Source organism: Streptomyces javensis, from assembly GCF_039525925.1.
Taxonomy (GTDB): domain Bacteria; phylum Actinomycetota; class Actinomycetes; order Streptomycetales; family Streptomycetaceae; genus Streptomyces; species Streptomyces asiaticus.
This window is the reverse complement of record NZ_BAAAIF010000011.1, coordinates 115,344-170,977: the sequence shown is the minus strand read 5'-3', so window position 1 is coordinate 170,977 and position 55,634 is coordinate 115,344. Positions and strand designations below refer to the sequence as shown.

The window sequence follows — 55,634 nt, the reverse complement described above, 5'->3', positions numbered from 1 at the left end:
GCCAAGCCGGGCGGCGATCCGGTACAGCCCGCTCATATCGGCGCGGTAGCGCGCCGCGCTTCCGGCCAGCAGCACCGCGCCACCGGAGCGCTCCGCGGCGGCCAGCCGCTCGGCCTCCTCCGAGGTCAGGCACACCGGCTTCTCCAGGAACACCGGAATCCCCTTGGCCAGCAGCTCGCCGGCGACCGCGCAGTGCAGATGGTTGGGCACTGCGACCACCGCAAGATCCACCTCGGCGGGATCGAGGTCATGGACCGCCGCCAGTACCGGTAACCGGTCCGCGCCCGCCGCCTCGGCCACGGCCGCGCGGCCGCGCTCGTCGGGATCCACCGCGGCGGTCACGGTGAAGGCGGGGTTGCGGAGGAGCCGGGGCAGCCAGATCGAGCGGGCCGCCCACCCCAGCCCCACCAGGGCGGTCCGGATCGGCGTCTCGCCGATATGCCGCGGGCCGCTCATGAGTCCGCGAGTACATCGGCGACGACCGCGGCCACTTCGTGCATCTGCTCCTCGCTGCCCAGCAGCACCCGGTGGTGCAGCCAGACGCAGTCGCGGGTGAGGGCCTCGGAGTGCGGGCAGCGGCGGGCGAGTTCGTCCACCGTCAGATCCGGCGCCGCGACCTCCCAGAAGGCGGCCGTACGGTAGACCGCGCGGAAGGCGACGAACGCGGGCACCCCGCGCTCGACGAGCACGTCGACGACCTTGGCGCGGCGCTCCTCCGTGATGCCCGGCACCCGGAACATCGCCATGTAGTGCGGGTTGCGGTCGCCGCGGTCGTCGCGCGACTGCGGTACGACCCCGGGGATCTCGGCGAGCAGCCGGTTCAGCACCGGCCAGCGCTGCTCACGCGTGGTGATCTGGTCCTCGAGACGGGCGAGTTGGGCGCGCAGCACCGAGGCGGAGAACTCGTTCAGCCGGAAGTTGGAGCCCGAGGTGCGGTGGAAGTAGCCGCGGTCGGTGCGCGGACGTCCACAGCTGTGCCGGACGAAGCCCTTCTCGTACATCTCGGCGTCGGGGAAGAGCACGGCGCCGCCCTCACCAGCGGTCATCAGCTTGCCGTTCTGGAAGCTGAACGCCGCGACCGAGCCCAGCTCACCGACCCGCTTGCCGCGCCAGCGCGCCCCGTGGGCGTGGGCCGCGTCCTGGATCAGCGGCACCCCCGAGTCGGCGGACAGCTTGTCCAGCGCGTCCATGTCGCACATCTGACCCGCCATGTGCACCGGCATGATCGCGCGGGTCTTCGGGCCGATGGCCGCCTCGACCGCCGACGGATCGATGCAGTACGTGTCCGGGTCCACGTCCACCGGAACGGCCACCGCGCCCAGCCGCTGTGCGGCCTGCGAGGAGGAGATGAAGGTGAACGCGGGAACGATCACCTCGGAGCCGGCGCCGACGCCGAGCACCTCGAGGGCGAGCTCAAGCGCGTGCGTCCCGTTGGTGACCGCCAGGGCGTGCTCGCTGCCGTGGGCCGCGGCGAACTCCGCCTCGAAGGCATCGACCTCACCGCCCCCGATACGCCACCACTGCCCCTGATCCAGGGCCCGGATCAGGGCCTCGCGCTCCTCGTCGCCGTACTGCGGCCATGCGGGCAGCTCGGATCCCAGTCGCACATCATTGCTCATGATTTCCCTACTCCCTTAATGCGTTATGGAGGCAGGTCCGCGGCGGACGCATTAGCACGCTAACCGGACGGCGGGCGAAACGTCATTCCCCCTCAGGGCCCCCCTATAGCCCCCTTAAAAGCGCGGTTGACCAAACTCCCACGCCCAGGCCAAGGGTGCCGTGCTATAAATGGCACTTCCATGATGAGCCGCTGTAATTGAGCCGATCCCACATGGTGAGGTGCGCAGTGAGCAGGCTGTTGTTGGTGAACGGACCCAATCTCGGCATCCTCGGGAAGCGCCAGCCCGAGATCTATGGCACGGATACGTTGCAGGACATCGAGCGCTGGGTCGGCGAAGAGGTCGCGGAGCGCGGCTGGAAAGTGGATTCCTACCAGTTCGACGGCGAAGCCGAGATCATCCAAACCATTCAGGGGAACTACGACACGGTTGGCGCCATCATCAATCCGGCCGCCCTCATGATGGCCGGATGGGGCCTCAGGGACGCACTGGCCAACTATCCGCGGCCCTGGATAGAAGTGCATCTGTCGAATGTCTGGGCCCGTGAGCAGTTCCGTCATGAATCGGTGACCGGACCGCTGGCCGCGGGCGTCATCTTCGGGCTCGGCGCCATGGGCTATCGGCTCGCCGCACGCGCCCTGCTCGAAAAGGTGCCGGACTGAGCGCCCGCCACGCCGCCACTCCACACCGCGAAGGCTGACGAGCCGGGAGGCGACCATCAGTCATCTGGGAATCGACGTGGGCGGCACCAAAGTGGCGCTGCGTCTCGAACACGACGATCTGAGCATCCGCGAATCCTCCTTCCGCTGGGCGGAGCCAGACGGTACGGACGCCATCACATCCGGCGGCGCCACCCGCGACCTGGAACTGCTCGCGCGGCACATCGGGGAGTTGTGCGAGCCCGGGCGGCTCACCGGCGTCGGGGTCGCGCTGCCCGCCACCCTCGACGCCACCGGAACGGTTACCGCCTGGCCCGGCCGCCCGGGCTGGACCGGAGTGGATCTGCGGGGCGCGCTGTCCGCGCTCTTCGGCGAGGCCGAGGTGCGCTGCGCCGACGACGGTGATCTGGCCGCCCTCGCCGAAGCACACGAAGCGGGCTGCCCCGATCTGCTCTACCTCGGCGTCGGCACCGGGATCGGCGGTGGCATCGTGCTGAACGGAAGGCCCGTCCCCGGCGTGGGCCGCGGCTCCTGCGAGGTCGGCCACCTGATCGTGGACCGCGACGGCCCGCTGTGCGACTGCGGCCGGCGCGGCTGTGTCCAGGCGGCCGCGTCGGGCCCGGCGACCCTGCGCCGGGCGGCGCGGCGGCGGGGCGAGGAGGTGGCCTTCACCGCGCTGCGCGAGGCCGTGCGGGACGGCAAGCAGTGGGCCGTGGCGGCGCTGCGGGAGAGTGGCCGGGCCCTGGCCACGGCCGTGGCCGGAGTGTGCGAGCTGGTCCGTCCCTCGCTCGTGCTGATCGGCGGAGGGTTCGCCGCGGCGATGCCGGAGCTGGTGGCGATGGTGGCCGAGCGCACGACGGCGCTGGAGCGCCCGGGGCATCCGCTGCCACCGGTCCGGGCTGCGACACTGGGTGGGCTGTCCTCACTGCACGGCGCCGTTCTGCTGGCCAGGGGGCTGCCGGACTGATCCGGCCGTCCCTTGACCCTCACACCGTGTCAGGCGCTGAACTCGGAGCCATCATGTTCACCATCGGAGACTTCGCCCGGCACGGCCGCGTCTCGGTCCGGATGCTGCGCCACTACGACGCCACCGGACTGCTGCGCCCGGCCCATGTCGACCCCGCCACCGGATACCGCTTCTACTCGGCCGCCCAGCTCAGCCGGCTGAACCGGATCATCGCGCTGAAAGAGCTCGGCTTCACCCTTCAGCGGGTGCGGGACATCGTGGACGACAAGGTCGGTACCGAGGAGCTGCGCGGCATGCTGCGGCTGCGGCGGGCCGAGCTGGAGGCCACGGTGGCCGCCACGGCGGCACGGCTGGCGCAGGTCGAGGCGAGGCTCCGGTCGATCGAGAGCGAGGGGCACATGCCCACGAACGACGTCGTCATCAAGAACCTCCCCGCGGTGCGGGTCGCGGAGCTCACCGCGACCGCCGCCGGTTTCGACCCCCAGGACATCGGCCCGGTCATCACACCCCTCTACGACGAGCTGTTCCGGCGCCTGGACACGGCGGGCATCACCCCGACGGGCCCCGGTGTCGCGTACTACGAGGACGCCCCGGAAGGCGGTGGCGCCGTGACCGTCCACGCCGCCATCCAGGTCTCCGCCCCGCTCCGGGACGGTGAGGACCTGAGGATCCTCGATCTGCCGCCCGTCGACCAAGCCGCGACCATCGTGCACCGTGGCCCGATGGACGCCGTGGTGCCCACGGCCCAGGCCCTGGCCCATTGGATCGACGGCAACGGCTACCGGTCGGCCGGCTACCCCCGGGAGATCAACCTGGAGTGCCCGGAGAACCGCGACGAGTGGGTCACGGAACTCCAGGCACCGGTGGTCCGGGTGTGACGGCCGGGCCGTAGCGGGACCACGGGCCCGGTCGAGGTCAGGAAGCCTGTGAGCGGCTCCTTCTGCGGGGGCGGCCCGCCCCGGGCGGTTCGGTGCGCGGGTCCGCCCCCAGCTGCTTCAGCTGTTCGAAATCGGCCGTGTCCATCTTCTCCAGGATCTCCAACTGCCTTGCCAGGGCGTCGGTTTGGCCCTCAACGTCGTCATGCCGTCTGAGCGCGGCCGCGGTGGTGATGTGGAAGCGGGCCAGGGCCACCTTCAGGCTGCGGCTCTCCAGGATCATCCGATAGCGGGTCTCCTCCGCCAGCGCGTCCTGCACCGATCGGACCGGCCGGGCGAAGAACAACGTGACGATCTGCCCCACCCCGAGCGCGCCGAGCACGGCGGGGCTCTGCCACCCGATACGGTCCGGGAGGAAGACCCCGACGAGCGACAGCAGAAGCGCGCTGGCCAGCAGACACGTGCCCAACCCCAGCAGGAACTTGCTGGCGAAGCCCACCGTGTGCTGCGCTCGCCGGAGGCGTTCGGCGGTCTGGATGCGATAGTCCCGCATCCTGGCGTCCTCGTAGGACAGGATGCCCTGCTTGTCCTGGATGTACGAGGAGTAGCCCACGAACTCCGCGTCCCCGCCACGGGACAGCGGCCGGTCGTCGTCCGGCCGCGAGCCCAGGAAGCGGGCCAGCTCCGCCAGACCGATCATCACCTCGGTGTGCAGCACGCGCTGGCAGAAGTCCAGGGCCATCAGATGGCGCTCCAGGGTCCTGCTGGCGGTGAGCGCGTCCGAGACGACGAGCTGCCGCACGTCGTAGCGGGAGCGGATACCGGTCAGCAGCAGCTGGACCTTGATGTCGGTGAGGACACCGATCACCACGACATGCGTGGTCTCCTGCCGTCCGTCACCCAGCAGACCGTCCAGCAGCGTCGTCAGCGGCGCCGGTTCGCTGAGGTCGGGACGTCCGCCGGAGCTGTGCTGGAAGTCGAAGAGGGTGTTGGACCGCACATGGTGGACGCGGAGTTTCCCGCCCCAGCCGTCCTCGGCGGCCGCGGGCGCGCGCAGATCCGGGGCCAGCACGTCCGTGAGCCCGTCGACGTAGGCCGCCCCCCAGGTGCCGGCCTCGCAGTGCGCCCCGTACTGTCTGCGCTCCAGGTCGTACGCCTCTCCCGGGACATGCCAGTCACGGATGTTGATCAGATGCAGGACCCCGTCCCCGTGTCCGCGCATCCGGGAGCCCACGGTGGCGTCGAGGAAGCGGGCCAGTGGCGAACGGCGCAGCTCCGCCTCGGACAGAACCCGGCGGTGGCCTTCGGTGCGGAGGGGCGCACCGCTCTCGCTGTCCAGCAGCAGCTTGGAGACCGCGCTGTCGGGCAGGGACAACTGGCAGTCCAGGTTGAGGAAGAAGTCGTTCTGTAGACACTGTGTGATGAGTATGTACTGCGACGGTGCCGTCGGCTCCATCGCCACCCCCCGTGGGTCTCCGTGTGTCTTCTCCGGGTGCCGCACGCCCTCAGCGCGGCAGCAGCGGCCACTGACCGGACAGCCGCATGGCGGCCTCCGTGACCGCCGGATCGCCGGACTCCATGGCCACGCCGTCCAGGTAGGCGTGGGCCGCCGCCTCGTACAGCTCGTCCACCGCGTAGAGCCGCTCCTCATGGGCCGCGCGGCGGGCGCCCGCGCGGGCGCCCACGGTGGCCTCGGCCTCCCTGGCGCGCTCGGAGCCGGCGAGATCCGTCTCGATGTCCCGCTCCAGCTCGCGCAGCCGCTCGGACGTGGTCCGGTACGCCGCCAGATACGGATGCTCCTCGCCCAGCCCGATCAGGAAGGCGATGCCGCCGGAGAGCAGCAGCAGCGCGATGAACATCCAGGACACGCTGTGCGGGTCCAGGTGCAGGGACTCGATGAGGCTCGGTGGGTCGCTCACGCTGTCCCCGACATCCGCGGCCACATCGGGCGGCAGATCCAGCGGAGGCTCCTCCCGGAACGCCACCTTGGCCCGCAGATCCCCCAACGCCCAGGCGCCGTACGCCCATATGCCCAGCAGGGCGAGGGCGGGCACGGACGACAGCCGGACCGCGCCGGTGGCCGACCGCCGCCGCAGCATCCAGCCGGAGATATGCGGGGCGAGGATCATCGCCACCGCCACCGCCACCATGAGGCTGTAGGAGAGCAGGTCGGCGAACCGCCCGACACCGTGCAGATTCTCGAACACCGAGTAGTAGACGGGCAGTTCGACCACGACCAGGGCGGCCAGTACCCCGAACTTCATCCCGCGCGGCATACCGGGGCGCGCCGCCGCGCCCTCCCAGGCCGCCCTGGTGGACAGGGCCCGCTGCGCCGCGTCCGCCTCCGCCACCGGATCGTGGTCGGACACCGCCTGCCAGCGGGCGTGACCACCGGTGGTCTCCGGCTCGTCCTCGGGCCGCGTGGCGCCCGGCCGTTGGGGGTCGGCGGTGTCGTTGGCGTCGGCCATACGGGCACGCAGCCACCGGCGCTCGAAGCCGCCCCGCACCGTGTCGCGGAAGGTCTGCCACCGGTCGGCCCGCCGCGCCAGCCGGTCCAGCTGGTCGATGGTCACCGATTGCTGCTGCTCCAGGGCGGCCCGCTCGCGGCCCGCCCGCTCCAGCCGCACCCCGGCGGCGGTGGCGGCCGCCCTCACCCGGCTCGCCTCCAGCGCGCCGTCCTCCTCGGCCCGGGCCTGCTCCTCGGCGAGCCGGTGTCTGACCTTGTTGCGCAGACTGGCCAGCTCGGCGAAGTAGGACACCCGGTCGGGACTGGCCAGCACCCAGGGGTCGAAGACCTTGCGCGAGGCCGCCGAGGCGCCGTGCTTGCGCGCCCGGTCCAGCAGCCAGGCGCTGTCACCGGCCCGGATGAGATCCGAGGCGACGGGCTCGGGCTGCGGCAGCGCCCCGTCGGGGAACCGCCGCGCGGCGGTCTGCCCACCGCGGCGCCCGCGGTCCGTGTCCGCCCTGCGGCGGCGCAGCCTCAGCCGCCGCGGTGCCTCGTCGTCACCGACGGTAGGTGGTGTGGACATGTGCCTTCACCCTCCCCTCCAGAAGCTCCGTCCAGAAGGAGTTGAACTGCTCGTACCGGGAGGTGGCGCTGCCGTACTTCATGCCGTAGCCCACCGGGTAGATGTCGGCGCCGGACAGCTCCGGCCTGCCGTGTGACTTCAGGAAGTCGTCGATGACGGTCCGGCGACTCGCGGCGGTGGACAGGTTCTGCCGCCCGAGCCGGAAGTCGGTGTCGCCCTGGTCGAAGTCGCTCACCACCAGGACGGCGAACGACGCGTCGTCGCCGGACGGCTTGGACAGCCCGATGCGTGAGAGCCCCCCGAGCACATCGGAGCCGGGCTCCTCCTTCTGGGCGCAGCGCAGCAGCTTCAGGGCGTTGGAGAGGGCCACCGCGCGCATGGTGGTGCGGGTCCGCTCGCGGTCGGCGGTCTTCGAGGTGTTCGGATCCAGATCCAGCGGGCTGACCTGGCACTTGGACGCCTCGGACACCTTGGTGATCGGGGCGAAGGACGTCTTGCGGCACTTCTTGTCCGCCAGGAACCTCTGGAGGGTGGCCTTGAGCTTGGCCTGCGCGTCGAAGCCGGTCCGGGAGGCGGCCGCCGAGCCGGAGCCGTCGACCACGACGCCACACGTCCGGGAGTAGCGTGACGGCTCGTCGGAGCCGCAGGCCGTGCCGCCCGCCGCCAGGGCGAGCGCCAGCGCGGCGGTCAGCGCGCGCCGCCGGTTCCGGCGCCGCCGGGTGCCCGGTTGCCGCGGAGCGGGGCTGTGGACGGTCTGAACGGTCATCGCGCGGTCCTCCCGTCGACGCGGTCGGTGTTCTGCCGTTCGAGTATGTGCAGCGCCCGGGAGGTGGCCGTCCGGGCGCTGTCGTCGTCGGCCAGCAGCCAGACGTCGGGCCGGTACCAGGACCCGTCCAACTCCACCCGGCCGGGCAGCCAGTCCCCGGGCGGGCGCCGGGGGAGGCGGGACAGGTGGGGGTGGGTCTCGCGCACCGCGTCCCAGTAGCAGGCCAGTCGCTGGTTGGCCTGGTCGACGACGGCCTGGGCGTGCGACCGGCACCGGTCAACGCTGGTGCGCCACTGGCCCATCCAGTGGCCGTACCGCGCGAGCGCGGCGGGCCGGGGGTCCTCCCGGACGTCGTACTGGGTGACCACGCGCACCGACTCCGCGCGCAACCTGCTGAGCAGGGCGTGCTCCCGGCCGATGAGTGCGCCGCGCATCTGCTCGGTGGCCCGGCGGACGCCGGTGCGCACCTCCATCACATACGGGGTGATCAGCAGCTCGGGAGCCGGCGGCTCGATGGGCGGCGGGGACGTCTTGGCCCGCTCCTCCTCGGGCGGCGCCGGGAGCGGGACGCGGGGGACGCCGCGGGCGCCGTCACGCCTGCCCCGCCATCGGGCCGCGAAGCGGGCGGTACGGCCGAGCCTGCCCCGGCGCACCACCCCGTTGACACTGTCGGTTGTGATCATGGAAATGGTTCCCCCGATTTCCCCGGTGTGGAAATTCCCGCTCCGGACGGCCGCATTGCGGACAGTGGAATTCCGCTTTCTGCCGCAAAGAGCTCGCGGTCGATGTGGATGACGATGGCGATGTCGTTGTCGATTCGATTCCCTGTCAGACCGTATCGATGAGGTCGTACCCGGGAATGCTCCCCATAGGACACGATCCTGAAAACGCCCGGAAGTCGACCGGAGAACGCCCTCGTCGATGCCTGACGCCGGGTCATACTGGAACGGTTCCGGGGTCACGCCTCTTTGATCACGAATCTCGGAACACGACCTCGGGGGAATGGGAGATGGGTCGGTGGAGAACGTTCCAGGGTGCGCGGAGCCCATGCTCCGGATCAGTCAGACGCACTTTCCGGTGGAGACCCTGGGCCCGGGGCGGCGCCTTGGCATCTGGTCCCAGGGGTGCGGGCTGGCCTGCGCCGGCTGCATGTCCCGGCACACCTGGGATCCGTCGGGCGGCGCCTCCCGTTCGGTGTCGTCCCTGCTCGGGCTGTGGCGCGCGGCGCTGGCCCGGGGCGCCGACGGGCTGACGGTCAGCGGCGGCGAGCCGCTCGACCAGCCCGCCGCCCTCGAGGCCCTGCTGGCCGGGGCGGCGCGGGCCCGTGCGGAGGCGGTGGCACCGGGCGGCCCGGCGGCGGGCCGCGAGATCGACATCCTCCTGTACACGGGATACGAGGAAGAGGAAGTGGCAGCCGACGCGGCGCGCTCCGCCGCCGTCCGCCACGCCGATGTGCTGGTGACCGGGCGCTTCCGGGTGGCCGAGCCCACCGCCCTGGTGTGGCGCGGCTCGGCGAACCAGCGCATGCGGCCGCGTACGGCGCGGGGGCGGGCGCGTTACCAGGAGCATCTGGCCCGGACGGAGAGCGGGCCGCGTTTGCAGATGGTCGAGGGGGACGGCGATGTGCGGCTCTACGGGGTGCCGCGGCGCGGCGAACTGGCCGCGCTGGAACGTCGGTTGCGGCGGGCGGGGATCACCCTCACCGCTGCGAGCTGGCGCCGCTGAGCGGGGGCGCCGGCCCGGCCGGTACGGCGTGTGGTGGACCGGTGGGCAGGGCGCGCACGGCGTGCGGTCGGCCCGGCCGGTGGAGTCACAGCGCCCCCACGGCTTCGGCGATCTCCCGGCTGCGGACCACCAGATGCACCCGCCAGCGGGCGTCCCGGACGAGTTCATCGCGGATCGCCCAGCGCAGCCAGGTCGCGCTGACCGCCGGTGCCAGCCCGCCCCGGCCCGCGCCCAGCAGCGGAAAGCAGATGGAGGACAGGGCGGGCTCATAGCGGTCGCGCTCGGCCCGGGCGAGCGTGAAGCAGGCGCTGACCGCGCGGGCGATGCTCTCCGGGCGGACCTCGTACGTATCGTCCAGCGGTGTGGCCACCGCGGCGTGGTAGATCCGCCGGACGCCGCGCGCGGCGAGCGAGCCCGGCGAGGTGGGCACCACCGTGCCGGGCCGGATCGGCAGCCCCGGGCGGCCGTGGGCGCGCAGCCACGCGGCCAGTTCGCGGGCGAGCACATCGTCGACGATCTCCCCGGCGGGGTCGCGTACGGCGGCGGCCAGGCGCAGCGCGCCGGAGACGGTGGGGCGGAAGGTCTTGGACATCTCCAGGTAGACGTTCTCCGAGGAGACCAGCACCTCGATGTCCCGCAGCAGTTCGATGGGCGAGACATGGAGGGTGAACGTGCTCTGCGCGTCCACCGGCACGCTGTCGACCCGCAGCGGAGGCTCCTGGCCGCTCCGGCCGCTCCGGCCGGACCCGCCGCTCCGCGCGAGAGTGCTCTGCCCGGCCGCGCCCGGTCCGCCGGGGAGCTGGGCCCCGGCGCCCGGCCCGGGGCTCCGGCCCGTCGAGCCCGGTCCGCCGGAGAGGGGCGGCGGCTCGCGCAGGACGGTCAGTACCGCCTCCGCGAGTTGCTGGACGACCTGCGGTTCCTGGTGCTTGCGGAACCGCTCGGAGGTGACTCCGTACACGGCGGCGGCCGTCTTGCGGCGGTCATGGGCAGGCGCGCCCCGGCGGTCGGGGAGCAGTCCGAAGGTGTGGGCCGCGGCCTGGCCGAGCAGGTCCCGCTCGCCGAGGCGCCGTACCGCCTCCTTGAGCAGCGCCTCGATACCGGCCGGGGCGTCGTCGGAGCCATCGCAGAAGCCGCCCGCCACGGCCGCGGCGCGCAGCGCCGGCCGATCGATGCTGCGCAGATCTGGCAGTCCGGGTCGGCGTATGCCTTTGAGTTCTTCCAGGAGTTGATCGTATGTGGGCAAATTTGACTCAAATGACTCCTGACTCATGGTCACCAGGCTAGCGACCGGCCGAGAAAGAGGAAATCGGTCTCCCGGCGGCCGTTCCCGGCCGGGCTTTGTACCGCCGGTAATTCGCGCCGCGCTGGAACAGACTTCCGATTTCCTGGGTTCCGCTTTCTTGATCCACGGCCCGGCGGCCCCCGGCCGCCACCGTCGTCGCCATGAAGCCGCCATGAATCCGACAACGCCCGCCCGCTCACGAGGTGACCTTTGTGACCCATCCGCACCAGCAACCGCCCCCCACGGAATACGAGGACGACGAGGAGTACGGGGTCTCCGGGGAGCCCGAAGAGCGGCGGCGCGCGCACGACGCCGGGCCGCCGCCCACCGAACACGAGGAGCCGCCCCCGTCGGCGGCCGCCGCATCGGCCGGGCCCACCGAGGACGAGATCCCCTCGGCGGCCTCGGCGGCCTCGGCGCAGGCCGCGGACGGGGGGCGCGACCTGCGCGGGGACACCGGAGCGCTGCCCGTCTCACTGCGCGGCCGGTTCCGCCTGAGGGCCGTGCTGCGCCGCCCCGACCATCCGCACCAGGCGGGCGTCTACCGCGTCGAGGACGACCGCGGCAGCCACATCCTGAAGTGGTACCACCGCGGCCACGCCCCGGACCCCCGGGTGTGGGAGCCGCTGCGGGACCGCCCGCGCCGCCACCTCACCCACTTCACCGAGACCAGCGACACCGGGGCCGACGGGCATCCGTACGACCTGGCGCCCTCCTACGGCGAGACCGACCTGGCCGGATATCTGCACGACAACCCCGGCCCGGCCGACCCCGTGCTCATCCACAGCGTCGTACGGCAGTTGCACGAGGCCCTCACCACCCTGCACGAACTGGACATCGTCCACCGGGACCTCAGCCCCGCCAACATCGTGCTCGGCAGCCTCGACCCGGCCGACCCGGACCTCGTCCTCGTGGACTTCGCCGTCTCCGCCCATGAACCCGCAGAGCGCTACACCCGGGACGAGCGCTGGGTCGGCACCGCCCTCTACATGTCCCCGCAGGCGTCGCTGCGCCACCAGCTGATCCATCCGCCCGCCGACTGGTGGTCGCTGGGCATGATCGTCGCCGAGATGGCCGGCGGACGCCACCCCATCCGGTTCACCGACAACGACTTCGTCCGGGAGGAGATCAGCTCCCGCGCCCCGGATCTGTCCCTGGTCACCGACCACCGGCTGCGGCTGCTGAGCCGGGGGCTGCTCACCCGCGACCCCGACCACCGCTGGGGCACCGACGAGGTGGCGCAGTGGCTGGTGGGCGGTTCGCCGCCGGTCGCCCCCTGGGAGACGGGCGCGCCCCCCGGCGCCTCGGACCCGGCGGACGACCCGGACATCGAGCCGTTCGCCTTCCTCGACGAGCGGTACACCCGGCCGAAGCAGCTGGCCAGGGCGTTCAGCGAGAACTGGCGGCCCGCCCGGCAGATGCTCTCCCGGCGGCGCGGCCGTAGTGAATTCACCCGCTGGCTGGGGCAGTTCGAGGGCGTTCCGGGCCGCGACGCCGAGGAGCTGACGGCGCTGCTCGGCCTTCTGGAGCCGCACCACCCCGCCACGCCGCCGCGTGAGCCCAAGCCGGTCACGATGGTGCGGCTCATCTCCTGGCTCGGCCCCACCCTCGACGCCTCCTACCGCGGGGTGCCGCTCGACCACGCGGGGCTGGGCGATCTGCTGCGGAAGGCCGGGCGTGGCGATGAGTTCGCCCTCTCCGTCGTGGCGGACCTGCGGGACCACACCATCCTGCCGCTGCTGGACTCGCGGCCCGGCGGCGAGGGGCTCGCCGAGGTGCAGCAGCGCTGGCTGGCGGCCCGTTCCCGCTGGCAGCACACCGTGGACGAGGCGCTGCACGCGTCGCCCTGGCTGCGCGAGCGCCGCGCCGAGGTGCGCGCCGCCACCCGGCTCGACCGCTCCCGGCTCGCGGCTCTCCTCTCGCTCGCCGCGGCCCCCACCGCGCACCGGCGCAGGCTCCGGGAGCGGACCGCCCGGATCCAGGCGGCGTTCCCACAGCCGGTGGCCTGGTACGGCCGGTTGCTGCGCGACCCCGAGGACCTGGTGCGGATGCAACTGGCCGAGTGGCTCGCCGGATTCGCCGAGCAGGAGTCCACCGAGGCACAGGGCCGGGTGAACGACGAGCGCGCCCTGCTCCGCCAGGAGCGCGACCTGGACGTGGCCACGCTGTGGGTGCGCCGACAGGACATGCTGCCCACGCTCGGCTGGGCCCTCGGCGGAGCCGTCGGCCTCGTCCTCCCGTGGATCTTCGCGATCGGCCTGGGTGACCTGGTGGGATGGCCCGCTCAGCGGGCGGTGCTGACGGCGTGGATGCTGGTCGTCCCGGCGGCCGCCGCCGTGCTGGCGCTGGAGCTGTGGACGGCGTATCGCATCGGCAGCCCCGGCTACCACCCGGACCGTTCCCTGGCCGGGCTCCTGATCGACCGTGGGTCGCCCGTGGCCAGGTTCATCCACCGCCCCGGCTCGCGCTTCCCCGTCCGGGGCCTGCTGATCATCCCGGCCATCGCCCTGTTGTGGGCCGCCGTGGCCTACGCCCCCTGGGTGTGGCCGGTCGCCACGGTGGCCGTTCTTCTCTGGTGGACCTGGCACCGGACGCGGTGCTGGCGCCGCTATGTGGCGGAGCTGCGCGGCCGGGACGACCGGGTCCGGCCCGGCCGACCGAGGGCGGCAGCCCCGCCCACGTCAGGGAGTGTCACATGAGTTCAGGCCAGGCGATCCCCAGCATCGGCGATGTGATGCCGGATGTGTACTTCCCCCAGCCTCCGGCCGCCGAGACCGTCCAGCACACGTTTCAGAACACGGTGCAGAACACCGGCGTGCCGCACCAGACGGTCCAGGGCACCGGTCTGTCGGACCACATCGGCACCGGCGTCGGCCAGCACATCGGCGACGCCGTGCAGAACGCCGGGGGCCATGCGCTGCACGCCGCCATGGACCAGCTGCACGATCTGATGGTGCCCGCCCTGATCGGCCTCGGCTCGCTCAGCGGGGCGCTGCTCGTCGGCCGCGCCACCATGGCCGGGGCGCAGGTGCTCGCGGCCGCCGCCATCCGCGCCGCCGAGTACCAGGCCGAGCTGCGGCAGCGGCAGTTGGACGCCCGGCAGGCCGCCGAGTGCTGGCGGGACGCCGCCTTCGCCGCCGTCCGGGCCAACGCCCGCCTCGACACACTGCGCGCGCGGATCCGGCGGGCCGCCACGGCAGCCGGACCCGACGGGCCCCCGGAGCCGCCCGACCTGCCGCCGCCGCTGTCCCTGACCGGCATGAGCCTGGACGAGGTGTGGCGACGGCTGGCCGACACCGACCGCCGGCTGCGCCACGCGGAGGCCGCGTACGCACGCGCCACCATGGAGGCCGCCGCCCGCCCGGTGGCCGGAGCGCACCCTACGGACTCCGGCTGGCACGCCACCCTGCGCGCCCGCCGCGTCAAGGCCCTGGAGGCGTACGAGGAGGCCGCCACCGAAACCGAGGCGCGCGACGCGCTGCCGCAGCCGCCGCCCGCCGCCACCGCGGCCCCGAGCGAGGAGGAGGTGCTGCGGCTGGGCGCGGACTTGCTGGCGACGCTGGAGCGCAACGTGGCGGTGGCCGACTACCGGCTGGTGGAGGAGAAGGTCACCGTGGCCGCGGAAGTGGCCGCCCAGCGGCCCGCCGCGGCCAGGCGCCACTTGCGGGAGGCCGCCCGCTTCGCCGAACGGGTCTCGCGCGACGCCGCGCGGCGGCAGGAGAGCGAGGAGTGGGCCGCCCAGCAGCTCGCCTTCCTCCGCGCCGACCATCCGGGCACCCCCGTTCCGCTGCCCGACGCCGGGGCGGAGATCGCCGTCCTGGAGCGATTCCTGCACCAGGGCGGGACGCTGGAGGAGGCCGAGCGCGCCCGCGTCGCGGCCCGCGTAGGGGAGCGGGTCGACGCGTATCAGCGGATGTACGCCGCGGAGGTGATCCGCGCTGCGGTCCAGCGGTCGGAGCCCGAGACGGCCGGATACGCCACCTCCGGAGCGGTGCAGTTCATCGACTGGACCCCGCCGGGCTGGGGGGACGACCACTGGCTGCGCATCAGCGTGGACGCCGAGGGCACCGCCCGGGTCTCCACCATGCACCGCGAGCGCGACCCCGCCGAGGAGACCGACGACGATCTGGACCTGGACTGGCAGCGCTGCGTGGAGGCCCCCGACCATCTGCGGGAGCTGCGGAAGCTGGCCGAACGGGCCGGGCTCAGCGTGCCGTTCGAGTTCGACGAGCCACCCGCGAGGCCGGTCCCGCGCACGGCGCACCGGCCCGCCCATGACCACCGCACCGGGCCCAAGGTCCGCCACCGTGACCAGGAGACGTAAGTATGACCGAGGCAGTCACGTCCCCGGGGCCCGCTTCCCCGGGGCCCATGTCCCCGGGCCGCGCGGACCGCAGCCTCCCGGCCTTCGCCGAGGAACTGGTCGGCACGCTGAGCGTCCACTCCCAGTACGTCCTGCACGGCAGCATCCGGGACATCCATCTCGTCCGCCACGACAAGGCCCCCGACGAGGGCGGCCCCGAGCAGACGTACGACGCCCACCACACCCTCACCGAGGTGCTGTGGAACGCGCTGTGGCAGGAGGGGTACGAGGCGCTGATCCGTTTCGACATCGCCGACGGTTTCACCGTCGTCACGGGCCCGGCGGCCAAGGAGGTCCGCGAGCTGCTGCACGGGCGGGACGCCACCAGGCCAGGGCGCGCCCGGCGCGCCGACACCCCCGTCCACCTGGCCGACGCGGAGCGGACCCTGGGGGACATCGTCAGCGGCTGGAAGCAGCAGGGGCGGCAGCCGAAGACACCGGACGGACGGCCCCGCCCGGACACCGCGCAGCGCCAACGCCCCTACCGGGTGGTGCTGTTGATCGACTACGCCGCCCGGATCCCCACCGATGTCACCCGGCTCAGCGACGCGGAGCGGGACTTCTTCCTCAACTGCCTGAAGCTGGCCGAGGACGCGCGGCCGATCTCCTCCCCGGGCAGCGGGCGGCGGCTGTTCAACCCCGTGATCTGGCTCGCCGACGGGGAGCGCGACCTGCCCACCTGGCTGGTGGCGGGCAGCGAACGGGTCCGTACGATCGGCATCCCGCTGCCCGACCTGGGCAGCAGGCGGCGCATGGCCGAGCTGCTGGCCGAGGAGCACACCGCCGGGTCCGCGCCCGAGGACCACGGGGACGACGGTCCGGTGCGGCTCGCCAAGCGACGGCGGCCGGACGAGCACGACCTCGACACCTTCGCCCGCGCCACCGCCGGGCTGACCCTGCGCGCGATGCGGGAGAGCGCCCGGATGGCCCTCGACCGCGGGATGTCGTTCGCCGAGATGCGGGACGCGGTCCGGGTCTACCAGCTCGGCGTCAAGGACAACCCGTGGCAGGCGGACTACATCCGCGCGCAGATCAAGAAGGGCGAGGCGGACCTGCGGGCACGGGTGAAGGGCCAGGAGAAGGCGGTCGGCAAGACCCTCGACATCCTCAAGCGCGCCGCGCTCGGCCTGTCCGGCGCCCAGGCGTCCCACCCCGGCAGCCGGCCGCGCGGTGTGCTGTTCTTCGCCGGGCCGACCGGCACCGGCAAGACCGAGCTGGCCAAGTCGGTGGCCAAGCTGCTGTTCGGCACCGAGGACGCCTGTCTGCGCTTCGACATGAGCGAGTTCTCCGCACCGCACTCGGTGGACCGGCTGCTCGGCGCGCCGCCGGGATACGTGGGCTACGAGGCGGGTGGCGAGCTGACCACGGCGGTGCGCAACGACCCGTTCCGGGTGGTGCTGTTCGACGAGATCGACAAGGCCGACAAGGGGGTCCTGGACAAGTTCCTCCAGGTGCTCGAGGACGGTCGGCTCACCGACGGGCAGGGGGTCACCACGTACTTCAGCGAATGCGTGCTGATCTTCACCTCCAACCTCGGGGTCAGGAAACGGACCGGTGAGGGCGGGCGCGAAGGGCGGGTGGCCGAGCCCGGTATGCCGTACCACCAGCTCGAGGAGATCATCTTGGCCAATGTGAAGGAACACTTCGTGGAGGGGATCGGCCGTCCGGAGCTGATGAACCGGTTCGGCGGCAATGTGGTGGTCTTCGACTACATCGACGCCAAGGTGGCCGCCGAGATCTTCGACTCCCAGGTGGGCAACATCCAGCGGGTGCTGCGCGAGGATCAGGGGGTGCACCTGCGCCTCTCCGACGAGGCGCACCAGGCGCTGTCCACCTACTGCACGGCGGATGTCGACAACGGCGGCCGGGGCATCGGCATGCTGCTGGAGACACATCTGATCAACCCGCTGGCGCGGGCGCTGTTCGACCAGGAGCAACTGGCGGGCACGGCCGTCACCGTCACCGGTGTGCGGCCCGCGACGGACGGGACGGTGGCGCTGGACCTGCGGGTGGTACGCACCGGGGCCGCGGGCCCCGGCCCCGGCGGTGGCCGATGAGCGGTGGGGCCGCTCCGGCGGGGTGGTGGCGCGAGCCGGACGACGAGGAGGGGGAAGCACCGGAGGGCCCGCCGGAAGCGGAGGCTCCGGAGGAGCGGCCCCGGCCCGATCCCCGGCCCGATCCCCGGCCCGATCCCCGGCCCGATCCCCGGCCCGATCCCCGGCCCGATCCCCCACCCGCGCCGCCCCCGGCCGGGGTCGAGGTGTCCGCGCCCTGCTGGAACTGCCGTGCGCCGGTGGCCCCCCGGGACACCCGCTGCGCGTCCTGCGGCCGTGCGCGCACCCATGTGCTGCTGGTCTGCACCGAGCCCTGTCTGGAGCTGCGCCACGGCCCGGGCCCTCCGCTGCGCCTGGGCCGCCACCCGGACTGGGCGCCACGGACCGCCGCCGCGTTCGCGGGCTGGAACAAGGTCTCCCGGCACCATGCCTCGATCACGGTCGAGCCGGATGGCACCGCCTGGGTCGAGGAGCCCGAGGCGGGCAGCCGCAACGGTACGTATCTGAACGGCGCCCGGATCGCGGCGGGTGTGCGCACCCCCGTCCGCGACGGCGATCAGCTGCGGCTCGGGCTGCGGGTCGGCTTCTCCGTACGGCTGTACGGACCGGAGCCCGGCACCGGCTGAACCGGTGCCGGGCGGGTCGCGGGGCGGACCCCCGTGCCGCCCCGCGCGCTCATGCCCGCATACCGGGCGGAATGATGACAGCGCGCAGCGGTGCCAGCAGCTGGTTGGCCTCGCCCGCCCCCTCGAACGTGCCCAGGTTGTGGGCCTGGCCGGGCACCGCCTTCAGCGGCTCCTCCCCGCAGCGGTCGCCGAACAGCACCAGGGCGGGGTGCGGGCGGTGCCGCCGCGACTGCCACACCAGCCCCTGCGCGTCCGGCACCTGACGCCGGATCTCCCGCGCCCAGGCGCGGGTCTGCGCGTACTCGTCCGTCTCCAGCAGCCAGGAGGTCTGGAACACCGCGGCCAGGTCCTCCTCCTCGACCAGCCGCACCAGGACCAGATCCTCTGTCACCCGCACCTTGGACAGCGAGCGGGTGGCCGCCAGCGCCCACGGCACCTGACGCCGCCCCTCGGGACCGGTGAACTCCATGTCCCGCAGCATCACCTCGGCGAGGGTGGTGGCCGGTGCCACGGCCGCGTAGAGATACGGATACCGGTCCTCGGCGGTGGCGTCGAAGCGGTTGCCGCCGAAGAAGGAGTGCGCGGGCTTCGGGTTGAACTCGGTGCAGGCGTAGGCCGTTTCATGACACCGCCACAGCTCGGTGCCCGCGCTCATGACGAACAGGTTCGGGCTCATCCGCGCGCCCTCCGGGGGCGCCTGCCTCACCATCCGACGTCTCCGATCAGCGCTGCGGCGGCCTCGGTCAGCCGTGCGTCCGGCACCCGCCCCACCAGGGCGGCGGGCGCGTCGCGCAGCCAGGTGTTGCCGCCGAGCCACCAGTCGGCGGCGCCCCACGGGTCCTGGTCCGACAGCAGCATTCTGTTGATCCGCTGCACCACCGGCCGTGGCTCACCGGTGTCCGGGTCGAACTGGAAGTCCGGGTAGCGGTCGCCGCGTTCGGGATCGGACAGACGGATCAGCCCGGCCCCGGTGGGATCCTCGGCGGCCGTGCCGGTGAGCTGCTCCGGACCCCGCGCGGGGGCGGTCAGCAGCCGCTGCCGTACGGCCCGGGCGATCTCGGCGCTCTCGGGGTCCAGCGTCGGCCAGTCCACGGAGTCCAGCAGCCGGATCAGCTCGGCCAGCCGGTCGGTGTCCGGCAGGACGGCGGAGGGCGCGGCGCCCCCGGACCTGAACTGGTCCAGCTTTCGGCGCAGTTCCATCTCGCGGGGGAGGGGCAGCAGCGCCAGCCGCAGCTGCCGCACCGCACCGCGTACGGCCCTGGTGTCGTCCCCGGCGGCCCGCAGCCGCAGCACACTGTCCTGGAAGCCGCTGAACTGCGTGGCGGTGAGCGAGGCGCGGATCTCCGGCAGATGCCGGCGCAGCAGCTCCAGGAGATCGTCGGTGGTCATGGCTGTCGTCCTTCCAGGGGTGCGTGGGGAGCCAGGGGTGCGTGGGGAGCGGGGTTGCCCTGGTGGATGAATCCGGCCCAGGAGACGGCCCGGGCCAGACCCCCCGCGTCGCTCTGCGTCTCGGCCAGCAGAAGCCCGGTCAGCCCGGGGACGGGGCGGCGGTCGTGATCGAGCATCCACAGCTGGGCGGCGCGCAGGGCGTCCGGTGGGGCCAGCCCGGCGACGGTCAGCTGGTGGTGGAAGACCACCATCAGCGCGGCCGAGGCGCTGTCCGAGACCTTCCACCGCGAACCGACCACATCCGTGGCGCCGCGCGCCAGCAGTGCGGTGGTCGGGGTCAGCGCCTCGTCGTGGTCACGGCTGCTGAGGTCCGTCTCACAGGCGCTGAGCACGATCAGCGGCCCGGTGGCGGCCCGCTCCCCGGCGGGTACGTCGAGGATGCGCGTCACCGTCAGCCTGCCCAGGCCCGGGGTGCCCACCGGATCTGGGGCGGCCGCGGTGTCCGGGCCGGCCAGGTGGAGGGCCGAGTCGGTGGGCCGCAGCCCGGCCAGGCCGTGCACCACCAGATGCAGCAGCGAGGCGGCGGGCGCGGCCGGGCCTCCGGGGAGGTGGGAGAGCACATCATCGGGCGTGCCCAGCGCGTTCTCGGGCGCGTCCTCGTGCCAGCCGTAGAGCAGGGCCTCGGTGTAGTACGCGGTACGAAGGGCCGTTACCTCGTCCTGTGCCCAGGTCAGATCCCCGCTGGGGTCGGCCACCAGCACCGCGCGCTCGCTCGCGGGCACCCGGCCGCGCCGGGCGGCCCGCAGGAACTCACCGCCGGACGCGGCGTACGAGATGACCGCGCCCTCACAGGCGTACGCGTACGGGCGCCGGGCATCGGCCCCTTGCCCGGGGAGGCGGGCGGCGTGCCATGGAACGGCACCGAGGTTGCCGCACGGCACGAGGACCAGCCGGATCGGCGCGTCGCCCGGCCCCTGCCCGTGCTCCGCCTTCCCCTGCCCGTTCCCCGTTTTCGCGCGCCCGTCCTCCGCTTTCGCGCGCCCGTCCTCCGCTTTCCCGTGCCCGTCGTCCGCCGCCCGGGCGTCCAGCGCGTCCAGGACGGGGGCGAGGACGGCCGGGCCCGCCCAGTCGCACAGTCCCTCCAGCGCCGCCTCCCAGCCGCGATGCGCCTCGGAGTGGGCGTCCATGCCCTGCTCGGACCCGGCGGACCGCCGGGCGCCCGCGTCCAGATAGCGCTCCAGTGGCTCGCGGCCGAGCGCGCCCAGACCCGGCAGTGGCAGCGCCGTCGGCTCGCCGGTGCTCCGCACCAGGACGGCCACGCCATCGGCGGTGCCCTGCCCGGGCACCAGATACACCAGGGCGTCGGCGCCGGTGGCGCGCAGCCCGTCCTGCAACTCCCCGATGGCGGGGGCGCCGAGCAGCCCGCGCAGCGGCGCCTCGTCGCTGTCCCGCCGCAGCACGTCCAGTGCGCGGCGGCGCAGCGTGCTGGGGATCTCGACGCCGGGGGCGGCCCCGGTCGGCATGACCCGCGCGAGCGCGTTCCGGACCTCCTCCGGGCTACCGCCGCCGATGCCGGGTGCCAGTCCGCCGCCGGTCGGCGCGGGCTCGGGCGAGAGGTTCCGTACGGCGGTCCGCCAGTGCTCGGCCAGCTCCGTCTCGCCCCGGGCGGCCAGTTGCTCGGGGACCCCGGCGGCCGCGGCCGCGGCGCGCAGCACCAGGCCCCGCCCGTTCTCCAGCGACGTCACGGCCTCCTCGATCCGGCCGTCCACGGCGGCCCAGTGGGCGGCGAGCAGCCCGCGGCTGGCCCCCGCCCTGGCCACCTCGAGGCCGTGCTCGGCGCCGAGTTGCAGCAGCACGTCCTCGGCCAGCACCCACAACGAGGCCTGCGCGGCGGCGACGGCCGACCCTGTGTCATCGCGCTCCCGGTCGTCACGCAGCCGGTACGCCTCGGCCAGCTCCCACAGCAGCTTCTGCTGGATGTCCGGGCTGGTGCGCTCGGTGAGTTCCCCCCTGGCCCGTTCCAGCTCGCCGACCGCCTCCTCCAGGTCGGAGGGGTCGCCGGTCGATCTGTGGACGGTGAGCAGCGCAAGCCCGATGCCTTGCCGGATCCACACCCGCTGGTCGGGGGTCGAGATGGGGCCGTCCAGGGCCCGGCGGGCCCTGGTCACGGCCTCGGCGACCCGCGCGGGATCCGGTTCGATCATGGAGAAGAGGGCCAGCAGGGGCGCGCCCTGCGCGTCCATGAGGGGCTGGGCGAACGTCGGGAGCCTCGGGTGGTTCGCCGCCTCCTCGAAGTAGGCCAGGCCGGCCCGCAGCGCGGGGATCCCGCCGTCCAGCGTGGCCAGGCTCAACTGGGCCAGGCCGAGCAGGAAGAGCACCAGGAACTGCCATTCGCTGCTCTCGCCGGCCTCCTCCAGCAGGTCGAGCAGCTGGTCCAGCAGGTCCTCCAGCGTCTCGGAGTCCCGCTCGTCCTGCGCCTCGTTGAGGCGCAGCAGCAGGTGCATGCTCCGGGCGCACACCCTCAGCCCCTCCGCGCCGGGCCCGGTCGCGTGTGCGGATTCGAACACCGCGGAGGCGGGGCCGAAGAGCGCGTCGAGGCGGGCACGCGCCTGGTCGCGGTCGGTGAGGTTGCCGCCCAGCATGGTGGCCGCGGCCAGCAGCCCGGGCGATATGACCCCGGCCATCCAGTCCACCCGGCCGGAGCCCGAACCGGCCGCCGTGCGGATCAACTCGGCCGCCTCGGCCAGCCGGTCGGCGTCGCCCGTGCGCATGCCGTGCGCCATGCGGCTCATCGCCGCGCGCATCGCGGTCTCCGCCTCTTCACCGGCCGGTCCCTTGCTCACCTCATTGACCAGGGACTCCAGATCCTCGGTCCGGATGGTGCCGGGCACTTCGAGCTCCAGCATGAGGGCGGCCTGTGCGAAGGTGAGGGCGGTCTCCTCCTCGGAGGACTCCGCCATGGCGGCCTCAACGCCTTCACCCGTCTCCCCGGATCCGGAGAACTCGGTGGCCAGGCCGCTCAGGGCCCGCATCAGCTCGGAGTCGCGGCCCGGCAGCCGCTGCGCCATCTGGGCGGCCAGGTCGGCCATCTGCCCGAGGTCCCGGGAGCGTACGACGGCGGGCACCCGCTCGAGGATGTCGGCCGCCCAGAACAGGGACTCGGCGGCATCTCCGGGGAGGGTCGGCGCCAGGTCCGCCACCAGACCGCGCAGCTCTGCCAGATCGGCGGTGAGCTCGGGGTCGCCCAACGCCACTCGGCGCCCCACGTCGAAGGACTCCATGAGACGGGACAGCGTGCCGTCCCATCCGGTCGTCATGGCGGGAGTCAGCAGCAACCGCACCAGGTGGAAGGCGGAGGCCCGCTCGTCCCGTGGGGCGAGCACCTCAGGCGCGCGGGCGGCCCGCAGCACCCGCAGGCCCCTGCTCCGGTCGTCGTCCGTGGGGTCGCGCCCGTAGCGCCCGGCGTACAGGCCGCCGAGCCGGGCGCGTACGGTGCACAGCAGCGCGTCCCCGTCCGGTACGGCCGCCGCCAACTCGGCTTCCAGGGCCTCGAGTTCGGTGATGCGTTGGTCGAGCGGGGCGGGATCGGCGGTGGCGGGCGGCCGGGTACCGCCGGGAGCCGGTGTGGCCGCCGGGCCGTCGGGCGAGCCGTCCGGGTCGGGGCCGTCCCAACCGGGGCCCCTCGAACCGGGGCCCCTCGAACCGGCACCGGCCGCCGGGCTCTCGGGCGGGGGCGGGACGATCCACGCCAGCGCGTCGGCCGCGGCCCGTTCGGCGCGGTCACGTAATGCCGCGAGATCCCTGCCGTGCATGAAACGTCCCCCTTCGTCATGCCGCTCTCCATCATCCGCCCGTCCGCGCGGGCACAGGAGTCCTTTGATCGCTCTTTCCGGAAACCGACCAGAAGACGTCCGCGAATCGCCCGGCCGGATGCGCGGGGGCGGAGCATCGCCGGGTGTCAGGACCGGACGGTGAGGAGCGCCGGGTGCCGGGCACGTGCCCCCGGCACAACCCCACCCACCTGCGGCAAAGGGGAAAACGGACATGAGGTGAATCACGTGACATCCCGTCACGCCCGGTGAGTCACCTTTATCGATGCGTGACCAAATGTGTGGGTGACGTGCTCGACCGCGCCCTACCCTCGCCGGTGACCCAACGTTTCTGCACAGGATCCCCGCGGCGAAAAGGGTGGAGCGTACATGTACGGCACGATCGACGGGTTCAACTACGGGGCCGCCACCCCGCTGGCGGCCTACCTCATGGCCTGTCTGGGAGGAGCCCTCGGCTTACGCTGCACCGCCCGGTCGGTGCGCACCCAGCGCTCCTGGAAGGCGGGCTGGCTCGCGCTCGGATCCGCGTCGATCGGCTCGGGCATCTGGACGATGCACTTCATCGCCATGATGGGGTTCCACGTGAAGGAGACCCCGATCGGCTTCGACATACCGATCACCCTGCTCAGCCTCGTCGTGGCGATCGTCGTCGTCGGCATCGGCGCCTTCATGGTCGGCTACCGGGGCACCTCCCCGGGGGTGCTGCTGTCGGCCGGTGTGTTCACCGGACTCGGCGTCGCGGGCATGCACTACATCGGGATGTCCGCGATGCGCATGCAGGGGCACCTGGAGTACTCCGTGCCGACCGTGCTGCTCTCCGTCCTGATCGCGGTCGTGGCCGCGACCGCCGCTCTCTGGGCCGCCGTGACCATCCAGGGCTTCCGCGCCAGCCTGGCGTCGAGCATGGTGATGGGGGTCGCCGTGACCGGGATGCACTACACGGGCATGGCCGCGGTCCGCGTGCGGCTGGACGATGTGCTCAGCGCGTCCGTGGGCGGTGAGGCGCCCGCTTCGCTGATCCTCCCCATGCTGATCGGCCCGGTGGTCTTCCTGGTGATCGCGGGGACCATCATCATGTTCGATCCGCTGCTCGTCCTGGGCGAGGGGGAGTGGAACGAGAAGAAGGCGGCCGGGGCGCGCAGGACCCCGCCGCCACCGCCCCGGCCGGTCTGGCCGGTGTGGCCGCCGGAGGAGCAGGCCGCCCGGGCCCGGCCTCGGCCACCGGAGGAGCAGCCCGCTCGGGCCCGGTATTGGCCACCGGAGGAGGAGGTCGCCCGGGCCCGGACGAGCCGCCCGGCCCCGCGCCACCGCCGCCGGGAGCACCGCGAGTACCGCGAGTGGTGAACCCGACGACCGTTCCGGGGCACGACGAGGCGGCCGTGACCCGCGCGCGGAGCGGACACCGCTCCGCCACCACGGCCACCTCGCCGCACCCCGCGCGCCCCTAGGTTCTGTCGTCAACGGGGGCGTCCGGCCGCGAGCAGGGGGCACCTCCCAGCGGTAGCCGGGGGAGTCTGGTGCGACAACGCGGCGAGCGGCCGCACCAGGCGTCGGGAGCAGGGCGCCCCCCTGACGACAGGCCCTAGTGGAAGCGGTGCGTTCCCGCCCAGCCGGGATCCCCGCTCATGGCGAAGCGCACCCACGCGCCGTGCATCTCCGCGGCCAGTGACGGCGGGACGTCCGGGCCGAGCAGGCCGTTCGCCGTACGGAGCGCGGGCAGTTCGGTGCGGTCGAAGACGAACGGGAGCTCCACGGCGTGACACGCGCCGAACGGCCCGCCCCGCCAGTCGAAGTCGTAGGTGAACGCCTTCTCGTAGCGGGACACCAGACGCTCGCGGGCGTCGCGGAAGATCGCGTCGATGGCCGCGCTCTGCCCCGGCCGCTGGTAGAGCAGCGACTCCTGGGTGTTCGTGCCCACCAGCAGATCCACCGGGTGCGGCGGTGGCGTGTCGTCCAGCCCGTCGAGCACCACCCCGAGCGGCGACAGCCTCGGCCCCACCCCGGGCACCTCGGCGAGCGCGGACACCAGTCGCTCGTCGGGGACGTCGGCGAACGCCTCGGCCGTCGCCGGAACGCCCAGCCGGTCCGCCAGGGCCCGGGTCGTCCGCGCCGCCTCCGCGCCGGTCAGGGCGTGGAGTCCGCCGCTCTGGCTGATCGCGCCCCGGAACAGCCCGGCGGCCTCGGGCGTCACCAGCAGCGCGCTGATGATCATCCCTCCCGCCGACTGCCCGAACACCGTGACCCGGTCCGGGTCCCCGCCGTAGTCCGCGATGTGCGCACGGACCCATCGCAGCGCCGCGAGCACGTCCAGCAGGCCCCGGTTGCGCGGGGCGCCCGGCAGATCGAGCCAACCCAGCGCGCCGAGCCGGTAGTTGAGGGTGACCAGGACCACGCCGTCGCGGGCGAAGGACGTCCCGTCGTACACCGGCGCCTGGCCGGTGCCGGAGAGGAACGCGCCGCCGTGCACGAACACCATCACCGGGGCGTTTCCGTCGGTCCGCGGCGTCCAGACGTTGAGCGTCAGATAGTCCTCGCCACGCACCCAGCCCGGGCCCATCAGCGGGCTCAGATCCGTCGGGAACCGCCGCTCGGGTGCCGGAGCCGTCGGCCCCGGCCCCTCGGCGCCGGGTACGCCGTGCACCGGGGTCGGTGCGGCGAACCGCGCGGCGCCGGTCGGCCCGGCCGCGTACGGGATGTTCCGGAACACGCTCATCGCCATGCCGCCCACTCCTTCACCGCGAACCGCTCGCCGTCACGCCGCACTTCGGCCGCGCTCGCGGCGGGGAAGTGCGCGGGGAACAACAATGCGCCCTCGTCCGCGGCCTCGCCCAGCACCCGGCGCCGGGAAACCCGTGCTTGGTGCTCGTCCTCGTCGAAGCAGGGGCACAGGTCCGGCTCCACGATCTGTAGCGGGCTGTGCATCAGATCGCCCACGAAGACCGCCCGATCCGTACCCGACCGCAGCCGCACCACCGACGAGCCGGGGGTGTGGCCGGGGGCGGCCTCGATGCGCAGTCCGCCGTCGACGTCGTAGTGGTCGCCCTCCCACAGCACGGCCTGCCCGGCCCGGTGGACCGGGGCGACGCTGTCCTCGAAGACATTCGTCATCCGGGCGCCGGAGCGGGTCCGGTGACCGTTCTCCGGGTTCCAGTAGTCGAAGTCGACGCGGGGGATCACATACCGCGCGTTGGGGAAGGTCGGCCGCCACTCACCGTCCGCCCATGAGGTGTTCCAGCCGACGTGGTCCCCGTGCACATGGGTGCAGATCACCAGGTCCACATCCTGCGGGCGTACCCCGGCCGCGGCCAGCTCCCCGAGGTAGTTCGTATGCAGATGGTCGAAGGCCGGCATGCCCGGCCGCTCCCGGTCGTTGCCGATGCCCGTGTCGATCAGGATCGTCCGGCCCTCGCTGCGGAGCAGCCACGTCTGGATCATCGTGATGATCTCGTCGGCGGCCGGATCCAGGAATTCGGGGGCCAGCCAGCTCTCGTGCGCGCGCCAGTGCTCCGGGGCCACGTCGGGAAAGACAAAGCCGCGTGGCAGACCCCTCGGGGCCACCTCTACCACCCGGGTGATCTCGACGTTTCCAAGCGTGATGGTGTCCATGGCTCCAGCCTGCGCGCGGACGGGCGCGGGCGGTATCGGTCAGATGACTGCACCACGGGCTAGAGTCGATGGATGACCATGGTCGGGCGGGAGAGTGAGAGCGCGGCCGTACTCGGTGTGACCAGCGGTGTGCTGATCCTCACGGGTGAACCGGGCGCGGGCAAGAGCACCCTGCTCGGTCTCGCGGCGGATCGTCACCAGGGCCGGGTGCTGCGGATGACGGGCAGCGAGAGCGAGGCGAACCTGACGTTCGCGGGGCTGCACCAGCTGCTGCGTCCGGTGCTGGGCGAGACCGCGCGGCTGCCGGGGCGGCAGCGGGCGGCGCTGCTGGGAGCCATGGGCCTGGGGGACGACTTCGGGGGCGGTGGTTCCGGGTCGGCCGTGTCCGACGACGCCCACCCCGGGGAGGCAGAACCCGACGGTGCCTACCCCGGACGCGGCGGCCCGCCCGACCGGCTGTTGCTCGGGGTGGCGCTGCTCACACTGCTGTCGGACCTGGCCCGGCAGTCGCCCGTCCTCGTGGTGGCCGACGACCTTCAGTGGATCGACGCGGGCTCGCTGGAGCTGCTCGCCTTCGCCGCCCGGCGCATCGGCGACGAACCCCTCGCCGTGCTGGCCGGAGCCAGGGACAGGGCGGGGGAGGGCGCCCGGGGCGGGGCCACGGCGCCGTTCTCCGGCTTTCCCCTGCTCACGCTCGACCCGCTGGACGCGACCGCCGCGGGCCTCCTGCTGGACCGGCAGCCGTATCCGCCGACCGGCAGCCGCCGACTCCGCATCCTCGACCAGGCCGCCGGAAATCCACTGGCGCTGATCGAACTGGCCCGGGCGAACGGCGCCTGCGGCGCCGACTCGGCCGACTCCGCCGACGGGGAGCTCCTGCCGCCCACCGACCGTCTGATGCGGGTCTTCGCCGCCGACCTCGAGGCCCTGCCCGAGGCCACCCGGCAGGCGCTGCTCCTGGTCGCGGCGGACGACCGGGCGGTGGCGGGCCGGGTCGAGGCGCTGGCCCCGGCCGAGGCCGCCGGACTGCTGCGGATCACCGGCGGCGGGCGCGACGGCTGGCGGGCCCGCTTCCGGCATCCGCTGATCAGGTCCGCCATCTACCACTCCGCACCACTGGCCGCCCGCCGCCAGGCCCACCGCGACCTCGCCACGCTGCTCGGCGCCGAGCCCGACCGCCGCGCCTGGCACCTGGCCGCCGCGGCGGAGGGACCGGACGAGGAGATCGCCGCCGCGCTCGAGGAGTCGGCGGCCAGGGCCCGGGTGCGTGGCGGATACACCGCCGCCACCACCGCGCAGGAGCGGGCCGCCGAGCTGAGCCCCGGGCGGCGCGACCGGGCCCGCCGCCTGGTGGCCGCGGCGGGTGCCGCGGTGTCCACCGGACAGCCGCACTGGGTGCGGAGGCTCGCGGCGCAGGCGGCCGCGCTCACCGACGACCCGGAGCTGTCGGCCGAGGCATCGCTGCGCGTGGGCCAGGTGCTCACGCTGAGCACCGAACACGACACCGCGATGTCCTTGCTGCTGCGGGCGGCGGAGGACCCCAAGCTGCGCCGGGTCGCGCTCTCCTCGGCGTCGGTGGCGGGCTTCTACTCGGGCGACGAGGAATACCGCCTCGCCGTACGGGCCCGGGCACACGACGACCCCTGGACGCTCACGGTGACCGACCCCACCGCACACCGGTCCCAGCGGGTGGCGGCGATCCCGGCGCTGGTCGAGCGGGCGGACGGCGACCCCGCCCGGCTCATCTCGCTCGGCGCCATGGCCTGGCTGCTCGACGAGACCGCACTCGCGGTACGGATCTTCGACGACGCCCTCCACCGCTGGCGGCTGGGCGGCTCCGTGCCCATCGGTCTCGGCTGCTCGGCCGGGTGGTCGTATCTGGACCACGGCCGGTGGGCGCAGGCCCGTACCGCCGCCGTGAACACCAATTCCGCGGGCGCCGGACTGCCGCACCTCGACGCCGCCGCACGGTCGCTCGAGGCCGCCGCGCTCGCGCTGACCGGACGGACCGACGAGGCCCGCACCGCGGGTTCGGCGGCGCTGTCCCTCGTCGACCCGCACCGCAGCCGCGCGGTCGCCGTCCGGGCCCGGTGGGCGCTGGGCATGGCCGCGGTGGCCGACGGCGACCACGTCGGCGCGTACGAGCGGTTCCGCCTGCTGTTCACCGCCGACGGCGACCCCGTCCACTACGCGTGCTCCTACCCCGGGGTCGCCGAACTGGCCGCCGCGGCCGTCCGCACCGGCCACGGCGCCGAGGCCGCCGCCATCGTGGAGCGCACCGCCGACCGGCTCGCCGAGGACCCCTCGCCCCGGATGCGCATCCTGATCCACCGCGCCCGCGCACTGCTCGAACCGTCCCAGGCCGAACCGCACTTCGCCGCTGCCCTCGCCGAACCGGCGGGCGGCCAATGGCCGTTCGAACGCGCGCAGATCCTGCTGGACCACGCCGAATGGCTGCGCCGCCGCCACCGCATCACCGAGGCGCGCCACCAGCTGAACACCGCGCTGGAAACCTTCCGCCGCCTCGGCGCCCCCTCCTGGATCGACCGCACCCAGGCCGAACTGCGCGCCGCCGGTGTCGATTCCGCCCCTGCCGGCCCCGACGCCCTCACCTCGCTGTCCCCGCAGCAGCAGCACATCATCCGGCTGGCCGCGCAGGGGCTGAGCAACCGCGAGATCGGCGAACGGCTCTTCCTCTCGCCGCGCACCGTCGGCTCGCACCTCTACCGCAGCTTCCCCAAGCTCGGCGTCACGGCCCGCTCCCAGCTGCGCGACCTGATCGAGGCGTCCGGCCAGTCGTAGTGGCGGTGGCCAGATGCGCTCCCGGCGATCGCCACCGGCAGGGCAGCTCCACCGCGATGACGGTCGGCCCGCCGCGCGGGCCGGTCACCGTCACCGTGCCATCGAGCGCGGCGACGCGGCGGCGTATCCCGAGCAGACCGAGGCCACGTTCGGAGCCACCCGTCTCCCCGGCGCCACCCGTCTCCCCGGCGCCCCACGTGTCCCCGCCGGACCCGTCCGCCCCGGACCCGTCCGCACCGGACCCGCCCGCCCCGGACCCGTCCGCACCGGGCCCGTCGGTGGCGGCCTCGGCGCCGCGTCGTCCCTCGTCACGCACCGAGACACACAAGCCGCTCGGGGTACGGGCCAGCCGGACCTCGGCCCGGCCGGAGCCGCCGTGCCCGGCCACGTTCGCCAGCGCCTCCGCCACCACGAAGTACGCGGCCGCCTCGACCGCCGCCGGCGCCCGCGCCCCGCCCTCGAGGCCGTCCACCCGCACGGTGACATCGAGCCCGCTGCTCGCGGCGAGTGCCCGTACCGCCCCGGCCGGGCCACGGTCGGTGAGCACCGGCGGATGCATGCCGCGCACCATGTGGCGCAGCTCCGCCAGCGCCTCGTCCGCCAGGTCCTGCGCGTCGTCCAGCATCCTGCGCGCCGCCGTCGGATCCCGGTCGTACGCCCGCTTGGCCAGCCCGATCCGCAGGGACAGGGAGACCAGCCGCGCCTGGGTGCCGTCGTGCAACTCCCGCTCGATGCGGCGCAGTTCGGCACCGTGCGCGGCGATGGCGCCCGCCCGGGTCTCCACCAGCTCGTCCACCCGCAGGGCCAGCCGGGCCGTGGCCCGCGCCGCGTGCCGCGTTCGCCTACCCATACCGACGAGGCTAGAAGACCGGCCGGACCCGCGCGGGAGAGCGAGCCGCCCCTTCGGGGGTGGAGCCCGCTACACCCCCGGGCCCCGCCCCGGGGCTCACCGGCATGGACGCATCAGGGTGCGGGTACGGGCCGGGGGAGTCAGGGTGGAGGAACCGGTCCGCCCAGAAAGGCACCCGATGACGGATCTTCAAGAAGTGGACCGCATCGCCGCGGCCGACCACCACTTGGCGGTCGTGTCGACGACACGCGCCGACAGCACGGTCCAGGCATCCGTCGTCAACGCCGGGATCGTCGGCCATCCGGTGTCCGGTGACCAAGTGGTCGGCTTCGTCACCTACGGCCCCGCCAAACTCGCCCATCTGCGGGCGCGTCCGCGGGCCACCGTGGTCTTCCGCGCCGGATGGAACTGGGCCGCGGTCGAGGGCCGCACCGAGATCGCGGGTCCCGACGACCCGTTCCCCGGGATCGACCCGGAGCGTCTGCGGCTGCTGCTGCGCGAGATCTTCACCGCCGCGGGCGGCAGCCACGACGACTGGGCGGCCTACGACCGCGTCATGGCCGAGCAGCGCCGCGCCGCGGTCTTCGTCCACCCCGAACGCGTCTACAGCAACTGAGCCACATGGCGGCGCCGGGGCCACATGGCGGCGCCGGGGCCACGGGGCGGCCCCGGTGCCGTCAGAAGCGGACGCGGCCGTCCCCGTCCACCCGCGTCGCGGGGGCCAGCTCCTGGGAGATCTCTTCGACCTGCCGCAGGATCCGCCGCGCCGTCGCGGCCGGGGGAATCACCGGCTCGCCGTCGGCGGTGAGCTCGACCGGATGGAGACGCAGCCGGGGCGGGCCTTCCCCCAGGGTCACCTCGAACACCGCGCTCTCGAACCACGGCCGGTCGAACATCCGGTCCTTGTAGCGGGAGGGCGGCCGCCGGTCGGCGGGAGCCACCTCCTCGCAGGGGTGGAACAGGAAGTTCCCGGTCGAGTAGAGGATGAGGCCGTCCCCGTACCGCTCGACCGGGTGGAGGCAGTGTGGATGGTGTCCGATCACCAGGTCCGCCCCGGCGTCGACAAGCCGCCGCCCCAGCGGCTGCTGGTACTCGGCCAACGGCCCCTGGTTGCTGGGCAGATAGCACCAGGGAACGCCCCAGTGCACCGCCACCACCACCGTGGCGGCCAGCTCCCCGGCCCGCCGGACCGCCTCCTCGGCACGCACCACATCGGCCTCGCGCGCCCTGGTGCGGACATATGGCACGGTCCCGGGCTGCTCCTCGATCAGCACGCCGTCGAACTCGTAGGCCTGCTCGACCCGCACCGGCGCGATCCCGGGCCGGTGCGAGGTGGCGTTGAAGCCCGGCGGCAGGGCACAGCACAGGCTCAGAAAGGCCACCTCGGCGCGGCCCCGGCCGGAGAGCCGGACGGCGCGCAACGCCTCGTCGAGGTTCTCCCCGGCCCCGGCGTGGGCGACACCGGCCTCGTCCAGGGCGGCCCTGGTGCCGCGCAGACCGTCGATGCCGTAGTCGAGCGCGTGGTTGGTGGCCAGCGAACACGCGTCGAAGCCGAGCCGGGCCACCTCTGGGGCCATGTCGCGGCCCACCCGGAAGACGACCGGCTTCTCGGCCGGGTACCCGGTGTCGGTCAGCGGGACCTCGAGGTTGCCGATGGTCAGATCGGCGTCCCGCAGCAGCGGCAGCGCCGAGGTGCCCACGGAGAGGTCCCCGTCGAGGGCCACGGCCGGTCTCCGGGCGACCACCACGTCCCCTACGGCGATCAGCTTCATGTGCCACTCCCCCCGCTCGGCCCGGTCCGCGACGGGATCAGGCTACGCGGGGCCGGGAGACGTCCACCGGGGTGCCGACCGGAGCACGGGCGGGGCCGGTCAACCGTCCGCGTGGAGGATCATGCAGGTGGTGGTCGCGTGGGCGATCAACTTCCCCTGTTCGTCCAGCACCTTGCCCTCGGCGGTGGCGGTGCGGCGACCGGCGTGGAGGACGGTGCCTTCGGCGGTGAGGGTCTGACCGTCGGTGCGGGCGGCGCGGATGTAGTTCACCTTGAGCTCCAGGGTGGTGTAGCCCACCCCGGCCGGGAGAGTGGTGTGAACCGCGCAGCCCATGGCCGCGTCGAGCAGGGTGGCGGCGATACCGCCGTGGACGGTGCCGAGGAAATTGGCGAAGTCGGGACGGGTGTCGAGGGAGACGACGACGCGTCCGGGGTCCACCTCGTCGAAGCGCGTGCCGAGGAGCCGTCCGATGGCGGGGACGTCGGTGGGGCGCTCGGACTGCACCCATCGCATGAGGTCGAGGCCGGAGAGGGTGGTGGGGTCGGTGGCGGTCACAGGTGGTTCCTCGCGGTCATGGTGGACCGCGCCGTTCGGGATGGTTACGGCGCGGGAGCAGGGGAGGCTGTCGGCCTGTCGGACAGTCGGCCATGGGGGCTGTCAGCCGAGGGGGTTGTCCTTCGCGCGCAGGGCGGCCAGTACGGGGGCGTACATACGGCTCTTGATGGTGCCGAGGGTGTCACCGGCCTTGCCCACCTGCGCCGCCGCGAGCTCGACGGCGGTCGAGCGGACGGAGTCCTCCGGCACCGAGTGGTCGACGATCCCGGCGGCGAGCGCGTCGTGACCGCCGTAACGACGAGCGGTGACCATGGCCTCGTGGGCGGTGCGCGGGCTCAGCCGGCCTTGGATGAGAGCGGACATGCCGGGGGTGAAGGGGATGTTGATGTCCGCCTCGGGCAGACACCAGAAGCCGCGGTCGGCGCGCATCACCCGGACGTCATGGGCCAGGGAGAACATCGCGCCCGCCGCGAAGGTGTGCCCTTGCAGCGCGGCCACGGTCACGAGCGGCAGCGACAGCATCCGGGCCAGGAGCCCGTGGACGGAGGTGACGTAGTCCTGGTGCTGGTCGGCGTGTGCCAACAGCCAGTCCAGGTCCAGGCCGTTGGAGTAGAACTTGCCGGTGGCGGCCGTCACCAGGGCACGCGCCCCTTCGGCCTTCTCCACCTCGTCCAGGGCGCAGTTGACGGCGGCGAGCCAGTCGGGGTGGAAGCGGTTCTCGCCGTCCCCGAGGTCGAGCACGAAGACGTTGTCCTGGCGGTCCAGCGTGGGCATGGTCGCTCCTTCACACAGGGCTGAGTCGGCCGATGGGCCCGCGCGCCACCCGTCCGGCGGTCCGCGGATCACGGCGGTGGTTCACCGTGGCTTCACGGCGGTGGCGCGTCGCGGTCCCCCTCGGGAGCCGCCGACGAGCCGGCGGTACGCAGAGCGTGGGCCAGAAGGTCGTGGATCTCGGCGGCGGCCGCCTCCAGCGGGGCGGTGCTCCGCTCGGCCCGGCACATGATGACGGCGCCCTCCACCGAGGCGATGACGAACGCGGCCAGCCGCCTTCCCCGCTCCTCCGACAGACCGTGCCGGACGAACAAGGCGGCCAACGCCGCCTGCCAGCGGGTGAACGCCGCGGCCGCGGAGCGGGCGAGCTGCGGGGCGTCGTCGTTGGTCTCGACGGCCACCGCCACGACGGGGCAACCGATCCGGAAGTCGTTTTCGACGAGCCGTCCGCGCCACAGCGTGAAGAACGCTTCGACCGCCACCAGCGGGTCGTCGGCCCGCACACCGGTCTCGATCAGCCCGGCGATGAAGTCACCGGCGAGCGCCACCGCCTCATCGATCAACTGCGCCCGCCCGCCAGGGAAGTGGTGGTAGACCGACCCACGCGGGGCTCCGCTGTGCGCGAGCGCCCGGTCGATGCTCGTGGCGCTCGCACCGTACTCACGCAGCAGCGCCGCGGCGCTCATCACCATCCGCTCGCGACTGTCGCTCTTGCGCCGGACCATGCCACCCACCACCTCCCTTACGTGTGGGTAACTTATGCTCCATGACATAGAACATGCAAGAGCTGTCGTCGAACGCCTGGAGCCCGGGCGGCCCAGCCCGCTGAGGGTGGTTCCTATGGCACCCGCGCCGTCCACTCCTCGTTGCCGTACTTCGTAAGGGCGAGTTCCTCGGCGCGTGCCATCTCCTCGTCGGTGACGTGCCCCTCGGCGAGGCCGTAGCGGGCGCGGAAGGAGGTGAGCATGCGGTCGATGACCTCGGTTCGGGGCAGGCCGGTCTGGCGGCGTAGCGGGTCGACGCGCTTCTTGGCGCTCTCGGTGCCCTTGTCGGACAGTTTCTCCCTGCCGATGCGCAGCACGTCGAGCATCTTGTCGGCGTCGATGTCGTACGCCATCGTCACGTGGTGCAGCACCGCGCCGTCACCACTGGCAAGGCGCTTCTGCGCGGCACCGGCGATCTTGCCCGCCGCGGAGGCGATGTCGTTGAGGGGCTGGTACCAGGCCTTGATGCCCATGTCGCCGAGCGCGGTCAGGACCCAGTCGTCGAGGTAGGCGTAGGAATCGGCGAACGACAGGCCGGAGACGAGGGAGGCCGGTACCGAAAGGGAGTAGGTGATGGTGTTCTCGGACTCCACGAACATGGCTCCGCCACCGGAGATGCGGCGCACCACCGTGACTCCGTGACGGGCCGCGCCGGCGGGGTCCACCTCGTTGCGGAGGGACTGGAAGCTGCCGATGATGACGGCCGGGCGGCCCCACTCCCACACCCGCAGTGTGGGCGGCCGCCGTCCGGCGGCGACCTCGTCGGTCAGCACCTCGTCCAGGGCCATGTGCAGCGCCGGGTCCTGCGGCCCGTCGTGGATCAGCTGCCAGTCGTAGTCCGTCCAGTCGGTGGCACGGGTCAGCGCCCGCCGCACCGCGATGCCGACGGCCTCGGGGGAGAAGCCGAACATCACGGTGTCGGCCGGCAGCCCCGTCCTGACGCGGGCGGCGAGCGCCTGTGCGTCGGCGTCGGCGGGCGCGCCCTCCAGGGCCCGGTCGATGGCGTGCAGCGCCTCGTCCGGTTCCAGGAAGAAGTCGCCCGCCACCCGCACCCCGCGCAGCGCGCCGTCGTGGACCTCCAGATCCACGACGACCAGCTTGCCGCCCGGCACCTTGTACTCACCGTGCATGCCCTGCACCGCCTCCTGTCTCCGCCCCGGCGCTCCCGCTCATTATCCCGCGCCGATGGCCGGATCCCGCGCAGTAACCGGCTTCGGGCCACAGCGCGGGAGGTGGAGCGGGGGTCAGGCTCCGGTGGTCGAGCCCGGGCGGACGATCATGAGGATGGTCACCGTCGCCCACAGCAGGTTGAACACGCCCGTGAACATGGCCAGTTGGACGGTGTCGGACCGCTCCAGGGCCTTGCTCGCGCCGAGGCTGTCGAGGAGTTCGCCCTGGCGGGGCAGGACGAAGGCGACCAGGACACCGGCGGCCGCGGCCGTCAGGGCGATGGAGGCGGTGAGCCAGCCGCTGTCCAGGACGCCCATCACGGCGGCCGTGGCGAAGCCGAAGGCGGGCACGGCCAGGCCCATCTTGGCGTAGACGCGGCAGATGCGGTGCAGCAGCCGGACCGTGCCCAGGTCGGCCTGGCCCTCGGCGGCGGACGCGTGGGCGTTGCGGGCCGCGGGCGGGAACATGCTGGCCGCTACGGTGACGGGGCCGATCGCGACAATGGCGGCCAGGACGTGCAGGGAGAGCAGGATCTTGGTCATCGGGTGGCGTCCGGCTCCCTTACGAACGTGGTGGGCACCAGCGTCTCCTTCCAGGCGTGGGGCGGGTGGTGCCCGCCCCACGCTAGAGAGCCGAGGGAAGATCACCCAGGGGCTTGAACGACAGAAGCCAACGGATTCTCGCCAGACCGAGCCCGATGGCGACGGCTCAACCCTCGACGTACTGCGCCACCCCGTGTCCGAACGACCAGTCGGCCGACTCGTTCTCGGTCAGGGTGATGAACACGTTGCGCGGCTCGGTCCCCGCGTACTCCTCGGCGAGCTCCGCGATCCGCCGGTACAGCGACTGCTTCTGTGCCGGTGTCCGCCCCGAGCGCATCGTGAGGGAGACGTAGACGATGCCGTCGTCGCGCGGCACACCGAGGTAGTCGTCGTAACGCAGCATGCCGCTGGTGCCGTCATGGCTGGTCAGCACCTGGAACCGGTCGTTGGGCGGAAAGCCGATGGTCTCCACCAGCGCGTCGTGCACGGCGCGGCCGAGCGCGTCGAGCCGATCGGCGTCGGCCCGCAGTGCGTCAATGCGGACGAAGGGCATGTCGGGGGCTCCCATTCGGGCGAGGGGGTGGGGGAAGGCCGCGGGCTCAGCGGACATGGGCGGTGAGCAGGCCGAGCGCCCCGTCCATCGCCCGGGCGTAGACCTCGGCCGAGTCGGCGGCGCGGGCCAGCACGTAGCCGCCCTGCAACACCGCGACCAGCGCGGTGGCCGTGGCCACCGGGTCGAGACCGGTGTCGAGCTCGCCGCTCGCCCGGCCCTCCGCGAGCAGCCCGGCCAGCCGGTCGGTGAGCCAGGCGAAGGTCTCCTCGACCGGTCGGCGCAGCTCCGGATCGGCCATCACATCGGGGTCCTGGGTGAGACGGCCGACCGGACACCCCTTCAGGGCGTCCCGCTCCCGCCGCAGATAGGCGGTGATCCGCGCGACCACGGTGCCGGGGCCGCCGAACTCGGCCTCCGCCCTGCCCCTCAGCTCCTCGGCGCTGCGGCTGATCGCGGCGAGCGCCAGGTCGGGCTTGCCCCGGAAGTGGTGGTACATGCTGCCCTGGCCGGCTCCGGAGCGCTCCTGGATCGCCTTCGGGCTCGTGCCCACGTAGCCGCGCTCCCACAGCAGTTCACGGGTGCTTGCGATGAGTCGTTCCCGGGTGTCCATGGATACGACCCTACATACTAGTAGGTACAAAAGGAAACGCGCGGACCGCCCCTCGGTGAGAGGATCCTCCCGTACCGCGCGCTGGTTCGGACGGTGGAAGGTGACGATGTACGCGATATCCCTGGGCGAGGACGGCGCGGAGCTGCGCCCGCTGGAGCCGTGGCGGGCCGAGGAGTTCCTGGCCCATATGGACCGGGGACGGGAGTTCATCGGGCGGCATATCGCGCTGGCCGACGCCGCGGCCGACCTGGAGTCGGCCCGGGCGTTCCTCCAGGGGTACGCGGACAAGGCGGCGGCCGACGCCGGGCGGATCCACGGCATCTGGACGGACGGCAAGCTGGTCGGCGGAGTCCTCTTCCGCACGATGGACGTCGAACAGCGCACCGCGGAGGCCGGTTGCTGGCTGGAGCCGTCGGCGGTGGGCAGGGGACTGGTGACCCGCGCGGCGCGTGTGATCATCGACTGGGCCGTCGAGGAGCGGGGGATCCACCGCGTGGAGTGGTGGGCGGCGGCCGCGAACGAGGCCAGTATCGCCGTGGCCCGGCGGCTGGGGATGACCAGGGACGGTGTGTTGCGGGAGGGCCGTCTGCACCGGGGCAAGCGGCATGACATGGAGATCTGGTCGGTGCTCGCCCCCGAGTGGCGGGCGGCCCGCCGGCCCTCCTGATGGGAACCTGGACCGACGCCTTTGTCGCGCCCGCCAGGCCGGACCTGCTTCCGCCGGAGTCCTTCGGCCGCCTCGTGGTGGACCTCGCCCGTGAGCGTGTGGTCCGTACGCCGTGGTGGCTCCTGGCGGGCAGGCTCTGCGTCAACGCGAGCCTCAACTGGGTGAGCGTCAGCGGACAGGCGCGCTATGACCGGCCCGCCCCGGGGGCACCGCTGCGCACCGAGCGGCATCCCCTGTGGCAGGAGGACGACGACCCGCCGCCCTGGGGCGATTCCCACGAGGAGGCCAGGCTGCTCGCCACCGGTGAGTCGATACGCCATGTCCTCCCGGCCCTCCGGGCGGCGCCCTACCACCGGGAGGACATCGCGGTCGTCTTCCCCTGTCTGGACTTCCGCCACCGCGGCGTCTCCGACTTCCTGATCTGCGAGGACCACCGCACCATGCTGGTGTGCTTCGCCCTCGCCCGTCCACAGATCCGGCCGCTCGCCGCGGAGGACGCGGGGGAGGCCGGCGGGGAGGTGCATCCGGTGCGGACCTGTGTCGTCCACACCTACAAACTCGCCCGCCGGGTCGGCCCGGCCGCGGCCGTCACCGCCATCGCGGCCCGCCACTTCGGCCCCGACCTGGTGACCGGCAGAACGTGGGGCTGATGGCCGTCATACGATCGGAAGGGGCCTTTGTCGTCTCCGGGAGCCTTCGATGTCCGACCTGACGCCCGACTCCTCCGGTCCGGAGCCCAACCCGTCCGGTCCGAGCCCCGAATCGCTCGATCAGCGGATGGCCCGCATCGCGCGCCATCCGTTCCGCGCGAAGTTCCATCTGCGTGGTCGCGAGCGGGCCACGGCCGAGCTGAGCGGACCGTCGACGTTGCGCTGGCACGCCTACGACCTGATCGCCAAGCGGCTGGCCCCCGCCGAGCCCTACAAGGACGGCAAGCAGACGCCCTATCGCGGCCACCCCGTGTTCGTCGCCCAGCACGCGACCGCCACCTGCTGTCGTACCTGTCTCCAGCGCTGGCACGAGATCCCCAAGGGCCGGGAGCTGAGCCGCGCGGAACGGGCTTATGTGGTCGATGTGATCTGCCGTTGGATCGAGCGCGAGGTGGCGGGAGCGCGGACCAGGCCGGGTCCATAAGGTTTTTTGCCATCGACGGAGCCGGACGGTAAACCTCTGCGGGGCCGATCGCGTCTAGATCGACAACGGCCCCCCAGCACCGGTGACCATGAAGGCGCCGGTTTCCCGGCTCCTATACACACCATGTATACATAGGGTGCATACACCCCGTGTATGCACTCGATGTATAGAGCGGGCGCTCCTGGGAACAACAGACGGAAAGGCATCCATGTACGGCAAGGCATTCGCCCCTGAGTACCAGGGCTCCCTCACCACCCTGTCCGTGAACTCGTCCCTGGTCGAGGTGCTGGCGGCGGGCACCGAGCAACTGCGGGCGGCCGAGCGCGGCGGCTCCCCGGGCGAGGCGGCCCGCGCGGGGCTCGCGGTCGCCGAGGCACACCGGAGGCTGGGGCAGGTGGCCGAGGCCGACCGCGAGTGGAAGGCCAGCTACCGGGCGGCCCGGGCGGCGGGGGACCTCGGCGCGATGGCATGGGCGCTGTGGAGCGGCGGCACCCTCGCCCGGCAGCGGGGCGCGCTGGCGCTGGCGTGGCGGCTGCTCGGCCTCGCGGCCGACCTCGGCGAGCGCGGCGGGGACATCGTCGTCCGCGGCTACTCACTGGCCGGGATGGCGGAGACCGGCCGCATCCAGGGCGACTACGACGCCGTGGGCGCCCTGCACGAGCAACTCCTGGCCGAGGCGCGGAAGCGCGGCGAGGCGCGCCACACCGTCTGGGCGCTGGAGGGCATCGCCCAGATGCACCGCAACACCGGGTCGTACGACTCGGCCTACGCGATGTTCGAGGAGGCCGCGGAGATAGCCGGGAAGGCCGAGGACCGGCGCGGACACGCATGGGCGCTGCGGGGCATGGCCGACATCGTCTCCGTACGCGACGGGAACGTGGAGCGCGCGCTTGAGCTGCTCTCCGAGGCCGAGCTGACCTGCCGCGAGATGAACCTGGTGAGCGCGCTGGCGTACAACCACAAGATGCGCGGCAATGTGCTCTACCGCGCGGGCCGTTACGAGGCGGCCCGCGCCATGTACCAGCGGGCGCTGGACGAGTTCCGCGAGATGAGCGAGCCGCGCGGCGAGGGTCTCGCCCGGCTCGGGCTCATCAAGTCCCTGGCCCGGCTGGGCCGCGACCGCGCCGAGACCGCCGACGACCTGTCCGAACTGGCCGGTGTGCTGGAGCGGATCGGGCTGCGGCACGCCCGCCGGATGGTGGACCGGGCCCGCGAGGAGTTCGGTCTCACGGAGGTCCTGGAGGTGGCGCTGTGACGACGACCTTCCCCGAGCTCCTCGGCGCCGATGAGTCCACCGCCACCGCGGGTGAGATCCTCGGCCGCTGCCGGGAGTTGGTGCGCCCCGCGCTGGCCGACACGGTCGGGCGGCTGCACCCATGGGTGGCCGAGATGGCCGCGTACTCCTTCGGCTGGTGCGATGTGGGCGGTACGCCCGCCGAGGGATCGGGAGGCAAGGGGGTGCGGCAGGCGCTGGCCGTGCTGTGCGCGGAGGCGGCCGGGGCGTCCGGTGAGGCGGCGGTCGCCGGGGCGGTGGCGGTGGAGCTGGTGCACACCTTCTCGCTGCTGCACGACGACATCATGGACGGCGACCAGACCCGCCGCACCCGCCCCACCGTGTGGAAGGCGTACGGGACCGGCCCGGCCGTGCTCGCCGGTGACGCCCTGTTCGCGCTGGCGGTGGAGGCGCTGGCCGGTGTGGACGGCGCCGGAGCCGCGGCCGCCGTGCGGCAGCTGAGCGCGGCGCTGGGCGACCTCGTCCGCGGCCAGGCGGACGACCTGCTCTTCGAATCGCGCCCCTGGACGGGACCCGAGGCGGTGCGGCCGGAGGAGTACCGCACGATGGCCGAGCACAAGACCGGCGCGCTGCTCGGCTGCGCCGCCGCCCTGGGTGCCGCGCTCGCCGGAGCGCCGGAGCCCACCGTGGCCGCCCTGGACCGGGCCGGACGCCACCTGGGCGTGGCGTTCCAGGTGGTGGACGATCTGCTGGGCATCTGGGGCGATCCGGCGGTCACCGGCAAACCCGTCCACCGCGATCTGCGGCAGCGCAAGAAGACCTTCCCCGTGCTCGCCGCGCTGAGCGCCGACGGCCCCGGAGCCCCGGCCGCCGAGCGGCTGGCCACGCTGCTCGAGGAGTTCCCGGAGGCCCCGGACGACGCCACCACGCGCCGGGCGGCCGCCCTGGTCGAGCGGGCCGGTGGCCGCGCCGCGGCCCTGGCGGAGGCCGACCGCCACATCGCGGCCGTGGAGACATGCCTGGGGAGCCTGCCGCTCGCGCCCCGCGCGAGCGCGGAACTGCGCACCCTGCTGGGCTTCCTCGTACGGCGCGACATCTGATCCGCGGAGCGCTCGCCGCCGCGCGGTCACGCGGCGGGCTTGCGCCGCGTGGATTACGCAGTGGGCTTGCCCCGCCCGGTCAGCGGCGGTCGCGCACCGCGTCCAGCCGGTCGCGGACCCACAGCTCCACATCGCCCACATGCCGGCTGGCCGCGGTGAACGCGGCCAGGCTGTCATGGGAGCGGAGCGCGGTGTAGATGTCCATGTGCTGCTGGTGGGTCCAGGACAGCACATCGGACTTGACCAGGGCGCGCCAGATGCGGGCCCGCGCGGTGCGCTGGGTGACCGAGTCGGCCAGCGAGGCGAGGGTGCGGTTGCCGGACGCGGCGACGATGTCGGCGTGGAAGGCGATGTCCTCGTGGACCAGCTCCTCGGGGTCCTGTAGACCGCGCATCCGCTCGATCCGCTCCTGGAGCCGGTCGAGGGTGGCCTCGTCGATGCGGGTCGCGGCCAGCGCGGTGGCGCCCGGCTCCAGGACCTTGCGGCACTCCAGCATCTCGTTCAGATCGGTGTCCTGGGCCAGGTCCAGGAAGCTGCCGAGGGCGCGCAGCAGCCGGTCCGGGCGCAGATCGGTGACGAAGGTGCCGTCGCCGCGGCGTACGTCCAGGACTCCGGCCATGGCCAGGGCGCGGACCGCCTCCCGCAGCGACGGGCGGGAGAGTTCGAGCTCACTCGCCAGCACCGCCTCCGGGGGCAGACGGTGGCCGGGCGTGAACTCACCGCTCTCGATGCGCTTGCGCAGCCGGCCGATGGCCGTGTCGACGACACTGCTCCCGGCGGCGGGGACACCGTCGCCGCCGGGGCCGGAGCGGTCTGGATTGGTGGACATGGCGACCAGGATGCCACTCAGCCGCGGTGGCTCCAGACCGGTCCTCCGGGGTAGCCGTGGGTCTCCAGGGTCTCCCGCCGGATCCGGGCGCTGTAGCCGGGTGCCTCGGGGACGAGATAGCGCGAGCCGCGGATGCGGACCGGGTCGTGGAAGTGTTCGTGGAGATGGTCGACGTACTCGATGACACGGTCCTCCATGGAGCCGCTGACGGCCACATAGTCGAAGATCGACAGATGCTGGACCAGCTCGCACAGGCCGACCCCGCCGGCGTGCGGGCAGACCGGTACGTCGTACGCCGCGGCCAGCAGCAGAACGGCCACCGCCTCGTTCACACCGGCCAGGCGGCAGGCGTCGATCTGGCAGACGCCGATCGCGTCGGCCGCGAGGAACTGCTTGAACATCACCGCGTTGTGGGCGTGTTCGCCGGTGGCCACCCGGACCGGGCCGATCCGCCGGGCGATGGCCGCGTGGCCGAGGATGTCATCGGGGCTGGTGGGCTCCTCGAACCACCAGACGTCGAACTCCCGGAGCGCCTCGGCCCAGGAGACCGCCTCCGCCACCCCCAGCGTCTGATTGGCGTCGATCATCAGCCGGCGGTCCGGTCCGATGACACCGCGGGCGATACGGCAGCGCCGTATGTCGTCCTCCAGATCGGCGCCCACCTTCAGCTTCACCGAGTTCCAGCCCTGGTCCACGGCCTCCTGGCAGAGCCGGGCCAGCTTGGTGTCGTCGTATCCGAGCCAACCCGCGCTGGTGGTGTACGCGGGGTATCCGTGCTCGCGGACGTACGCCTCGCGCTCGGCGCGGCCCCCGGCGCGGGATTCGAGCATCTTCAGGGCGGCCTCGGGGGTGAGCGCGTCCTTGAGGTAGCGCCAGTCCACCAGGTCGACCACCTGCTGGGGGGAGAGGTCGGCGAGCAGCTTCCAGACGGGTTTGCCCGCCCGCCGGGCGGTGAGGTCCCAGGCCGCGTTGATGACCGCGGCGCTGCCCAGATGGATGGCGCCCTTGTCCGGGCCGAGCCAGCGCAGCTGGCTGTCGCCCAGCAGATGGCGTGAGAAGGCGCCCGGATCGTCGGCGATCTCCTCCACGGACAGGCCGATGGCCCGCTCCCCGATGGCGCGCGCCGCCCGCACCGCCAGGTCGTTGCCACGGCCGATGGTGAAGGTGAAGCCATGGCCCTCCAGGGGTTCGGCGCCGGGCGCGCCCTCCCGAGTTCCGGCGCCGCGTTCGGACCCCACCGGGCCCTGGCCGGAGGGGTCGTCATCGGCGGTCTTGAGCACCACGTACGCCGCCGAGTAGTCCGGTGCCTCGTTCATGGCGTCGGAGCCGTCGAGGTGCTGGGAGGTCGGGAAGCGGACATCGATGGTCTCGACGTCGACGACACGAAGGGTCATGGCACGCGCTCCTGTGGGCAAAAGGGCGAGGGAAAGCGAGCAACGCGGACCAACATGTCAGATGTCTGGCGCGGTCGCCAAGGGTCATCCAAAAGAAACTCGTGGTTGTTGAGACCTTGTCAAAGCCTGTAGGTGACACCTACGTTCCACGGGTCAGATGTTTCCGCGAGACAGCGTGGTCCGCAGGGAGGCCCGATGAACCCGGCCACCACCATGGAGAACACCCGCCGGAAGGTGTCCAGGCGCCTGCTCCCCCCACTCTTCGTGATGTTCGTGCTGAGCTTCCTGGACCGTACGAACGTCGCCCTGGTCAAGTCCCATCTCGCCGATGACGCAGGGATCGACGCCACCGCGTTCGGCCTCGGCGCCGGTGTCTTCTTCATCGGCTACGCCCTGCTGGGCGTGCCCTCCAACCTGGTGCTGCACCGCTTCGGCGCCCGCCGGTGGCTGGCCGCGCTGATGTTCGTCTGGGGGCTGCTGTCCTGTGCGATGGCACTGGTGTCCAACCCCACCGGCTTCTATGTGCTGCGGTTTCTGCTGGGCGCCGCGGAGGCCGGGTTCTTCCCCGGCGTCATCCTCTACATCACCTACTGGTTCCCGGCCGCCGACCGCGGAAAGGCCACCGGGATGTTCCAGGCCGCCGTGGCGGTCGCGAGCATCATCGGCAACCCCCTCGGCGGCAGTCTCATCGGGCTGCACGGCATCGCCGGCCTGGAGGGCTGGCAGTGGATGTTCCTCCTGGAGGGCGCCCCGACCGTGGTCCTGGCGCTCGCCGTACCGTGGCTGCTCACCGACCGCCCCGAACAGGCCCGCTGGCTGACCGCCGAGGAGAAGGACCTGCTCGCCCGGCGCATCGAGGCCGACCGCCCCGGCGAGGACGCCAAACCGCCGCGGCGGGCCCGGGAAACGCTCCGCGACAGCCGGGTGCTGCGGCTGATGTTCGTGTACTTCGCCATCCAGATCGGCGTCTACGGCGTGACGTTCTGGCTCCCGGCGCTGGTCGGCCGGATCGACGGTCTCGGCGATGTGGGCATCGGCTTCGTCTCGGCGCTGCCGTGGGTGTGCGCGCTGCTCGGTGTGCTGGTCCTGCCGTGGATCTCGGACCGCAGCGGTGACCGGCGCGGTCCGCTGCGGCTCGCCCTCGTGCTGACCGTCGTCGGCCTGCTCGGCGGGGTGCTGCTGCCACCGGTCCCCGCCGTCGCCGCCCTGTGCGTGGCCGCCTTCGGATTCCTGGGCGCGCAACCGGTGTTCTGGACGGTGCCGCCGACCATCCTGTCCGGCGCCCATATGGCCGGGACCATCGCGCTGATCTCCGGTTTCGGCAACCTCGGCGGCTTCCTGGGCCCGTATCTGATGGGCGTCGCGGAGTCGGCGACGGGCTCGGGCGCCACGGGCCTCTACGCCATCGCCGCCATCGTGGCGGCCGGAGTGTGTACGGCCACCACCCTCCGCTGGGTAGGAGCACCGACCACACGGTCAGATGAGGAGAGGACGACAGATGACACGCATCGTGCGCTTCGCGGATGAGGCCGGGACGGTCCGGACCGGAGTGGCCGACGACGCCGGTGGGATCCGGGCCTTCCCCGGTGCGCCGCTCATCGCCGAGCTGCTGCGGCTGCCCATGTCGGAGCTGCGGGCCCTGGTGGAGAACACCGCCTCCGGCCCGGCGGCCGCCCATGAGGAGGACGTCGTGCCGCTGCCGCCGCTGGACGGGCTGATGGAGCTGTGGGCGGCGGGCGTGACGTACGAACGCTCGCGCGAGGCCAGGGTGGAGGAGAGCACCGAGCAGTCGGTGTACGAGCGGATCTACGACGCCGAGCGCCCGGAGCTGTTCTTCAAGTCGCAGCCGTGGCGGGTGGTGACGGACGGCGAGCCGATCGCCGTACGGGACGACTCCGAGCTGAACGTCCCCGAGCCCGAACTGGCGCTGGTCCTCAACCGGCACGGCGAGACCGTCGGCTATCTGGTCGCCGACGATGTCAGCTCGCGGTCCATCGAGGGCGAGAACCCGCTCTACCTTCCGCAGGCCAAGATCTACGCCGGAAGTGCCGCCGTGTCCTGGGCCATCGTGCCCGCCTGGGAGATCGACGCGCCCGACGCACTGGACATCACCATGGCGGTGTGGCGCGACGGCGAGGCGGCGTACCGGGCGGCCACCTCCACCGCCGCGTTCCACCGCACTCCGCGGGGGCTGGTGGACCACCTGTGGCGCTGCCAGCCCTTCCCCGACGGCGCCGTGCTGTCCACCGGCACCGGCATCGTGCCCGCGCTCGATTTCACCCTGCGCGCCGGGGACGTGGTGGAGATCTCCATCGAGGGTGTCGGCGTCCTGCGCAATCCGGTACGGGCCCATCAGGCCGAACTGGACTGGCTGGTGGAGGCCATCGCCGAGCCGTTGACCCGCCGTGCCCACCGAAGCCACTTTCCGGAGTGACGCCGGAACTTGGGAGGTGACCCGGGGGATGGCCGTGCGTGGTCCGGCCCTCAGCGCTCCAGTGAAGCCGCGTCGCCCATGACGACGACGGGCTCGCGGTCGGGGTCCAGCGCCCGGAGCAGCTCCTCCATGGCGTCCTCCGCGAGGCTGACACAGCCGCGTGTGGGGCCGCCGTGGTCGATGTGCAGCCAGATGCCGCCGCCCCGGTCCGGGCCGAGGGGGCGGGTCCGGTCCAGGGGGGAGGTGCCGGGCCGGCGGTTGTAGTCGATGGCGATCACGTAGTCGAACGAGCCGGACAGGGGCTCGCCGTCGAAGCCCGTACCGCTCGCGGTGAAGCGGTCCGACCGGTCGTAGGGCAGCCGGGTGCCGGGGTCGGCGAGCCGTCCGCCGGCGTCCGTGAGGGTGTGGACGCCGATGGGGGAGCGCAGATCGCCTTCCCGGTGGTCGTCGGTCCAGCCGTGGAGGGCGTTGTGCGCCGCCCGGCTCGCCCCGGCCCGCCACCCGACCCCGGTGCGCTCGTACAGGACGGCCGTGGCCAGCGGTGAATTCCGGTCGTGGCCGGTCACCACCAGCACCTGCCGGGACCGGCGCGGCACCTCGGCCCAGGTCCCGGGCCCCAGCCCCGGTGGCCGGGAGGGCGCCGGACACGGTGTGCGTCGTGGTGCGCCACGCGATGTACCAGGTGTTGTGCCGTGTGGTGGGCGCATGGTCATGGGCCGACCCCCGGCCTGGACGGAGAACAACGCTTCGGACAAGTGTCGCGCGACGCCTCGAAGCCGTCAGTAGAACGTTTGCTCGATTACTCGAGTACCCTGCACATATGGGTGCGTATCTCCAGGGCTCGCTCTTCGACCAGACCGATGACATCGGTCTCGGCTCGCTGCGCGGGACGCGCCGGACCGAGCTCGGGTCAGGGGCCTGGATCGATCTGCTGCCCGGGTGGCTGAGGGGAGCGGACGACCTGTTCGCCCAGCTCGTCGCCGAGGTCCCCTGGAAGGCCGAGCGGCGGCACATGTACGAGCAGGTGGTGGACGTCCCACGGCTGCTCGCCTACTACCACGCCGAGGACCCGCTGCCGCACCCCGTCCTGGCCGAGGCCCGGGAGGCGCTGTCCACGTACTACGCCACCGAGCTGGGGGAGCCCTTCACCACGGCGGGGCTGTGTTACTACCGCGACGGCCGGGACAGCGTGGCCTGGCACGGCGACCGCATAGGCCGCGGCAGGACCGAGGACACCATGGTGGCCATCCTGTCCGTGGGCACGCCCCGGGACCTGCTGCTGCGCCCGCGCGGCGGCGGCAAGGCCATGCGGCGGCCGCTCGGCCACGGTGATCTGCTGGTGATGGGCGGCTCCTGTCAGCGGACGTGGGAACACGCCATCCCCAAATCCTCCCGAGCCACCGGCCCACGCATCAGCGTGCAGTTCCGTCCCAGCGGTGTGGGGTGACACCCGCCGGCCACTCCGGCGCGTCGGGGGTCTCATGGCACGCTGTCGATACGTCTGGAGTTTGGTACAGACCATTGACATATATGTTCGGGGGCGGTGTCATGGGGCCCGTCAGCTCTTGAGAGCGCCCTGGGCGGATATCGCCATCCGGGGCCGGACCTCGGAGAGTTCCCCGTGAATGGACGTCCCGTCTCAGGGGTGTCGGCCACTGCCGTGGCCACGCCGTCGCTGGGTCGATTATGGACGGACCGGGCCGCAGAGCCCGTGTCTGATGTGCGACGTTGTCATGATCTCGACAGCCCCTCCTTTAGTGGATTCACCAGTTTTCCGTAGCACCTTTCCCGCCGCACCATCGCGCGGCACCTTCCCACGGGCCTCCCGCCTCAAGGGCGGCGGCGCGTCGCCCGTGCGTCGCCACGCCCGATGACTGCCCGACATCCCTGTGCGTCGTCGGCGCGGTGGCATCCGGATGCTCCGCCACGAAGAGATCCGCCACGAAAGAGATCCGCCACGAAAGAGAGATGAGACATGCCCATAAGACGTGCCCTCGTGGCCACGGCCGCGACCGCGGCGGCCGGTATATCGGCGCTCACGCTTCCCCCATCGGCCGCTGACGCGGCCTCCGGCACGGCACAGGACTCGTCGTCGGTCCGGGCGCAGGCCGCCGCCGGCTTCGTGGTGAGCCGGGCCCAGTACCAGCGGATGTTCCCGAACAAGAACGCGTTTTACACCTATGACGCGCTGATCAGCGCGATGACCCGGTTCCCGGGCTTCGCCAAGACCGGTACGGACGCGGTCAAGAAGCGGGAGGCGGCGGCCTTTCTGGCCAATGTCAGCCATGAGACCGGTGGCCTGCGCCACATCGTGGAGCAGGACACCTCCAACTACCCGAAGTACTGCGACACGACGCGCCCCTACGGATGTCCGGCGGGGAAGGCCGCGTACTTCGGACGCGGGCCGATCCAGCTGAGCTGGAACTTCAACTACAAGGCGGCGGGCGACGCGCTGGGCGTCAATCTGCTCAACAAGCCGAGCCTGGTGCGGACGGACGCCGCCATCTCCTGGAAGACCGCGCTCTGGTACTGGACCACCCAGTCCGGGCCCGGCTCCATGCCCGCGCACAAGGCCATGACCACCGGTGCCGGATTCGGCCAGACCATACGTGCCATCAATGGCGCCCTGGAGTGCAACGGGGCCAACCCCGCAGAGATGCAGGGCCGGGTCAACCTCTACAAGAAGTTCACCGGCCTCCTCGGCGTCGCCCCCGGCGCCAATCTGACCTGCTGAGCGCCCTTCCCACGGAGGAGTCATGCGCAGAATCCTGATCAGTCTGGCCACTTCGGCACTGGTGGTGCTGGCGGCCCTGCTGCCGACCGCGGGGACGAGTGCGGCCACGAGCGTGGCGATGCCGACCCGCGTCGCACCCGCCGCTGCCAAGGCGACGCTCGCGGCCAACCACACGGTCACCTTCGTCAATCACACCGGACGGAAGGTGTGGATCGGCAGCGCCGTCAACGCCGACGGCTCCAAGCAATTCGCCAAACTGCCCATCCTGACACCCGGGCAGTCGGCGTCCGTGACGATCCCCGAGAACGCCGACCCCGGCCACTGGCGTGGCAAGTTCTTCGCCCGTCTGGGATGCACCGGCACCTCGGGCAGCACCTTCCACTGCCAGGTGGGGGACTGCGGCAAGTTCGCCGACCACTGTGAGCTGGGCGAGCAGCCCGTCAGCCTCGCCGAGTTCAATTTCGACACCAGGGACACGCTCGCCCCCTGGTACAACGTGAGCTACGTCAACGCGTTCTCCAACCCGATCACGATCGCCCCCAACAACCCCGCCGGTGGCGGAGGTTGCGGCACCCAGGGCTGCACGCAGAACCTGCTGCCGTTCTGCCCGGCCGCCAACCTCACCCGCTGGTCGGACGGCACACCGATGCTGTGCACCAACCCCAACCGGGACGTCAGGACGCCGTACAGCGACGCGATCGCCTCCCGGTGCCCCAAGGCGTACGCCTACTCCAAGCAGGACCAGGAGCCCGGCAACCAGGTGATGCAGAACTGCGGTAAGTGCAGTGGCCTCACCGTGACCTTCAACGCGGGGTCGTGACCATGAGGAGGAGAAGCGTTCTCGCCGCGCTCCTGGCGGGTCCGGCCGCGCTGACCACGGGAGGCCGGGCGAACGCCGAGGCGACCACCGCCGCGGTGAAGAAGAAGGGCGTCAGCGCCTGGAAGTTCAACGGGGTCACGGCGGCGATGTCCGATGCCAAGGTCGGCTGGTTCTACACCTGGGCCTCGGGCAAGCAGCAGATCCAGCCCCCGGCCGGGGTCGAATTCGTGCCCATGATCTGGGGCCCCGGCTCGGTGACCGACGCCGAGCTCAACCAGGCCAAGAGCCAGGGCACGACCCTGCTCGGCTTCAATGAGCCGGACATGGCGGGCCAGGCCAATATGACCGTCGCCAAGGCGCTCGATCTGTGGCCCCGGCTCCAGTCGACCGGTATGCGGCTCGGCGCGCCCGCGGTGGCCTATGGCGGCGATGTCGCCGGTGGCTGGCTCGACCGCTTCATGAAGGGTGCCGCCGACCGCAACTACAAGGTCGATTTCATCCCGCTTCACTGGTACGGCGCCGACTTCGACGCCACCCGCGCTACCGAACAGCTGCGTGGCTATCTCCAGGCCACCCACAACCGCTACAACAAGCCGATCTGGCTCACCGAATACGCGCTGATCGACTTCTCGAGCGGTACCCCGAGGTATCCGACCCCGGCCCAGCAGGCCGCGTTCGTGAAGAAGTCCACCGCCATGCTCCAAGGGCTGTCCTTCGTCCAGCGGTACGCGTGGTTCACGCTCTCCGCGGACCGCGGCGGCACCGGTCTCTACAACGGCGCGACGCCCAACCAGATCGGCGCCGCCTATCGCGCGGCAGGGTGAGCCAAGACCAGTCGCGCTCACAGCAGACCACAACGCTCACACCACACCACTCACACCGCGCCACGACAACCGAAACGAGGTCCTCCGCCATGCGCAAGGCAACGCTGATCGGCCGACTGGCGGTCGGAGCCGCCGCATTGACCGCCGTGGTGACCGTCGCCCCGACGAGCACCGCGGCCACCAGCGACACCCCGCCGCCCGGGCAGAACTGCTGGGCCACGCACTACGGCTACATACCGCCCGGTGCCTACACCGCCAGCGGCGAGCTCTTCGACAACAACGCGGACACCGCCGCCACCTCCCTCAGCCGCAGCCCGCAGCTGCCGTTCGGCACCAGGGTGAAGGTCACCAACGTGGCCAACGGCAGGTCACTGGTCGTGCGCGTCAACGACCGCGGCACCTTCGGCTGGACGCCGTCCGTGCCCAAGTGTCTGGACCTGACCGACGGCGCGTACTCGCGGCTCGGCGGAGTCCTCAATCCCGACTCGGGCCACATCGTCGTCAAAGAAGAAATCGTGAGGTGAGAGGGCATTTGGTGAAGGATGTGGAGCGCCGTTTCCGGCGCTCCGCATCGGCCCTCGACGCCCCGCTCGCGAAGTGCACCGCCGTGCGCCGGAGGCTTCCCTCTTTCCGGGGGCTATCCGCCGGAAGCGCTACCCACTGACCTCGCGGGCAAGTACTCTCCGTGGCGACAGTGGTACGTGACGGGTGATGAAGCGGGGTAGCGGGGGTGCGGGTGATGGCGGAGGCCGGTGACAAGGTCGCCGACCGATATCTCCTCCAGGAGCCCATCGGGAGAGGTGGGATGGGCGTCGTCTGGCGGGCCCACGACGAACTGCTGGACCGCCAGGTCGCGGTGAAGTGTGCCCGTCCGGACGACGACCGCGCGGTGGCGCGCCTGACCAACGAGGCGCGCAACGCCGCACGGCTGCACCATCCGCACATCGTCTCGGTGTTCGACTTCGTGGACGAGGGCGAGATCTGCTGGATCGTCATGGAGTACGTGTCCGGGGGCAGTCTCGCGGACATGGTGCGCGGCCGTGTCGCGCTCCCTCCGGAGGAGGCGGCCTCCATCGGCTGCCAGATCGCCGCCGCGCTGGCGAAGTCGCACGCCGAGGGTGTGGTGCACGGCGATATCACCCCGGAGAACGTCCTGATCACCGAGGACGGGGTCGCCAAGCTGACGGACTTCGGCATCTCCCGGGCGCTGTGGAGCGAGGCCACCATGACCCAGACGGGCGGGGTGCGCGGCAAACCGCCGTATCTGCCGCCCGAGGTGGCCAGGGGAGAGGTGGCCGACCGCAAGTCCGATGTCTTCTCGCTGGGCGCGACCCTCTACGCGGCGATCGAGGGGCGGTCCCCGTACGGCGAGGCATCGCATCCCATGGCCTATGTGGCGCGGGCCATCGAGGGCTATATCGAGACCCCGCACCGGGCCGGTCCGCTGGTGGACGCGCTCACCAAGCTGCTGGAGCTGGAGCCGAAGCGGCGCCCCGCCGCCCACCAGGCCGTACGGCTGCTGCGGCGGGTCGCCCCGTCGTCCCCGCGGATCGAGGACCTCGAGGGCCCGCGCGACGGCGACACGCTGGACCGCACCCCCTTCACGATGCGACTGGTGCCGCCGACCGTTCGAGGGTCGTGGCGCCGCCCGAGCCGCGGGGTGGTCATCACCGCGACCGCGCTGGGCCTTGCCGCGGCCCTGGTGGCCTGGGCCACCCTCTTCGGCCCCTGGGGTGACGGGCGCTCCGACGAGAGCGATGGGTCCGGGAAGGACGGCGGGCGTGGCGTGTCCGGTACCGCCGACTCGCCGGCCCGCACCGGTCCGGTCGGCACCATAGGCGACGCGCGGACCGCCGATCCCTGCAAGCTGCTCAACCCCGCCTCGCTCAGCCGCTTCGGCGAGACCGTGCTCGACCCGGACTACGGCGAGATCGACCGATGCGACGTCCTGCTACAGGGCGAAAGCGGCGATGACATCGCCGACGTCCAGCTCAACTTCAGCGCCGAGCCGCCGGAGCCGGGTGGCGATGTGCCCACCAGAAGGGTCGGCAATGTCACCGTCGCCGCGTATCAGCGCGATGGGGACGAGTGTCTGCGGAACATCGCGTCCGCCGACCGCAAGCAGATCTGGATCATCACCGAGCGGCTCGACACCCCGGCGCCCGACCCCTGTCAACTGGGCGACGCCGCCACCGACCACGTGGTCAGCGTGCTGGACCGCGGCCAGGTCCCCCGGCGATCCGGGCAGCCGGTGGCGAGCTCCCTGCTCCGGGGACACGCATGCGGGCTGCTGGACAGCGATGAGCTCAAGCGGGTCGCCGGTGTCCGGGTGGCGGACCGCGACCCGGGCTTCGGGGACTGGCAGTGCGAGTGGACGGACGGCTCGGGTGACGCGGGGGTGAAGGTGGTGTTCAACCGGGACAACCAGTTCACCGCGGACGACGGAGAGTCGGCGGTCATCGCCGGCAATCGCAGTTCGGTGTCGCCGAACGAGTGGGACGACGACTCATGCCTGGTCCGGATGTTGCACCGCTCGTACCGCAACTCCCTCGGTGACGACACCGTCGAGTTCATGTCGTTGAACGTCTACGGGCCCAAGCCCACCGGAAAGCTCTGCCAGACCGCCAAGGCGCTCGCCGCCACGGCCGCGAAGAAACTCCCGGCATCATGACCACGACACCTCCCGGCGGCGACCGTTCTGCCATCGGCCGGGCCCCCGGCGCCCGTCGCCCCAGCGCTGGCCGTCCCGCCGCGGGCGGCCGCTCGCTGCCCGCCGCGCACGGCAGTCTGGCGCGCGGGGTGACCGCGCCGGTGCCGGGCACCGCCTTCGCCCTCGCGTTGACCGGTGGCATGACCCTCGGCCCCGGCGACGGCCGTGAGCTGCTCTTCGGACGGAACCGCCCCGAGGTGCACGTCTGTGTGGGCGAGGACGACCCCCAGGTCAGCCGCTGCCAGGGCCGACTGACCCATCGCCACGGCCGCTGGTGGGTCGCGAACAACGGCCGGCTGCCGCTCCGGTTCCCGTCCCGGCTGCTCTTCACGGGCGAGGAGCCACTGCCCCTCGAGACCGGCTACACCCCGCTGTTCGTCCGGGGCTCGCGCGACCGTGAGCATCTGCTGGAGGTGTTCGTCAGCGGCCCCGAGACCGAGCGGCCGGTGGCCCTGCCCGGCGATGTCACCCGTCCGCCCCGGGTATGGGTGCTCACCGATGAGGAGAAGCTCGCGCTCGTCGTACTCGGCCAGCGGTATCTGCTCCACGAGCCCCGGCCGCAGCCCCTCACCTGGAGGCAGACGGCCTCCCAGCTCGCGGAGTTGTGCCCCGGTGAGAGCTGGAGCGAGAAGCGTGTGGAGCACCTGGTCAACCGGGTCCGCACGATGCTGTCCCGGGACGGCGTGCCCTGGCTGACCCGCGAGGAGGTCGGCGAACCGGTCGGCAACGCGCTCAACGACCACCTGATCCGCGCCCTGATGATGTCGACCACCCTCGTTCCCCCGGACCTGGCCCTGATCGACGCCGCCTGACCGCTCAGCCCGATCTGGCCGCTCAGCGAGCCCTGTCACCTCGGGGGACGGCCTGGAGCTGGGTGAGGTTGTCCATGATCAGGCCGAGGGTGAACTCGAACCGGTCGTGTCCGGTGCCGGAGGTCAGTTCAGCGGCATGGCGTCGGGTCTGCGGAAACGTGTCGGCCGGCAGCGCGGTGAACCGGCGGATCAGCTCCTCGCGGCCAAGGACCCACTCCTGGTCCGGGTGTCTGCGCCGCTGCTGGACCAGTGACTGCTCCAAGGTGTAGGCGCTGACGTAGAGGGACAGGGCATCGAGCACCCAGGCGGCGCTCCGCGGTTCGATTCCACCGGCGAGCAGGATCGCCAAAAGCCCTTCCCTGACCCGCAACGTGGAGAGGTTGGTCGGGACCACGCCCAGCGCGGCACGGGAGACTCCGGGGTATTTCAGGTACTGGTCGCGGAGCTGCGCGTACACGTCGAGGACCTGCTCGCGCCACGTGTCCGGGTCCGGTTCGGGCAGTACGACCTCGGAGCAGAGCCGGCCGACGAGCAGATCGTCGATGTCCTCTTTGCTGACGATGTGCGCGTACAGCGACGACGGCCCGGTGCCGAGCACCGCGGCGACCCGGCGGATGGTCAGCGCGTCGTAGCCCTCGGTGGCCACGACCTCCAGGGCGGCGTCGGTGATCCGGTCGACGGTGATGGGCTTCTTGCGCGGCGCCGCCGCCGCGGGCTCCCCAGCGGGCTGGGCGTGACGAGCTGCTCGGCGTTGCCGGGGATCGGAGGGCATGCCGCTCACTATAGCTTGACACGATCTAAGTTCGCCAAGTAGACCTTAGTTCGCCGTGCAGAACTAAGTTCGTTGAAGGGTGTGTGATGCGAGTTTCCGTGGTCGGAGCCGGTCTGGGAGGTCTGTGCCTGGCGCAGGGTCTGCGTCGTGCCGGGATCGAGGCCGTCGTGTACGAGCGGGACCCGGCGATCACCGCGCGGTTCCAGGGCTACCGGCTCCTGCTGAGCCCGGTGGGGTTCGAGGCGCTGCGTGGCTGTCTGCCGCCGCGCTGGCACCCGCTGCTGGACGCGATCGTCGGTGACGCCCATGCCGAGCGGCTGATCCTGGACCCGCGGCTGAACCGGATCGGCGAGCTCGGCCCCGGCAGGACCGGGATCGTGATCGACCGGCAGGTGCTGCGGCACCTGCTGCTGACCGGACTCACCGTGCGCACCGGGGCCGCGCTGACCGGCTACGACGTGCTGGACGACGGCAAGGTCGAAGCCCGGTTCGCGCACGGCGACCCGGCCACCGCCGACCTCCTCGTCGGGGCGGACGGGATCGGCTCCGCCGTCCGCGCGGTGCTCTCGCCGCGGACCACCGCGACCGACACCGGCGCCCGGTTCGTCATCGGCCGCACGCCGCTGACCGAGCGCTTCGCCACCCTGGCGCCGGCCTTCGGCTCGAAGATCGCCGGGGACGGGGTGAGCCTGATGCTCGGCGCGATGCGTTTCCGTACCCCGCCGAAGCGGGCGGCCGAGGAACTGGCACCCGAGGTGACCCTCCCCGATATCGGCGACTACGTGCGCTGGGCCATGCTCCTGCCGCCGAACGGCTCGCTCGGCGCCCCGACCGCGCAGGAGGCCGTACTGTCCAGGACGGAGGGCTGGCATCCGGACCTGCGGGCGCTCATCGAGCAGGCCGACCCGGACAACAGCACCCTGCTGTCCATCCGGGTGGTCGAGCCCCGCGAGCGCTGGGCGCCCGGCCCGGTCACGCTGCTCGGAGACGC

50 protein-coding genes and 1 pseudogene (2 of these 51 cut by a window edge) are annotated in these 55,634 nt (G+C 72.5%); 26 read left to right on the top strand and 25 right to left on the bottom strand.

Translation table 11 applies throughout. The features are described 5' to 3' along the window. A protein-coding gene (locus ABD329_RS13450; protein WP_198279134.1) for a Gfo/Idh/MocA family protein crosses the window boundary here: on the bottom strand, positions 1-456 show its 5' end (the start). It extends 678 nt beyond the left edge of the window; only the first 456 of its 1,134 coding nucleotides appear in the window; its start codon is at positions 454-456; the stop codon falls past the left edge of the window. Then, positions 453-1,619 (bottom strand): DegT/DnrJ/EryC1/StrS family aminotransferase, encoded by a 1,167-nt coding sequence (locus ABD329_RS13445; RefSeq protein ID WP_198279133.1) that lies wholly within the window; start codon positions 1,617-1,619, stop codon positions 453-455. Before ABD329_RS13445 ends, ABD329_RS13450 begins: the two co-directional genes overlap by 4 nt. Positions 1,620-1,831: 212 nt before the next feature. Here ABD329_RS13445 and ABD329_RS13440 point away from each other — a divergent pair, with 212 nt between their 5' ends. The 3 genes from ABD329_RS13440 (at position 1,832) to ABD329_RS13430 (ending at position 4,123) form a co-directional block, all read left to right on the top strand. Beyond that, the gene (locus tag ABD329_RS13440) at positions 1,832-2,281 is read left to right on the top strand and encodes a type II 3-dehydroquinate dehydratase (protein WP_198279138.1); all 450 of its coding nucleotides are present in this window, start codon (positions 1,832-1,834) and stop codon (positions 2,279-2,281) included. Between the two features lie 76 nt (positions 2,282-2,357). Next, positions 2,358-3,245: an ROK family protein gene (locus ABD329_RS13435; protein WP_309142811.1), complete on the top strand. Its 888-nt coding sequence runs from the start codon at positions 2,358-2,360 to the stop codon at positions 3,243-3,245. Between the two features lie 53 nt (positions 3,246-3,298). Further along, positions 3,299-4,123 carry a MerR family transcriptional regulator gene (locus tag ABD329_RS13430; RefSeq protein WP_198279132.1) on the top strand — a complete coding sequence of 275 codons (825 nt, stop codon included), beginning with the start codon at positions 3,299-3,301 and terminating at the stop codon, positions 4,121-4,123. A 37-nt stretch (positions 4,124-4,160) separates the two neighbouring features. On the opposite strand, the gene ABD329_RS13425 is transcribed toward ABD329_RS13430, so the two are convergent. Genes ABD329_RS13425 through ABD329_RS13410 form a run of 4 tightly spaced genes read right to left on the bottom strand, consistent with a single transcriptional unit; the run spans position 4,161 to position 8,598 of the window. Next, a complete protein-coding gene (locus ABD329_RS13425; RefSeq protein WP_344316381.1) occupies positions 4,161-5,576 on the bottom strand; it encodes a hypothetical protein in 1,416 nt (471 codons plus the stop codon). A 49-nt stretch (positions 5,577-5,625) separates the two neighbouring features. Next, positions 5,626-7,149: a hypothetical protein gene (locus tag ABD329_RS13420; RefSeq protein ID WP_198279130.1), complete on the bottom strand. Its 1,524-nt coding sequence runs from the start codon at positions 7,147-7,149 to the stop codon at positions 5,626-5,628. Beyond that, complete coding sequence (locus ABD329_RS13415; protein ID WP_198279129.1) at positions 7,124-7,915, bottom strand: hypothetical protein; 792 nt, start codon at positions 7,913-7,915, stop codon at positions 7,124-7,126. Before ABD329_RS13415 ends, ABD329_RS13420 begins: the two co-directional genes overlap by 26 nt. Further along, the gene (locus tag ABD329_RS13410) at positions 7,912-8,598 is read right to left on the bottom strand and encodes a hypothetical protein (RefSeq protein WP_344316379.1); all 687 of its coding nucleotides are present in this window, start codon (positions 8,596-8,598) and stop codon (positions 7,912-7,914) included. Before ABD329_RS13410 ends, ABD329_RS13415 begins: the two co-directional genes overlap by 4 nt. A gap of 364 nt (positions 8,599-8,962) precedes the next feature. Here ABD329_RS13410 and ABD329_RS13405 point away from each other — a divergent pair, with 364 nt between their 5' ends. Next, on the top strand, positions 8,963-9,640 hold the full coding sequence (locus ABD329_RS13405; RefSeq protein WP_246618849.1) for a 4Fe-4S cluster-binding domain-containing protein: 678 nt from the start codon (positions 8,963-8,965) through the stop codon (positions 9,638-9,640). An 85-nt stretch (positions 9,641-9,725) separates the two neighbouring features. On the opposite strand, the gene ABD329_RS13400 is transcribed toward ABD329_RS13405, so the two are convergent. Continuing rightward, the gene (locus ABD329_RS13400) at positions 9,726-10,883 is read right to left on the bottom strand and encodes a macro domain-containing protein (RefSeq protein ID WP_246618850.1); all 1,158 of its coding nucleotides are present in this window, start codon (positions 10,881-10,883) and stop codon (positions 9,726-9,728) included. 251 nt (positions 10,884-11,134) lie between these two features. Between ABD329_RS13400 and ABD329_RS13395 the strand changes: the two genes are divergently transcribed. The 4 genes from ABD329_RS13395 to ABD329_RS13380 are packed head-to-tail and all read left to right on the top strand — an operon-like array spanning position 11,135 to position 17,965. Further along, positions 11,135-13,621, top strand: coding sequence for a protein kinase domain-containing protein (locus ABD329_RS13395; RefSeq protein ID WP_198279919.1), 2,487 nt, complete (start codon positions 11,135-11,137; stop codon positions 13,619-13,621). After that, positions 13,618-15,246, top strand: a complete 1,629-nt coding sequence (locus tag ABD329_RS13390; protein WP_198279920.1) for a hypothetical protein — start codon at positions 13,618-13,620, stop codon at positions 15,244-15,246. Before ABD329_RS13395 ends, ABD329_RS13390 begins: the two co-directional genes overlap by 4 nt. A 2-nt stretch (positions 15,247-15,248) precedes the next feature. Continuing rightward, positions 15,249-17,342, top strand: a complete 2,094-nt coding sequence (locus ABD329_RS13385) for an AAA family ATPase (protein WP_246618851.1) — start codon at positions 15,249-15,251, stop codon at positions 17,340-17,342. Beyond that, on the top strand, positions 17,339-17,965 hold the full coding sequence (locus ABD329_RS13380) for an FHA domain-containing protein (RefSeq protein WP_344316378.1): 627 nt from the start codon (positions 17,339-17,341) through the stop codon (positions 17,963-17,965). Before ABD329_RS13385 ends, ABD329_RS13380 begins: the two co-directional genes overlap by 4 nt. Before the next feature lie 49 nt (positions 17,966-18,014). On the opposite strand, the gene ABD329_RS13375 is transcribed toward ABD329_RS13380, so the two are convergent. From ABD329_RS13375 to ABD329_RS13365, 3 genes are read right to left on the bottom strand one after another with little or no spacing between them, the layout of a single operon-like run. Next, positions 18,015-18,641, bottom strand: a complete 627-nt coding sequence (locus ABD329_RS13375; protein ID WP_246618817.1) for an RES family NAD+ phosphorylase — start codon at positions 18,639-18,641, stop codon at positions 18,015-18,017. Between the two features lie 26 nt (positions 18,642-18,667). Next, positions 18,668-19,354: a hypothetical protein gene (locus ABD329_RS13370; RefSeq protein ID WP_198279675.1), complete on the bottom strand. Its 687-nt coding sequence runs from the start codon at positions 19,352-19,354 to the stop codon at positions 18,668-18,670. Continuing rightward, positions 19,351-23,166 (bottom strand): CHAT domain-containing protein, encoded by a 3,816-nt coding sequence (locus tag ABD329_RS13365; RefSeq protein ID WP_198279674.1) that lies wholly within the window; start codon positions 23,164-23,166, stop codon positions 19,351-19,353. The genes ABD329_RS13370 and ABD329_RS13365 overlap by 4 nt, the downstream gene beginning before the upstream one ends. 387 nt (positions 23,167-23,553) lie before the next feature. On the opposite strand from ABD329_RS13365, the gene ABD329_RS13360 reads away from it, so the two are divergent. After that, positions 23,554-24,528, top strand: coding sequence for an MHYT domain-containing protein (locus ABD329_RS13360; RefSeq protein WP_246618816.1), 975 nt, complete (start codon positions 23,554-23,556; stop codon positions 24,526-24,528). 238 nt (positions 24,529-24,766) lie between these two features. Here ABD329_RS13360 and ABD329_RS13355 read toward each other — a convergent pair whose 3' ends face one another. After that, the gene (locus tag ABD329_RS13355; RefSeq protein ID WP_198279673.1) at positions 24,767-25,903 is read right to left on the bottom strand and encodes a carboxylesterase family protein; all 1,137 of its coding nucleotides are present in this window, start codon (positions 25,901-25,903) and stop codon (positions 24,767-24,769) included. Next, positions 25,894-26,790 (bottom strand): MBL fold metallo-hydrolase, encoded by an 897-nt coding sequence (locus tag ABD329_RS13350; RefSeq protein ID WP_198279672.1) that lies wholly within the window; start codon positions 26,788-26,790, stop codon positions 25,894-25,896. Before ABD329_RS13350 ends, ABD329_RS13355 begins: the two co-directional genes overlap by 10 nt. A gap of 72 nt (positions 26,791-26,862) precedes the next feature. Here ABD329_RS13350 and ABD329_RS13345 point away from each other — a divergent pair, with 72 nt between their 5' ends. After that, entirely contained in the window at positions 26,863-29,592 is a 2,730-nt protein-coding gene (locus ABD329_RS13345) for a helix-turn-helix transcriptional regulator (protein ID WP_344316377.1), read from the top strand. A 31-nt stretch (positions 29,593-29,623) separates the two neighbouring features. Here ABD329_RS13345 and ABD329_RS13340 read toward each other — a convergent pair. Continuing rightward, positions 29,624-30,400, bottom strand: a pseudogene (locus ABD329_RS13340) (sensor histidine kinase); the annotation flags it as partial. A 220-nt stretch (positions 30,401-30,620) separates the two neighbouring features. On the opposite strand from ABD329_RS13340, the gene ABD329_RS13335 reads away from it, so the two are divergent. Continuing rightward, complete coding sequence (locus tag ABD329_RS13335; protein WP_198280770.1) at positions 30,621-31,058, top strand: TIGR03618 family F420-dependent PPOX class oxidoreductase; 438 nt, start codon at positions 30,621-30,623, stop codon at positions 31,056-31,058. 61 nt (positions 31,059-31,119) lie between these two features. Here ABD329_RS13335 and ABD329_RS13330 read toward each other — a convergent pair whose 3' ends face one another. The 8 genes from ABD329_RS13330 to ABD329_RS13295 all read right to left on the bottom strand — a co-directional run bounded on the left by ABD329_RS13330 (position 31,120) and on the right by ABD329_RS13295 (position 37,179). After that, the gene (locus tag ABD329_RS13330; protein WP_198280769.1) at positions 31,120-32,214 is read right to left on the bottom strand and encodes a CapA family protein; all 1,095 of its coding nucleotides are present in this window, start codon (positions 32,212-32,214) and stop codon (positions 31,120-31,122) included. A gap of 99 nt (positions 32,215-32,313) precedes the next feature. Further along, the gene (locus ABD329_RS13325) at positions 32,314-32,727 is read right to left on the bottom strand and encodes a PaaI family thioesterase (RefSeq protein ID WP_214665521.1); all 414 of its coding nucleotides are present in this window, start codon (positions 32,725-32,727) and stop codon (positions 32,314-32,316) included. Between the two features lie 144 nt (positions 32,728-32,871). Beyond that, positions 32,872-33,543, bottom strand: coding sequence for an enoyl-CoA hydratase-related protein (locus tag ABD329_RS13320; RefSeq protein ID WP_198280767.1), 672 nt, complete (start codon positions 33,541-33,543; stop codon positions 32,872-32,874). Positions 33,544-33,635: 92 nt separating this feature from the next. Further along, entirely contained in the window at positions 33,636-34,265 is a 630-nt protein-coding gene (locus ABD329_RS13315; RefSeq protein ID WP_246618994.1) for a TetR/AcrR family transcriptional regulator, read from the bottom strand. A 113-nt stretch (positions 34,266-34,378) separates the two neighbouring features. Then, positions 34,379-35,434, bottom strand: coding sequence for a lipoate-protein ligase LplAB (lplAB, locus tag ABD329_RS13310; protein ID WP_198280766.1), 1,056 nt, complete (start codon positions 35,432-35,434; stop codon positions 34,379-34,381). 114 nt (positions 35,435-35,548) lie between these two features. Next, positions 35,549-36,016, bottom strand: a complete 468-nt coding sequence (locus tag ABD329_RS13305) for a hypothetical protein (protein WP_198280765.1) — start codon at positions 36,014-36,016, stop codon at positions 35,549-35,551. Between the two features lie 166 nt (positions 36,017-36,182). Then, positions 36,183-36,569, bottom strand: coding sequence for a tautomerase family protein (locus tag ABD329_RS13300; RefSeq protein WP_198280764.1), 387 nt, complete (start codon positions 36,567-36,569; stop codon positions 36,183-36,185). A gap of 46 nt (positions 36,570-36,615) precedes the next feature. Further along, positions 36,616-37,179, bottom strand: coding sequence for a TetR/AcrR family transcriptional regulator (locus ABD329_RS13295; RefSeq protein WP_198276055.1), 564 nt, complete (start codon positions 37,177-37,179; stop codon positions 36,616-36,618). Positions 37,180-37,285: 106 nt separating this feature from the next. Between ABD329_RS13295 and ABD329_RS13290 the strand changes: the two genes are divergently transcribed. The 5 genes from ABD329_RS13290 to ABD329_RS13270 all read left to right on the top strand — a co-directional run bounded on the left by ABD329_RS13290 (position 37,286) and on the right by ABD329_RS13270 (position 41,314). Next, positions 37,286-37,846 (top strand): GNAT family N-acetyltransferase, encoded by a 561-nt coding sequence (locus ABD329_RS13290; RefSeq protein WP_198276056.1) that lies wholly within the window; start codon positions 37,286-37,288, stop codon positions 37,844-37,846. Continuing rightward, positions 37,846-38,496 carry a hypothetical protein gene (locus ABD329_RS13285; protein WP_198276057.1) on the top strand — a complete coding sequence of 217 codons (651 nt, stop codon included), beginning with the start codon at positions 37,846-37,848 and terminating at the stop codon, positions 38,494-38,496. Before ABD329_RS13290 ends, ABD329_RS13285 begins: the two co-directional genes overlap by 1 nt. Before the next feature lie 49 nt (positions 38,497-38,545). After that, positions 38,546-38,980, top strand: a complete 435-nt coding sequence (locus ABD329_RS13280; RefSeq protein WP_198276058.1) for a DUF4186 domain-containing protein — start codon at positions 38,546-38,548, stop codon at positions 38,978-38,980. A 208-nt stretch (positions 38,981-39,188) separates the two neighbouring features. Continuing rightward, positions 39,189-40,235 carry a tetratricopeptide repeat protein gene (locus tag ABD329_RS13275; RefSeq protein WP_198276059.1) on the top strand — a complete coding sequence of 349 codons (1,047 nt, stop codon included), beginning with the start codon at positions 39,189-39,191 and terminating at the stop codon, positions 40,233-40,235. Continuing rightward, positions 40,232-41,314 (top strand): polyprenyl synthetase family protein, encoded by a 1,083-nt coding sequence (locus ABD329_RS13270; RefSeq protein ID WP_198276060.1) that lies wholly within the window; start codon positions 40,232-40,234, stop codon positions 41,312-41,314. The genes ABD329_RS13275 and ABD329_RS13270 overlap by 4 nt, the downstream gene beginning before the upstream one ends. Positions 41,315-41,393: 79 nt before the next feature. Here the strand turns inward: ABD329_RS13270 and ABD329_RS13265 are convergent, their stop codons facing one another. After that, positions 41,394-42,143, bottom strand: a complete 750-nt coding sequence (locus tag ABD329_RS13265) for a FadR/GntR family transcriptional regulator (protein ID WP_198276061.1) — start codon at positions 42,141-42,143, stop codon at positions 41,394-41,396. Positions 42,144-42,160: 17 nt separating this feature from the next. Then, complete coding sequence (locus ABD329_RS13260; protein WP_198276062.1) at positions 42,161-43,537, bottom strand: enolase C-terminal domain-like protein; 1,377 nt, start codon at positions 43,535-43,537, stop codon at positions 42,161-42,163. Positions 43,538-43,732: 195 nt separating this feature from the next. Here ABD329_RS13260 and ABD329_RS13255 point away from each other — a divergent pair, with 195 nt between their 5' ends. Both ABD329_RS13255 and ABD329_RS13250 read left to right on the top strand, forming a co-directional pair. Further along, positions 43,733-45,064 carry an MFS transporter gene (locus tag ABD329_RS13255; RefSeq protein WP_198276063.1) on the top strand — a complete coding sequence of 444 codons (1,332 nt, stop codon included), beginning with the start codon at positions 43,733-43,735 and terminating at the stop codon, positions 45,062-45,064. Beyond that, positions 45,036-45,971, top strand: coding sequence for a fumarylacetoacetate hydrolase family protein (locus ABD329_RS13250; RefSeq protein WP_198276064.1), 936 nt, complete (start codon positions 45,036-45,038; stop codon positions 45,969-45,971). The genes ABD329_RS13255 and ABD329_RS13250 overlap by 29 nt, the downstream gene beginning before the upstream one ends. A 50-nt stretch (positions 45,972-46,021) precedes the next feature. Here ABD329_RS13250 and ABD329_RS13245 read toward each other — a convergent pair whose 3' ends face one another. Continuing rightward, positions 46,022-46,714 (bottom strand): L,D-transpeptidase family protein, encoded by a 693-nt coding sequence (locus ABD329_RS13245; RefSeq protein ID WP_425574326.1) that lies wholly within the window; start codon positions 46,712-46,714, stop codon positions 46,022-46,024. Between the two features lie 77 nt (positions 46,715-46,791). Between ABD329_RS13245 and ABD329_RS13240 the strand changes: the two genes are divergently transcribed. The 7 genes from ABD329_RS13240 to ABD329_RS13210 all read left to right on the top strand — a co-directional run bounded on the left by ABD329_RS13240 (position 46,792) and on the right by ABD329_RS13210 (position 53,871). Then, positions 46,792-47,418, top strand: a complete 627-nt coding sequence (locus ABD329_RS13240) for an alpha-ketoglutarate-dependent dioxygenase AlkB (RefSeq protein WP_198276066.1) — start codon at positions 46,792-46,794, stop codon at positions 47,416-47,418. A 528-nt stretch (positions 47,419-47,946) separates the two neighbouring features. Beyond that, positions 47,947-48,705, top strand: coding sequence for a chitinase (locus ABD329_RS13235; RefSeq protein WP_198276067.1), 759 nt, complete (start codon positions 47,947-47,949; stop codon positions 48,703-48,705). Positions 48,706-48,727: 22 nt separating this feature from the next. Next, entirely contained in the window at positions 48,728-49,525 is a 798-nt protein-coding gene (locus tag ABD329_RS13230) for a thaumatin family protein (protein WP_198276068.1), read from the top strand. Positions 49,526-49,527: 2 nt separating this feature from the next. Continuing rightward, a complete protein-coding gene (locus ABD329_RS13225) occupies positions 49,528-50,349 on the top strand; it encodes a glycoside hydrolase family protein (RefSeq protein WP_198276069.1) in 822 nt (273 codons plus the stop codon). Positions 50,350-50,438: 89 nt separating this feature from the next. Then, a complete protein-coding gene (locus ABD329_RS13220; protein WP_246618295.1) occupies positions 50,439-50,873 on the top strand; it encodes a septal ring lytic transglycosylase RlpA family protein in 435 nt (144 codons plus the stop codon). 215 nt (positions 50,874-51,088) lie between these two features. Continuing rightward, the gene (locus ABD329_RS13215) at positions 51,089-53,020 is read left to right on the top strand and encodes a serine/threonine-protein kinase (protein WP_198276070.1); all 1,932 of its coding nucleotides are present in this window, start codon (positions 51,089-51,091) and stop codon (positions 53,018-53,020) included. Continuing rightward, entirely contained in the window at positions 53,017-53,871 is an 855-nt protein-coding gene (locus ABD329_RS13210; protein WP_246618296.1) for an FHA domain-containing protein, read from the top strand. The genes ABD329_RS13215 and ABD329_RS13210 overlap by 4 nt, the downstream gene beginning before the upstream one ends. A gap of 22 nt (positions 53,872-53,893) precedes the next feature. Here the strand turns inward: ABD329_RS13210 and ABD329_RS13205 are convergent, their stop codons facing one another. Beyond that, a complete protein-coding gene (locus tag ABD329_RS13205; protein WP_198276071.1) occupies positions 53,894-54,643 on the bottom strand; it encodes a TetR/AcrR family transcriptional regulator in 750 nt (249 codons plus the stop codon). 86 nt (positions 54,644-54,729) lie between these two features. Between ABD329_RS13205 and ABD329_RS13200 the strand changes: the two genes are divergently transcribed. Beyond that, positions 54,730-55,634: the 5' portion of an FAD-dependent oxidoreductase gene (locus tag ABD329_RS13200; RefSeq protein ID WP_198276072.1), read on the top strand. The gene runs 229 nt beyond the window's last position; 905 of the gene's 1,134 nt are visible here — the first part of the coding sequence; its start codon is at positions 54,730-54,732; the stop codon falls past the right edge of the window.

Excerpts from the sequence above, each read along its gene's own strand:
- ABD329_RS13445 (WP_198279133.1), bottom strand. The coding sequence starts at position 1,619 with ATGAGCAATGATGTGCGACTGGGATCCGAGCTGCCCGCATGGCCGCAG.
- ABD329_RS13440 (WP_198279138.1), top strand. The coding sequence starts at position 1,832 with ATGGTGAGGTGCGCAGTGAGCAGGCTGTTGTTGGTGAACGGACCCAAT.
- ABD329_RS13430 (WP_198279132.1), top strand. The coding sequence starts at position 3,299 with ATGTTCACCATCGGAGACTTCGCCCGGCACGGCCGCGTCTCGGTCCGG.
- ABD329_RS13425 (WP_344316381.1), bottom strand. The coding sequence starts at position 5,576 with ATGGAGCCGACGGCACCGTCGCAGTACATACTCATCACACAGTGTCTA.
- ABD329_RS13420 (WP_198279130.1), bottom strand. The coding sequence starts at position 7,149 with ATGTCCACACCACCTACCGTCGGTGACGACGAGGCACCGCGGCGGCTG.
- ABD329_RS13415 (WP_198279129.1), bottom strand. The coding sequence starts at position 7,915 with ATGACCGTTCAGACCGTCCACAGCCCCGCTCCGCGGCAACCGGGCACC.
- ABD329_RS13410 (WP_344316379.1), bottom strand. The coding sequence starts at position 8,598 with ATGATCACAACCGACAGTGTCAACGGGGTGGTGCGCCGGGGCAGGCTC.
- ABD329_RS13405 (WP_246618849.1), top strand. The coding sequence starts at position 8,963 with ATGCTCCGGATCAGTCAGACGCACTTTCCGGTGGAGACCCTGGGCCCG.
- ABD329_RS13390 (WP_198279920.1), top strand. The coding sequence starts at position 13,618 with ATGAGTTCAGGCCAGGCGATCCCCAGCATCGGCGATGTGATGCCGGAT.
- ABD329_RS13385 (WP_246618851.1), top strand. The coding sequence starts at position 15,249 with ATGACCGAGGCAGTCACGTCCCCGGGGCCCGCTTCCCCGGGGCCCATG.
- ABD329_RS13380 (WP_344316378.1), top strand. The coding sequence starts at position 17,339 with ATGAGCGGTGGGGCCGCTCCGGCGGGGTGGTGGCGCGAGCCGGACGAC.
- ABD329_RS13375 (WP_246618817.1), bottom strand. The coding sequence starts at position 18,641 with ATGAGCCCGAACCTGTTCGTCATGAGCGCGGGCACCGAGCTGTGGCGG.
- ABD329_RS13370 (WP_198279675.1), bottom strand. The coding sequence starts at position 19,354 with ATGACCACCGACGATCTCCTGGAGCTGCTGCGCCGGCATCTGCCGGAG.
- ABD329_RS13365 (WP_198279674.1), bottom strand. The coding sequence starts at position 23,166 with ATGCACGGCAGGGATCTCGCGGCATTACGTGACCGCGCCGAACGGGCC.
- ABD329_RS13360 (WP_246618816.1), top strand. The coding sequence starts at position 23,554 with ATGTACGGCACGATCGACGGGTTCAACTACGGGGCCGCCACCCCGCTG.
- ABD329_RS13355 (WP_198279673.1), bottom strand. The coding sequence starts at position 25,903 with ATGGCGATGAGCGTGTTCCGGAACATCCCGTACGCGGCCGGGCCGACC.
- ABD329_RS13350 (WP_198279672.1), bottom strand. The coding sequence starts at position 26,790 with ATGGACACCATCACGCTTGGAAACGTCGAGATCACCCGGGTGGTAGAG.
- ABD329_RS13345 (WP_344316377.1), top strand. The coding sequence starts at position 26,863 with ATGACCATGGTCGGGCGGGAGAGTGAGAGCGCGGCCGTACTCGGTGTG.
- ABD329_RS13335 (WP_198280770.1), top strand. The coding sequence starts at position 30,621 with ATGACGGATCTTCAAGAAGTGGACCGCATCGCCGCGGCCGACCACCAC.
- ABD329_RS13330 (WP_198280769.1), bottom strand. The coding sequence starts at position 32,214 with ATGAAGCTGATCGCCGTAGGGGACGTGGTGGTCGCCCGGAGACCGGCC.
- ABD329_RS13325 (WP_214665521.1), bottom strand. The coding sequence starts at position 32,727 with ATGCGATGGGTGCAGTCCGAGCGCCCCACCGACGTCCCCGCCATCGGA.
- ABD329_RS13320 (WP_198280767.1), bottom strand. The coding sequence starts at position 33,543 with ATGCCCACGCTGGACCGCCAGGACAACGTCTTCGTGCTCGACCTCGGG.
- ABD329_RS13315 (WP_246618994.1), bottom strand. The coding sequence starts at position 34,265 with ATGGTCCGGCGCAAGAGCGACAGTCGCGAGCGGATGGTGATGAGCGCC.
- lplAB (WP_198280766.1), bottom strand. The coding sequence starts at position 35,434 with ATGCACGGTGAGTACAAGGTGCCGGGCGGCAAGCTGGTCGTCGTGGAT.
- ABD329_RS13305 (WP_198280765.1), bottom strand. The coding sequence starts at position 36,016 with ATGACCAAGATCCTGCTCTCCCTGCACGTCCTGGCCGCCATTGTCGCG.
- ABD329_RS13300 (WP_198280764.1), bottom strand. The coding sequence starts at position 36,569 with ATGCCCTTCGTCCGCATTGACGCACTGCGGGCCGACGCCGATCGGCTC.
- ABD329_RS13295 (WP_198276055.1), bottom strand. The coding sequence starts at position 37,179 with ATGGACACCCGGGAACGACTCATCGCAAGCACCCGTGAACTGCTGTGG.
- ABD329_RS13290 (WP_198276056.1), top strand. The coding sequence starts at position 37,286 with ATGTACGCGATATCCCTGGGCGAGGACGGCGCGGAGCTGCGCCCGCTG.
- ABD329_RS13285 (WP_198276057.1), top strand. The coding sequence starts at position 37,846 with ATGGGAACCTGGACCGACGCCTTTGTCGCGCCCGCCAGGCCGGACCTG.
- ABD329_RS13280 (WP_198276058.1), top strand. The coding sequence starts at position 38,546 with ATGTCCGACCTGACGCCCGACTCCTCCGGTCCGGAGCCCAACCCGTCC.
- ABD329_RS13275 (WP_198276059.1), top strand. The coding sequence starts at position 39,189 with ATGTACGGCAAGGCATTCGCCCCTGAGTACCAGGGCTCCCTCACCACC.
- ABD329_RS13265 (WP_198276061.1), bottom strand. The coding sequence starts at position 42,143 with ATGTCCACCAATCCAGACCGCTCCGGCCCCGGCGGCGACGGTGTCCCC.
- ABD329_RS13260 (WP_198276062.1), bottom strand. The coding sequence starts at position 43,537 with ATGACCCTTCGTGTCGTCGACGTCGAGACCATCGATGTCCGCTTCCCG.
- ABD329_RS13255 (WP_198276063.1), top strand. The coding sequence starts at position 43,733 with ATGAACCCGGCCACCACCATGGAGAACACCCGCCGGAAGGTGTCCAGG.
- ABD329_RS13250 (WP_198276064.1), top strand. The coding sequence starts at position 45,036 with ATGACACGCATCGTGCGCTTCGCGGATGAGGCCGGGACGGTCCGGACC.
- ABD329_RS13240 (WP_198276066.1), top strand. The coding sequence starts at position 46,792 with ATGGGTGCGTATCTCCAGGGCTCGCTCTTCGACCAGACCGATGACATC.
- ABD329_RS13235 (WP_198276067.1), top strand. The coding sequence starts at position 47,947 with ATGCCCATAAGACGTGCCCTCGTGGCCACGGCCGCGACCGCGGCGGCC.
- ABD329_RS13230 (WP_198276068.1), top strand. The coding sequence starts at position 48,728 with ATGCGCAGAATCCTGATCAGTCTGGCCACTTCGGCACTGGTGGTGCTG.
- ABD329_RS13225 (WP_198276069.1), top strand. The coding sequence starts at position 49,528 with ATGAGGAGGAGAAGCGTTCTCGCCGCGCTCCTGGCGGGTCCGGCCGCG.
- ABD329_RS13220 (WP_246618295.1), top strand. The coding sequence starts at position 50,439 with ATGCGCAAGGCAACGCTGATCGGCCGACTGGCGGTCGGAGCCGCCGCA.
- ABD329_RS13215 (WP_198276070.1), top strand. The coding sequence starts at position 51,089 with ATGGCGGAGGCCGGTGACAAGGTCGCCGACCGATATCTCCTCCAGGAG.
- ABD329_RS13210 (WP_246618296.1), top strand. The coding sequence starts at position 53,017 with ATGACCACGACACCTCCCGGCGGCGACCGTTCTGCCATCGGCCGGGCC.
- ABD329_RS13205 (WP_198276071.1), bottom strand. The coding sequence starts at position 54,643 with ATGCCCTCCGATCCCCGGCAACGCCGAGCAGCTCGTCACGCCCAGCCC.